51 protein-coding genes, 2 tRNA genes and 1 riboswitch (1 of these 54 running past the window's edge) are annotated in these 57,671 nt (G+C 63.1%); of the genes, 25 read left to right on the top strand and 28 right to left on the bottom strand.

The annotated features are described in order from the left end of the window. Positions 1-1,223: the 5' portion of an MFS transporter gene (tcuC, locus tag KHO23_RS23070; protein WP_211613545.1), read on the bottom strand. 79 nt of this gene lie to the left of the window's left edge; only the first 1,223 of its 1,302 coding nucleotides appear in the window; its start codon is at positions 1,221-1,223; its stop codon lies beyond the left edge, outside the window. Positions 1,224-1,530: 307 nt separating this feature from the next. On the opposite strand from tcuC, the gene KHO23_RS23065 reads away from it, so the two are divergent. Then, entirely contained in the window at positions 1,531-2,055 is a 525-nt protein-coding gene (locus KHO23_RS23065) for a GNAT family N-acetyltransferase (protein ID WP_211613544.1), read from the top strand. Between the two features lie 278 nt (positions 2,056-2,333). Continuing rightward, entirely contained in the window at positions 2,334-3,536 is a 1,203-nt protein-coding gene (locus KHO23_RS23060; RefSeq protein ID WP_211613543.1) for a hypothetical protein, read from the top strand. A 90-nt stretch (positions 3,537-3,626) separates the two neighbouring features. On the opposite strand, the gene KHO23_RS23055 is transcribed toward KHO23_RS23060, so the two are convergent. From KHO23_RS23055 to KHO23_RS23045, 3 genes are all read right to left on the bottom strand, one after another. Continuing rightward, complete coding sequence (locus KHO23_RS23055; protein WP_211613542.1) at positions 3,627-4,343, bottom strand: DUF2968 domain-containing protein; 717 nt, start codon at positions 4,341-4,343, stop codon at positions 3,627-3,629. 611 nt (positions 4,344-4,954) lie between these two features. Beyond that, positions 4,955-6,463 carry a gamma-glutamyl-gamma-aminobutyrate hydrolase family protein gene (locus tag KHO23_RS23050; RefSeq protein WP_211613541.1) on the bottom strand — a complete coding sequence of 503 codons (1,509 nt, stop codon included), beginning with the start codon at positions 6,461-6,463 and terminating at the stop codon, positions 4,955-4,957. Positions 6,464-6,591: 128 nt separating this feature from the next. Further along, positions 6,592-8,349, bottom strand: a complete 1,758-nt coding sequence (locus KHO23_RS23045; protein ID WP_211613540.1) for a cation:proton antiporter — start codon at positions 8,347-8,349, stop codon at positions 6,592-6,594. A 220-nt stretch (positions 8,350-8,569) separates the two neighbouring features. Here KHO23_RS23045 and KHO23_RS23040 point away from each other — a divergent pair, with 220 nt between their 5' ends. The 10 genes from KHO23_RS23040 (at position 8,570) to guaD (ending at position 21,791) form a co-directional block, all read left to right on the top strand. Then, entirely contained in the window at positions 8,570-9,259 is a 690-nt protein-coding gene (locus KHO23_RS23040; RefSeq protein WP_211613539.1) for a DUF2848 domain-containing protein, read from the top strand. A 7-nt stretch (positions 9,260-9,266) separates the two neighbouring features. Further along, positions 9,267-10,619 carry an MFS transporter gene (locus KHO23_RS23035; RefSeq protein ID WP_211613538.1) on the top strand — a complete coding sequence of 451 codons (1,353 nt, stop codon included), beginning with the start codon at positions 9,267-9,269 and terminating at the stop codon, positions 10,617-10,619. 131 nt (positions 10,620-10,750) lie between these two features. Beyond that, positions 10,751-11,431, top strand: coding sequence for a GntR family transcriptional regulator (locus KHO23_RS23030; RefSeq protein ID WP_211613537.1), 681 nt, complete (start codon positions 10,751-10,753; stop codon positions 11,429-11,431). A 75-nt stretch (positions 11,432-11,506) separates the two neighbouring features. Next, positions 11,507-12,886, top strand: a complete 1,380-nt coding sequence (locus KHO23_RS23025; RefSeq protein WP_211613536.1) for an amidase — start codon at positions 11,507-11,509, stop codon at positions 12,884-12,886. A 134-nt stretch (positions 12,887-13,020) separates the two neighbouring features. Further along, positions 13,021-13,530 carry a disulfide bond formation protein B gene (locus KHO23_RS23020; RefSeq protein WP_211613535.1) on the top strand — a complete coding sequence of 170 codons (510 nt, stop codon included), beginning with the start codon at positions 13,021-13,023 and terminating at the stop codon, positions 13,528-13,530. Positions 13,531-14,035: 505 nt separating this feature from the next. After that, a complete protein-coding gene (gene xdhA / locus KHO23_RS23015) occupies positions 14,036-15,583 on the top strand; it encodes a xanthine dehydrogenase small subunit (protein ID WP_211613534.1) in 1,548 nt (515 codons plus the stop codon). Continuing rightward, the gene (gene xdhB, locus KHO23_RS23010) at positions 15,583-18,030 is read left to right on the top strand and encodes a xanthine dehydrogenase molybdopterin binding subunit (protein ID WP_211613533.1); all 2,448 of its coding nucleotides are present in this window, start codon (positions 15,583-15,585) and stop codon (positions 18,028-18,030) included. Before xdhA ends, xdhB begins: the two co-directional genes overlap by 1 nt. A gap of 132 nt (positions 18,031-18,162) precedes the next feature. Next, a complete protein-coding gene (xdhC, locus tag KHO23_RS23005; protein WP_211613532.1) occupies positions 18,163-19,176 on the top strand; it encodes a xanthine dehydrogenase accessory protein XdhC in 1,014 nt (337 codons plus the stop codon). A 95-nt stretch (positions 19,177-19,271) separates the two neighbouring features. Beyond that, entirely contained in the window at positions 19,272-20,321 is a 1,050-nt protein-coding gene (locus KHO23_RS23000; RefSeq protein ID WP_211613531.1) for an adenosine deaminase, read from the top strand. Between the two features lie 105 nt (positions 20,322-20,426). After that, entirely contained in the window at positions 20,427-21,791 is a 1,365-nt protein-coding gene (guaD, locus tag KHO23_RS22995) for a guanine deaminase (protein WP_211613530.1), read from the top strand. Between the two features lie 103 nt (positions 21,792-21,894). On the opposite strand, the gene KHO23_RS22990 is transcribed toward guaD, so the two are convergent. After that, entirely contained in the window at positions 21,895-23,124 is a 1,230-nt protein-coding gene (locus KHO23_RS22990; protein WP_236066957.1) for an NAD(P)/FAD-dependent oxidoreductase, read from the bottom strand. Positions 23,125-23,254: 130 nt separating this feature from the next. Between KHO23_RS22990 and KHO23_RS22985 the strand changes: the two genes are divergently transcribed. After that, on the top strand, positions 23,255-23,983 hold the full coding sequence (locus KHO23_RS22985) for a class I SAM-dependent methyltransferase (protein WP_211613528.1): 729 nt from the start codon (positions 23,255-23,257) through the stop codon (positions 23,981-23,983). A gap of 84 nt (positions 23,984-24,067) precedes the next feature. On the opposite strand, the gene KHO23_RS22980 is transcribed toward KHO23_RS22985, so the two are convergent. From KHO23_RS22980 to KHO23_RS22900, 17 genes are read right to left on the bottom strand one after another with little or no spacing between them, the layout of a single operon-like run. Beyond that, complete coding sequence (locus KHO23_RS22980; RefSeq protein WP_211613527.1) at positions 24,068-24,490, bottom strand: signal peptidase; 423 nt, start codon at positions 24,488-24,490, stop codon at positions 24,068-24,070. Between the two features lie 35 nt (positions 24,491-24,525). After that, positions 24,526-25,755 (bottom strand): beta-ketoacyl-[acyl-carrier-protein] synthase family protein, encoded by a 1,230-nt coding sequence (locus KHO23_RS22975; RefSeq protein WP_211613526.1) that lies wholly within the window; start codon positions 25,753-25,755, stop codon positions 24,526-24,528. Further along, complete coding sequence (locus KHO23_RS22970; RefSeq protein WP_211613525.1) at positions 25,752-26,978, bottom strand: beta-ketoacyl-ACP synthase; 1,227 nt, start codon at positions 26,976-26,978, stop codon at positions 25,752-25,754. The genes KHO23_RS22975 and KHO23_RS22970 overlap by 4 nt, the downstream gene beginning before the upstream one ends. Further along, positions 26,978-27,703, bottom strand: a complete 726-nt coding sequence (locus KHO23_RS22965) for a 3-ketoacyl-ACP reductase FabG2 (RefSeq protein ID WP_211613524.1) — start codon at positions 27,701-27,703, stop codon at positions 26,978-26,980. Before KHO23_RS22965 ends, KHO23_RS22970 begins: the two co-directional genes overlap by 1 nt. Continuing rightward, positions 27,700-28,185, bottom strand: coding sequence for a hotdog family protein (locus tag KHO23_RS22960; RefSeq protein ID WP_211613523.1), 486 nt, complete (start codon positions 28,183-28,185; stop codon positions 27,700-27,702). Before KHO23_RS22960 ends, KHO23_RS22965 begins: the two co-directional genes overlap by 4 nt. An 8-nt stretch (positions 28,186-28,193) precedes the next feature. Continuing rightward, a complete protein-coding gene (locus KHO23_RS22955) occupies positions 28,194-29,378 on the bottom strand; it encodes a beta-ketoacyl-[acyl-carrier-protein] synthase family protein (RefSeq protein WP_211613522.1) in 1,185 nt (394 codons plus the stop codon). Further along, on the bottom strand, positions 29,375-31,948 hold the full coding sequence (locus KHO23_RS22950) for an MMPL family transporter (RefSeq protein WP_211613521.1): 2,574 nt from the start codon (positions 31,946-31,948) through the stop codon (positions 29,375-29,377). Before KHO23_RS22950 ends, KHO23_RS22955 begins: the two co-directional genes overlap by 4 nt. Further along, positions 31,948-32,631, bottom strand: coding sequence for an outer membrane lipoprotein carrier protein LolA (locus KHO23_RS22945; protein ID WP_211613520.1), 684 nt, complete (start codon positions 32,629-32,631; stop codon positions 31,948-31,950). Before KHO23_RS22945 ends, KHO23_RS22950 begins: the two co-directional genes overlap by 1 nt. Next, a complete protein-coding gene (locus KHO23_RS22940; RefSeq protein WP_211613519.1) occupies positions 32,619-33,050 on the bottom strand; it encodes an acyl-CoA thioesterase in 432 nt (143 codons plus the stop codon). The genes KHO23_RS22945 and KHO23_RS22940 overlap by 13 nt, the downstream gene beginning before the upstream one ends. Beyond that, the gene (locus tag KHO23_RS22935) at positions 33,047-34,663 is read right to left on the bottom strand and encodes an HAL/PAL/TAL family ammonia-lyase (protein WP_211613518.1); all 1,617 of its coding nucleotides are present in this window, start codon (positions 34,661-34,663) and stop codon (positions 33,047-33,049) included. The genes KHO23_RS22940 and KHO23_RS22935 overlap by 4 nt, the downstream gene beginning before the upstream one ends. Continuing rightward, positions 34,650-36,410, bottom strand: coding sequence for a glycosyltransferase family 2 protein (locus KHO23_RS22930; protein WP_211613637.1), 1,761 nt, complete (start codon positions 36,408-36,410; stop codon positions 34,650-34,652). The genes KHO23_RS22935 and KHO23_RS22930 overlap by 14 nt, the downstream gene beginning before the upstream one ends. Continuing rightward, positions 36,410-38,131, bottom strand: coding sequence for an AMP-binding protein (locus KHO23_RS22925; RefSeq protein WP_211613517.1), 1,722 nt, complete (start codon positions 38,129-38,131; stop codon positions 36,410-36,412). The genes KHO23_RS22930 and KHO23_RS22925 overlap by 1 nt, the downstream gene beginning before the upstream one ends. Further along, the gene (locus tag KHO23_RS22920; RefSeq protein ID WP_211613516.1) at positions 38,128-38,790 is read right to left on the bottom strand and encodes a COG4648 family protein; all 663 of its coding nucleotides are present in this window, start codon (positions 38,788-38,790) and stop codon (positions 38,128-38,130) included. Before KHO23_RS22920 ends, KHO23_RS22925 begins: the two co-directional genes overlap by 4 nt. Beyond that, positions 38,790-39,041, bottom strand: coding sequence for an acyl carrier protein (locus tag KHO23_RS22915; RefSeq protein WP_211613515.1), 252 nt, complete (start codon positions 39,039-39,041; stop codon positions 38,790-38,792). Before KHO23_RS22915 ends, KHO23_RS22920 begins: the two co-directional genes overlap by 1 nt. 2 nt (positions 39,042-39,043) lie before the next feature. Further along, positions 39,044-39,343, bottom strand: coding sequence for a phosphopantetheine-binding protein (locus tag KHO23_RS22910; protein WP_211613514.1), 300 nt, complete (start codon positions 39,341-39,343; stop codon positions 39,044-39,046). Beyond that, positions 39,318-40,112, bottom strand: coding sequence for a 1-acyl-sn-glycerol-3-phosphate acyltransferase (locus tag KHO23_RS22905; protein ID WP_211613513.1), 795 nt, complete (start codon positions 40,110-40,112; stop codon positions 39,318-39,320). Before KHO23_RS22905 ends, KHO23_RS22910 begins: the two co-directional genes overlap by 26 nt. After that, complete coding sequence (locus KHO23_RS22900) at positions 40,096-40,848, bottom strand: beta-ketoacyl synthase chain length factor (RefSeq protein ID WP_211613512.1); 753 nt, start codon at positions 40,846-40,848, stop codon at positions 40,096-40,098. Before KHO23_RS22900 ends, KHO23_RS22905 begins: the two co-directional genes overlap by 17 nt. Before the next feature lie 609 nt (positions 40,849-41,457). Then, positions 41,458-41,675, top strand: a riboswitch (yybP-ykoY riboswitch). A gap of 10 nt (positions 41,676-41,685) precedes the next feature. Here KHO23_RS22900 and KHO23_RS22895 point away from each other — a divergent pair. Beyond that, the gene (locus KHO23_RS22895; protein WP_211613511.1) at positions 41,686-42,258 is read left to right on the top strand and encodes a TMEM165/GDT1 family protein; all 573 of its coding nucleotides are present in this window, start codon (positions 41,686-41,688) and stop codon (positions 42,256-42,258) included. A gap of 150 nt (positions 42,259-42,408) precedes the next feature. On the opposite strand, the gene KHO23_RS22890 is transcribed toward KHO23_RS22895, so the two are convergent. Further along, positions 42,409-43,116: a DUF4136 domain-containing protein gene (locus KHO23_RS22890; protein ID WP_211613510.1), complete on the bottom strand. Its 708-nt coding sequence runs from the start codon at positions 43,114-43,116 to the stop codon at positions 42,409-42,411. Positions 43,117-43,328: 212 nt separating this feature from the next. On the opposite strand from KHO23_RS22890, the gene pepN reads away from it, so the two are divergent. The 5 genes from pepN (at position 43,329) to KHO23_RS22865 (ending at position 48,257) form a co-directional block, all read left to right on the top strand. Then, complete coding sequence (gene pepN, locus KHO23_RS22885) at positions 43,329-46,025, top strand: aminopeptidase N (RefSeq protein WP_211613509.1); 2,697 nt, start codon at positions 43,329-43,331, stop codon at positions 46,023-46,025. A gap of 208 nt (positions 46,026-46,233) precedes the next feature. Further along, a complete protein-coding gene (locus KHO23_RS22880) occupies positions 46,234-46,515 on the top strand; it encodes a type II toxin-antitoxin system RelE/ParE family toxin (RefSeq protein WP_211613508.1) in 282 nt (93 codons plus the stop codon). A gap of 16 nt (positions 46,516-46,531) precedes the next feature. Then, positions 46,532-46,987, top strand: coding sequence for a HigA family addiction module antitoxin (locus KHO23_RS22875; RefSeq protein WP_211613507.1), 456 nt, complete (start codon positions 46,532-46,534; stop codon positions 46,985-46,987). A gap of 122 nt (positions 46,988-47,109) precedes the next feature. Next, on the top strand, positions 47,110-48,126 hold the full coding sequence (locus KHO23_RS22870) for a class 1 fructose-bisphosphatase (RefSeq protein ID WP_211613506.1): 1,017 nt from the start codon (positions 47,110-47,112) through the stop codon (positions 48,124-48,126). Between the two features lie 55 nt (positions 48,127-48,181). After that, positions 48,182-48,257 (top strand) — tRNA-Thr (locus tag KHO23_RS22865). A gap of 187 nt (positions 48,258-48,444) precedes the next feature. On the opposite strand, the gene KHO23_RS22860 is transcribed toward KHO23_RS22865, so the two are convergent. After that, positions 48,445-48,645 (bottom strand): hypothetical protein, encoded by a 201-nt coding sequence (locus tag KHO23_RS22860; RefSeq protein ID WP_211613505.1) that lies wholly within the window; start codon positions 48,643-48,645, stop codon positions 48,445-48,447. Between the two features lie 222 nt (positions 48,646-48,867). Beyond that, on the bottom strand, positions 48,868-49,779 hold the full coding sequence (locus tag KHO23_RS22855) for a LysR family transcriptional regulator (protein WP_211613504.1): 912 nt from the start codon (positions 49,777-49,779) through the stop codon (positions 48,868-48,870). 128 nt (positions 49,780-49,907) lie between these two features. Here KHO23_RS22855 and KHO23_RS22850 point away from each other — a divergent pair, with 128 nt between their 5' ends. The 3 genes from KHO23_RS22850 to KHO23_RS22840 all read left to right on the top strand — a co-directional run bounded on the left by KHO23_RS22850 (position 49,908) and on the right by KHO23_RS22840 (position 52,573). Continuing rightward, a complete protein-coding gene (locus KHO23_RS22850; RefSeq protein WP_211613503.1) occupies positions 49,908-51,023 on the top strand; it encodes an aldo/keto reductase in 1,116 nt (371 codons plus the stop codon). Between the two features lie 510 nt (positions 51,024-51,533). Beyond that, positions 51,534-51,683, top strand: a complete 150-nt coding sequence (locus tag KHO23_RS22845) for a hypothetical protein (RefSeq protein ID WP_028200145.1) — start codon at positions 51,534-51,536, stop codon at positions 51,681-51,683. Between the two features lie 293 nt (positions 51,684-51,976). Further along, a complete protein-coding gene (locus KHO23_RS22840; RefSeq protein WP_211613502.1) occupies positions 51,977-52,573 on the top strand; it encodes a chorismate mutase in 597 nt (198 codons plus the stop codon). Between the two features lie 110 nt (positions 52,574-52,683). On the opposite strand, the gene KHO23_RS22835 is transcribed toward KHO23_RS22840, so the two are convergent. Then, positions 52,684-53,838, bottom strand: a complete 1,155-nt coding sequence (locus tag KHO23_RS22835) for an exonuclease domain-containing protein (RefSeq protein ID WP_211613501.1) — start codon at positions 53,836-53,838, stop codon at positions 52,684-52,686. A 353-nt stretch (positions 53,839-54,191) separates the two neighbouring features. Beyond that, positions 54,192-54,395, bottom strand: a complete 204-nt coding sequence (locus KHO23_RS22830) for a cold-shock protein (RefSeq protein WP_172165256.1) — start codon at positions 54,393-54,395, stop codon at positions 54,192-54,194. A 394-nt stretch (positions 54,396-54,789) separates the two neighbouring features. Here KHO23_RS22830 and KHO23_RS22825 point away from each other — a divergent pair, with 394 nt between their 5' ends. Together KHO23_RS22825 and KHO23_RS22820 are read left to right on the top strand one after the other, a co-directional pair. Continuing rightward, positions 54,790-55,038, top strand: a complete 249-nt coding sequence (locus KHO23_RS22825; RefSeq protein WP_211613500.1) for a hypothetical protein — start codon at positions 54,790-54,792, stop codon at positions 55,036-55,038. A gap of 530 nt (positions 55,039-55,568) precedes the next feature. Then, positions 55,569-56,699, top strand: coding sequence for a porin (locus KHO23_RS22820; protein WP_211613499.1), 1,131 nt, complete (start codon positions 55,569-55,571; stop codon positions 56,697-56,699). Positions 56,700-56,894: 195 nt separating this feature from the next. Here KHO23_RS22820 and greB read toward each other — a convergent pair whose 3' ends face one another. After that, entirely contained in the window at positions 56,895-57,464 is a 570-nt protein-coding gene (greB, locus tag KHO23_RS22815) for a transcription elongation factor GreB (protein ID WP_211613498.1), read from the bottom strand. A 129-nt stretch (positions 57,465-57,593) separates the two neighbouring features. Between greB and KHO23_RS22810 the strand changes: the two genes are divergently transcribed. Beyond that, a tRNA-Arg gene (locus tag KHO23_RS22810) sits at positions 57,594-57,670 on the top strand. Position 57,671 lies beyond the last annotated feature (1 nt).

Raw genomic sequence — 57,671 nt, 5'->3', positions numbered from 1 at the left:
ACGCCCAGGAACAGGCCAGGCGCGGCCTTGTTGCCAGTGTTGTGAATCAGCAGCGTCGAGATGGCCGGCGTGAAACCGCCAATCGTTGTAGCCAGGCTGTAGGCCAGCGAGAAACCGGCGGTCCGCACTTCGACCGGCATCACTTCGGTCAGCGCCACCACCATTGCACCGTTGTAGCTGCCGTACAGGAACGACAACCACAGCTCGACGGCCAGAAGGCGAGCGAACGACGGCTCGGCGACCAGCCATTGCAGCGCCGGATACGCGGTGACGATCGTCAGGATCGTGAAGGCCAGCAGCACCGGACGGCGGCCGATACGGTCCGACAACGCGCCCGAGAGCGGCAACCAGACGAGGTTCGACAACCCGATACAGACGGTGACGACGAGCGTATCGATCGACGACAGCTTCAGCACTTCCTTGCCGAAGGTCGGTGTGTAGGCCGTGATCATGTAGAACGACACGGTGGTCATGATGACCATGCCCATACCGCCCAGCACGATGCCCCAGTTCGCGGCCATCGTCTTCATGATCTCGCCCATGCTCGGATGATGCTTGCGCGCCGTGAATTCCTCGGTTTCCTGCAACGAGCGACGAATCAGGAACAGGAACGGCACGATCAGGCAGCCGATCAGGAACGGCACGCGCCAGCCCCAGGCCGTCATCTGGTCAGCGGGCAACCACTTGTTCAGGAACACGCCGATCAGCGCGGCGAACACCACGGCAACCTGCTGGCTGCCCGACTGCCATGCGCAATAGAAGCCCTTGTTGCCCTTGGTGGCGATCTCCGACAGATAGACCGACACGCCACCCAGTTCGACCCCGGCGGAGAAGCCTTGCAGCAGCCGGCCACCAAGCACGAGCACTGGGGCAAGTACGCCGATGGTCGCGTAGCCTGGAATCGCGGCGACCGTGAGCGTGCCGAGCGCCATCAGGCCAAGCGTGAGAATCAGGCCTTTGCGTCGGCCGTGATGGTCGATGTACGCGCCCAGCACGATTGCGCCCAGCGGGCGCATCAGGAAGCCCGCGCCGAATACCGACAGCGCCAGCATCAGCGAGGCAAAATCGTTGCCGCTTGGAAAATAGGTCTTGGCAATCGCGGACGCGTAATAGCCATAGACCATGAAGTCGTACATCTCAAGAAAGTTGCCGCTGACCACGCGGAACACTGTCTTGACCTTGGATTCTTTGGATGAAGCGGTAGCGTGTGACGCAGTAGACATGACATTCTCTTATTAGCCCGTCGCCACGCAGACTCGGTGGCGCTCAGGCAGTTGAAACGATCCACTGTGTTCGGCAAGCGGATGCCACAGGCAGCTTGATTGGACGCGCCGGGGGCGCTGCATTCTCATGCCGAACGCATTCGCGTGGTATCAGGGTAAACGTTGAGAAACAGCCAGAGACCGCAGCACGTAATGTTACCGTTCATGGCACTGTCGCGCATTCCATACAGTTTCATTACAGACAACGTCGGCTCACCCTTGCGGTAGACTTTTTGCAGACAGGCAATTCCCGTTGACCACCCTCCCGATGCCAACCTCCCGCGCACTTTCGCTGCGCCCTGCGACTCTCGCGGATGCAGCACTGATCGCCTCGATCCATAGCGCTAGCTGGCAGGCTACCTATCGCGGACTGCTGCCGGACGCATTTCTCGACGGCGAAGTGACGCGGGAGCGCGCCGCCTATTGGGAAGCGCGCCTGCGCGCACCGGGCGGCGAGCGCCGCATGGTCCTGATCGCCGAACTCGCGGGCGAGCCGATTGGCTTTGTCTGCGTCGAGAGGCAACCGGAGTCCGCATGGGGTGTCCTGCTCGACAACCTGCATGCGCTGCCGGGGCACCAGGGCATCGGCGCGGGCAAGCTGTTGATGCGCGCAGCCGAAGACTGGGCTCGCGCGCGGGGAGAGACGCAGTTGTACCTTTACGTGCTCGAGGGCAACACGTCGGCGATCGGTTTTTATGAAAAGCAGGGCTGGCAGTTTGTCGGCGCCGAACCGGATCACATGGGCGGCGTGGATATTACTGCACTGCGCTATGTGTACCGGCTGGATCGGTGAAACAGGCGCGACCTGTTTGGCCGTCGTTCAGAAGGGGCAGACTCTGAACGAACCGGCGCGCCTTTTCGGAACAATCCGATCGTTAGTTCGGCTGCTTGCAGGCATCATCTTCGACACCCCGATGGCTTCTCAGTGACCGCTCACGCGGCGGCGCGCTCGACCTGAGCGCGGCGTTTCCATATGGCGTTGCGTACCGCGCTTTCATACGTATCGCTCCGAAGCCAGAGCCCCTGAGCCGCCAGCCCGCGGCCCCTTTACGAGGCGCTGCGAAGATACCGATGTCGACCACCATCCCCCTCACCCTGATCCAAGGCTCCATGGCGCTGCCGAGCCTGTCGCCGCTGGGCCGCCTGCTTCCCGCACCATTCGGCCGCGATTGGGCGCTGCTGCCGCCGGCGTACAGTTTGCGTGCGGAACTCAAGGCGCTCTATGCGGCCGTGTTGCGTACCTTCTGTCTGAATGCGGAAACCATCCGCGCGCTCTGCCAGTGGGATTCGTTGCGCAAGCCGCCGGTTGCGTCCTCAAGCTTCGCCTCGCCTGCCACCTCGACAACCGTATTCGACGCACCGGCCGACGAATCGTTGCGAATGTCCGCTGAAGCAGCAGCTTTCTCGCCGGTCGGCGCACCGTCGGTTCCTGCCTCTCCGCGCGGCGGGTCGATGCATTGGGGTGCGCTGGCGGGCGGCGCTTGTGCGCTCGGCGGCGCGGCGATGCTTGCATGGGTTGCGTTCGACCATCTGACGCAGCGTCAAGCGACTAGCGATGCCAGGCTAGCGGCAAACGCCCCAGTCCGTCAGGAGGCGCAGTTGGCGAATCGTCACTCGCCGGATGCCGCTGTCACGCCCTACGCCGATGCTAGCAACCGTGCAGCGGCGCCAGCATCGGGCGCCGCGTTGTTGCCTGTGGATATGGCGAGCGTGGCGGGTGCGGGTGCATCTGTCTCCGCATCCGCAGCCGCGTCGCCTGATACTTCATCGCAGGCACTCGCCGCGACTCGGCGGCGCGATTTTACGGCGAGTCCCGCCACGGAAATCGTCGCGACAGTCAAGGCAGCACCGCCGCACGCTACAGCCGGCAGAAACGTTTCGCGACGCAGGGATAGGCTTCGCGAAAACGCCCCGAGCCGGGACGAACGAAGCGGGCGCAGTTCGCAGGCCATCGTTGCGACTCAGGTGTCACCGCAGTTGCCGAGCATCTCGTCGACAAATTACGAAACGCCGCAGATCACAGTGCCGGCGAATGCACAACGAACGTCGCCGAAACCATCGTCGGCGGGTCCCTACTCGCCGCTCGCGCCATCGCAACTCGGCACCGACGAATATGCATCGATGACCATGTCAGCTGGCACACACCTGCGCAATATTGCGCCGCCATCGCGCCCTGCTTCATCGATCAACGCACCTGAAAACGGTGGGACAGAATGGGTCAATCAGATGTCGCATCGTCGCGTAACCGAGGTGCCCGATCAGTTCGTGAAGTAAGCTCGTCAAGCAAGCGCGCCGTTATCGCGAAGTCACGGCACAAAAAAGCCCGGCAATTTTGCATTGCCGGGCTTTTTTACGCTCACGCGCTTACTTCAGGGTGGGCAATCCGAATTCGGTCTGCCGCTGCAACTGCATCACTTCGCCTTGCACCTGACGCAACTGCGCCTGCGCCTTTTCCTTTTCCGCGTGCAGCGCAACCGCCTCGCCTTGCGTCTGCCGTTGGTAGTCGTTGACCTTGGCCTGCTGTGTACGCGCGACATCGAGATCGGCCTGCAACCGCTTGGCGCGATCTTCCGACAACGCGATGATGTCTTCGATATACGCCTTCTGCGCCTGCAACTGCGTGCGGCGAATCTCGACGTCCGCGAGTTGGGCTGTCTGCTGGACAAAGCCGGCGTAGACCGCTTCAGCACGACCTATGTCCGCTGACTTGATCACGCGCCAGAAATGCTTGTCCTGAAAGAGCGCGACGTAGTACGTCATTTCCTGCGGATAGAAAAACAGACTCGCACCGTAACTGCCGTTATACGTGGTGCGTAATTCGCTCAGCTTCGCGTCGTGAATCATCTGCATCAGTTCGGCAACATTGCCTTGCGCGTCGCCAGCGGCAGCGGGCGTGCCTGATGCCGCACTGCGCAGCGCAGCGGCGACCGGTTGCGGCGTTAGCGTATTCATGGCCGGGCGGGTACCGACCAGAGGTGCGGCCTCGCCACTTTGCGCTGCCAGCACGAACCCACCATGCTGCAACAGCGCACACGAGGTCGCGAGCAGCATGGCGCGCCGTACAATTAAGGGGTACTTCATACGTGCATGCTCCATGCGAATCCAAAACAGCCGCAGATTATCGCGCGGATTAGCCGTTAAGCGAAGCACTCTGGTGTCGCATTGACCGACTTTAAATCGAGATAAATCGATAACGAATGATTTGACCGAATGGACTCACCAGTCGCGAAATAAAAAATTTCAGATAAGACAAAAACGCAACAATCTGACTCATGCATGCCTCATCAGACGTTTCCTAATCTGCACAGCGTTCGCGCGATTCCACCGTCAAGCAGAGCGACAATATGGAGATAGATAGCCAGATAAGTAGATTGCTTGACCTGCGCGTTTTTCATTTCGCACAAGCTCGATAAAGAGGAGGCGGCATAAGGTCCGTCGGAGAAATCGCCTTGTGAAATCTCGAGCGACTTGCGCGCCCCGGTCGACAATCACTCGTCATCCTGGCTATCTTTATAGCGCGTCGCCGATGACCGGTGAATAGCAAACACCGCGTCTATAGAGAAGCGAAGACGAAGGAAAAACCGGAGTGAGAAAGCAACCGCGCGAGGCGCGCCGCCGAACATGGCGGCAACGCCCCGCAAGAATTCGAGCCTGAGCGACCAGACCCGAACGCGCGGCCTAAAGGCGCAGGATTAAAACCGCGTTTCGCGCGCAACCCTGAGGAAGGTATCCAGCAACGGCGTGCAATCGAGCAACTCCGGGCCGCCCGCGCGATGAAACTCCGGATGCCACTGCACCCCCATCACGAACGGCGCACGCCGATAGCGCACGGCCTCAATGATGCCGTCCGACGCCGACACCGCCTCGATATTCAGATCGCGGCCAAGCGTCTTGACCGCCTGATGATGAATCGAGTTGACGATCGCCTCACGCCGGCCCGGAAACATATTGACGAGAGTCGAACCATCCGGGAAATGAACGCTGTGCCGATGCTGATCGTAGTTCTCGTTGACGTGCGCACCGGCGGTCGGGACGTCGGTGGCAATGTCCTGGTACAGGGTGCCGCCGAACGCCACATTGATTAGCTGGCAACCGCGGCACACACCGAGCACCGGCTTGCCCGATTCGATGAACTCGTGCAGCAGTTCAAGTTCGTACATGTCGCGCACGCGGTCGCCCGGCCACTCGTGGCTCGTCGCCTGTTCCGCATAGGACTGCGGCGAGACGTCCGCGCCGCCCTGCAGCAGCAGACCGTCGAGATGCTTTGCATAGTCGCGCAAACGGATATTGCTCGGGTGCAGCATGCCCTGATGGCCGACTGTCGGAATCATGAACACCAGCACGTCGCGCGACATGACCCAGTGCGCGATCGATTCCTCGAGGTATTGCAGCGTCTTGCCTCGCAACCCCTTCGCGCCCGGCTCCGGATGGAAGATGCGCGCCGACACGCCGATGCGCAGCGTGCGCTGCGTGATCCGTTGGCCCGCGCGATCGAACAGTTGACGCGCGCGCGCCGCGATGATGCGGCCGAACACGGTCCACGCCGAATCGCTTTGCTTCAGATAGCGTGGCGGCGACGGCGGCAACGCGTTCGGTGGCGGCGGGTTCGATGCAGTGAAGTCTGGCGCAGCGCCAAAACCCGGCGGCGGCGAGCCGGCCGGGCGAGCCGCGGCGGCTGCTTTCCCCGCTTCTTCCACATTCCCTTCTGTTTCCGTGACGGCAGTCTCCTCAACCGTCACGCTCAATTCGCCAACGAGCGGATCGCTGCCTCCGACCGTAATCGGACGCGAAACGGGACCTTTGGCGACATAACCCGCCCTGCTGGCTGCCTCGCGCTCATGGGCCTCGGCCTCCTGCTTCGCGGTCGACGCGGCAGCCGCACTGCGCGCTTCAGCCGCGTCGCGTTGCTGCGCCGTTTGCGCACTGGTGGGGGGGACGGTGAAGGCGCTGTCGGGATCGTCGGTCGACGACCTCGCTTTGGCCTCCTCAGCCGCCGGCGTCACGATATCTTTGATCGCGGACTGAATGGAATCTTCATGGGAGACCGGTAGCGAGGCCACCGGCTCGGGCGGCAAAGTGTCGGGCTTTGACCCGCCGGGGGTTGTGCCGGACGACGTTGACGACGTCGAAGGCGTTGGCGTCCCCGAGGGCGACGATGGGCTGCCGGGCTTGCCGGCGTTTTCAGGTTTGTTTTCGCTCATGACTGTCAGACAGGCGCCTTCCACGCGAACGAATGAATATGCCCTGATTATCCGCTAGCGCGGCAAGCCCGGCAAACCCGCACACAATTACTCACATTGTTGCGAGCCAAAGTGCGGAACCGTCTAATTCAGGGATCCGGCTGTTCATCGAACGTTTCGCGCAGGGCAATCTGCATCGCCGCGTGGATTTTCACGCACCAGCGCCAAACCAGCGCCAACAGCAGCGCGGCGCAAACCAGCACCGCGGTCAGGAGACCCGTCGGCGGCAAAATGCTGCCGGAGAGCGCCGCGAGCAGCAAAAACACGCCGACCATCGAGACCACCGGCACCAGGTCGGAGATCGCGTAACGGATCGCATGGTTCAAGCGCCCCGCCGTCGCCGGCTGCACGCTCACCTCGGCGAGCAACAGCGCGAGCGACTTGGTCTTGCGATAGACCGCCACCAGGAACGGCATCGACAGCACCAGGGCAATGCTCCACAGCACCACACGCTGTATCGGCTCGGAAGCCATCCAGTGTGCGAGCAATGTGCTGGTGTACGGCGCGCTATACGAGACGATCAGGAAAATCGCCGCGACCAGGGCGAGATTGACGGCGATCTGCAAAATGATCCGCCGCGTCATGCTGAACAGCGTCGGTTCGCCGGTTCCGGTGCTCAAACTGCGCAGCCACTGCCCATACATGCCGAACACGTTGGCGAGCGTGCGCGGCATTGCGTGCCCGAGGCGCTGCGTCAGCGGATCGGCGGCGCGAATCAGATAAGGCGTGAAAAGCGTGGTCAACGCAGAGACGGCTACCGCGACCGGATACAGAAACGCGCTCGTCACCTTCAAGGTCAAGCCGAGCGACGCGATGATGAACGAGAACTCGCCGATCTGGGAGACGGTCATGCCGACCCGCATCGCCGTGCGCCCATCCTTGCCGGCGAGAAAGGTGCCGAGGCCGCACGAAACGATCTTGCCGACGATCACCGCCACCGTAATCACCGCAATCGGCCATGCGTAGTCGACCAGCACGGCCGGGTTCAGCATCAGGCCGATCGTCACGAAGAAGATCGCCGAAAAGGCGTCGCGCAGCGGCGCGATCAGGTGCTCGATCCGATGCAGATGGCGCGACTCGGCCATGATCGCGCCGATCAGGAACGCGCCGAGTGCCATGCTGTAGTCGAGCTTCACCACCAGCAGACAGAAGCCGAAACAGAACCCGAGCACCGACACCAGCAGCATTTCGTCGCTTTTGGCGCGCGCCACGTAGTTCAACGCACGCGGCACGACCAGAATGCCCACCACCAGCGACACCGTCATGAAGAGCAACAGCTTGCCGAGCGTCATAACGGCGAGGCCAGCGCTCAATTGCCCGGTCTGCGCAATGCCGGAGAGCAGCACCAGCATCGCAATGGCGAGAATGTCCTCGACGATCAAAATGCCGAATACCAGTTGCGCGAAGCTCTCGCGCTTCAGGCCCAGCTCCGACAGCGCCTTGACGATGATAGTCGTCGACGAGATCGCGAGAATCGCACCGAGAAACAGCGAGTCCATCGGGCTCCAGCCGAACGCGCTGCCGATTTCGTAGCCGATCCACAGCATCAGCACGATTTCAGAAAGCGCCGCGACGATCGCCGTCGCGCCAACCTTGAAGAGCTTGCGCAGACTGAATTCGAGCCCGAGCGAAAACATCAGGAACACCACGCCGAGTTCGCCGAGCGTCTGGATGGTCTGCTCGTCGTGGATCAACTGGAATGGCGGCGTGTACGGCCCGATGATCACGCCCGCGGCGATGTAGCCCAGCACCACCGGCTGTTTCAGGCGATGGAACAGCACGGTGACGACGCCGGCGAGCGCCATCACGACCGCCAGATCCTGAATGAAGCCAATGCCGTGATGCATGAACGCATTTCCTTACAAATAGTAATGTCTCAAAAAACGCAGTGTAACGCACGCATGCGTCGCACCGCATCGCGCAAACGTCGAAAGGACATGGGATTCGCCGAACTACAAGACATACAAGGCGCGCAGCTAACCGCTTCTTCCGAAACTTTTTTGACACGCTGGACACAAGTGAAATATCACAATAATATTTGAAGCATATTTTCTTGGGAGTCGAGTGATGCAGCAGGTGTCGTTCAATGTGGTAGATCGTTCCGGCGAGAGTCGCGCCGATAGCGTCGAAGTGAATCGTCTGACGATCGCCGGCTGGGCCGGGCGCGATCAGGCGGCGATCGAGCATCACATCGCCGAACTGGCCGAACTCGGCGTGAAGCGGCCCTCGACCACCCCCTGCTTCTATCGCCTCGGCGCCGCGTTGCTGACGCAGGCCGAACAGATCGACGTGGTCGGCGTGAAGTCCAGCGGCGAAGCGGAGTGCGTGCTGGTGCGCTCGAAAGCGGGGCTGCTCGTCACCGTCGGCTCCGATCACACCGACCGTGAAGTCGAGGCCTACGGCGTCACCGTGTCCAAACAGGTTTGCCCGAAGCCGGTCGCACGCGACGCCTGGCGTTTCGACGATGTCGCCGGCCACTGGGATCAGCTTGAACTGCGTGCTTTCGCGGTGACGAACAACGGCGAGCGCCGCATCTATCAGCAAGGCAGCGTCGCCTCGCTGCTGCCGGCCGCCGATCTGCTGGAGCGCGCGCCCGTGGCAGTTGGCGCTGCGATGTTCTGTGGCACGCTGGCCGTACAAGGCGGGATCGTCGGCATGGCGGACGGCGACGCGCTCGAACTCGAACTGCACGACCCCATCCTGAACCGCACGCTGCGCCACGCCTACCGCGTGACCGCGCTACCTATCGTCGAATGAGGCACCCATGAGCTCCCCTTCGCTATCCGGCAACGCCGATGCGTCGTCAGACGCGTGGCTCGAAGCCGCCGCCCTGCGCAAGATCACCTGGCGCATCATGCCGTTCCTGTTTCTCGTCTACGTGTTGTCGTACCTGGACCGCGTCAACATCGGTTATGCGAAGCTGCAGTTCACCGGCGACCTCGGCCTTTCGAACGCGGCGTACGGACTCGGCGCGGGGATCTTTTTCTTCGGCTACTTCGTATTTGAAGTGCCGAGCAATCTGCTGCTGAAGAAGTTCGGCGCCCGCGCCACCATCGCCCGCATCACGATGCTGTGGGGGCTGCTGTCGTGTCTCATGATGTTCGTGCGCTCGGAAACGATGTTCTACGTGCTGCGCTTTTTCCTCGGCGTCGCCGAGGCCGGGCTCGTGCCGGGCGTGGTGCTGTATCTGACCTTCTGGTTTCCGTCCGACCGGCGCGCGCGGATGGTCGCAGTGTTCATGGCGGCGATTCCGGTCGCGGGCATCATCGGCGCGCCCTTGTCAGGCTTTCTGATGTCGGCGCTGCATGAAGCGCACGGCTTGCGCGGCTGGCAGTGGATGTTCCTGATCGAAGGGATTCCGTCGATCCTCGCCGGCTTCTGGGCGCTCGCCGTGTTGCGCAACACGCCCGCCGAAGCCGCCTGGCTCACCGACGACGAAAAGCGCGTGATTCTCAGCCGGCTCTCTCGCGAAAACACGGCCGCCGCGGCAGCCGGCGCCGAGCATAGCTTGAAGGTCGCCTTGCGCTCGAGCCGCTTCTGGCTGCTGACGCTGATCTACTTCTGCCTCGTCACGGGTAATGCGGGTTTCTCGTTCTGGCTGCCGCAGATCGTCAAGGACCTCGGCGTCACGAATCTCGTCACGAACGGCTTCGTCACCGCGATTCCTTATCTCGCCGCGGGCATCGGCATGATCCTGATCGGCCGTTCGTCGGATATCACGGGCGAGCGGCGCTGGCACTACGCCGTGTGCTGTTTCATCGGCGCGGCGGGCCTGCTCGGCAGCGCCTCGGTGACCAATTCGATTCCGCTCGCCGTCACCGGTTTGTCGATCGCCTATATCGGCATTCTGGCGGGCTTCGGCATCTTCTGGTCGATGTCCACCACCTTCCTGCAAGGCACGGCGGCCGTTGCCGGCATCGCCGTGATCAACTCGATTGCGAATCTGGCCGGCTATGTGAGCCCCTATGTGCTCGGCATCGTCAAGGACGCGACGCATAGCGTGACCTTCGGGCTGGTGCTGATCGCGGGGGCGTTGATCGTCGGCGGACTGGTTACATTGATGATGCCGCGCGTGAAGGTGCAGCACGCCGCGGCGGTGACGCCGAGGAGCGCCTGACATACTTTGATTGAGGTGACAAAGGACCACGCATCACGCGCAGACAGCGCCGGCAAGCAAGCTCCCGCCAGGCGCCGTTTGCGCAAAACCTTGCTCTACAATGCGGACGACACCGCTCGCTCCCTGTTCACATGACGCTTTTGCAGACTGCCCGCCGTTCCAGTGCCCCCCGCGAGACCGCCTCGGCGAGCCTCGCCGAACAGGCTTATGCCTTCGTCAAGCGCGAGATCATCACGATGCGGCTGCGCCCAAGCGAGGTACTCAACGAAGCGGAATTGATGGCGCTGACGGGCATCGGAAGAACGCCGGTTCATCAGGCGCTGCACCGGCTGGTGCACGAAGGCATGCTCACCATCATGCCGAGAAAGGGCATCATGGTCCGCCCGGTTTCGCTCGACGATGTGCTGGCGATCATCGACGTGCGGCTCGTCAACGAAAGCTATTGCGTCGAACTGGCCGCGCGCCACGCGCAGCAACACGACTTCGACGCGATGCAGGCCTTGCTTGAGCGCTCCGAGCGTTGCGTCGCCGCGCACGATATTGAAGGCATGATGGATATCGACCGCGAATTTCATCTGGCGATTTCAGCGGCGTCGCGCAACGCGGTGCTGGCCGACATCCTGCGTGGTCTGCATGAACGCTCGCTGCGTTTCTGGTTCATTTCGCTGTCCGAGCCACATCATCTCGAAGACGTGCACGAAGAACATCTGGAACTGTTTCGCCTGCTGCGTGAACGCAATGCCGAAGGCGCCCGGCAATCGGTGCAAAAGCATATCGAAGCGTTCCGCGCGACCTTGTTCAGCCGCATCTGATCGACCGAATTTCATCGACCGCAGCCAATCGACCACAACCGGGTTCACCCGGTTCAACCGGATTCTCCCGACATCATGGCCACTGAATTCACACCCTTTCCGCCGCTAGCCCAGCTTGCCGCCGACCTCGCCGCCGGCCGCACCACGAGCCGCGCGCTCGTCGAAACCGCGCTCGAACGGATCGCCGATCCGGCCGGCCAGGGCGCGGTCGCTTTCATGCACGTCGACGCCGACAGCGCCCGCGCCGCGGCTGACGCGCACGACCGCCTGCGCGCCGCCGGCACCGTCCTCTCGCCGCTCGCCGGGATTCCGGTGTCCGTCAAAGACCTGTTCGATATCGAAGGCCAGCCGACTCGCGCCGGCTCCGTGGTGCTGGCCGACGCGCCCGCCGCCAAGGCGGACGCAGTCGCGGTTGCGCGCCTGAAACGGGCGGGCGCGGTGATTGTCGGGCGTACCAATATGAGTGAGTTCGCGTTTTCCGGACTCGGCCTGAACCCCCATTACGGGCATCCGCTGTCGCCGTATCAGCGCGGCGTGAAAGGCGATGAGCGGATTTCCGGCGGTTCGTCGTCGGGCGCGGCGGCATCGGTCGCCGACGGCATGGCCGCCATCGCGCTCGGCACCGACACCGGCGGCTCCATCCGCATCCCGGCGGCGCTGTGCGGCCTGACCGGCTTCAAACCGACCGCGGATCGCATCCCGAAACAAGGCGGCGTGCCGCTTTCGCCGACGCTCGACTCGTTCGGGCCCATCGGCGTCTCGGTCGCCTGCTGCGCGCTGGTCGACCGCATGCTGGCCGGGCTCGAGCCCCGCATTCCGGCAGCCCGCCCGCTTGAAGGCGTGCGCATGGGCGTATTGACGAACTTCGTGACCGACGGCGTCGAACCGGCCGTCGCCGCCGCGATCGACACGGCGCTCAAGCATCTGGAAGCGGCCGGCGCGATCGTCAGCGAAGTGCGCTTCGCGCCGCTCGACCGCCTGCCCGAAATCAACCGCTTCGGCTTTTCGCCGATCGAAGCGTATGCATGGCACCGTCCGCTGCTGGAAAAGCATCGCGAGCAGTACGATCCGCGCGTGCTGGTGCGCATCCTGAAGGGTCAACCCGCCAGCGCCGTCGACTATCTGGACCTGGTCGCCGAGCGCCAGGCCATGCTCGACGAAGCCGCGCGCACGCTATGGCAGCGTTTCGACGTGGTGGTCGCACCAACCGTGCCGGTAGTGCCGCCGCGCGTGGCCGATCTGATCACCGATGACGACGCGTTTGGCCGCACCAACGCGCTGATCCTGCGCAATCCAAGCGCGTTCAATTTCCTCGACGCCTGCGCGCTGTCGCTGCCCTGCCATCTGCGCGGCGACCCGCCGGTCGGTCTGATGCTGGCAGGCGCGCCGCACGCCGACGACGCCTTGCTGGCAATCGGCCGCGGCGCCGAACGGGTGCTCAACGCAATTCGCTGATCGGGATCTGAGCAGGCACTGATCGGACACGGAGCGGGATTGCACCTTAAAAGTGCGATAAGCGCCGGGGCGGGGGTTCGCGCTAAAATCGCGGGCACCCCCGCCCTTTCCGTTTCCAGACAGCCACACGATCCATGAATAACGACAATGCGATGTTGCGCCGCGAGCGCTCCCTGCTGGTTCTGCTTGGCCTGATCTGCGTCGGCCTCGTCGCCGGCGCGCTGTATCTGCAATACGGTTTGCATGAAGACCCCTGCCCGCTGTGCATCATCCAGCGCTACTTCTTCCTGCTGATCGCGATTTTTGCGTTCCTCGGCGCGCGCTTCAATAGCTGGCGTGGCGTGCGGCTGCTCGAAGTGCTGGCGGCCCTGTCGGCGTTGGCCGGCATCGTGAGCGCCGCGCGGCACGTGTATGTTCAGGCGAATCCGGGTTTCAGCTGCGGTTTTGACGCGCTGCAGCCGATGGTCGACAGCTTGCCGCCCGCGCATTGGCTGCCGGGCGTCTTCAAGGTCGCCGGGCTCTGCGAAACGGCCTATCCGCCGATTCTCGGCCTGTCGCTGCCCATGTGGTCGCTGGTTGCTTTCGTCGTGGCCTTCGTGCCGCTGGCGCTGAGCCTGCTCAAGAATCGCCGCCGGTTCGGCTGAGCCAGTAGTTCCGAGTAGATTAAGCGGCTTCGCGCCGGCCCTTGCACCGTCTTTTACGGCGGCGCGAAGGCCGGCGTTTTCACATCGGATCCGGCCCCGTGAATTCGGCTATGCCAACCCTCGGCCAGCCCAGCCAGTAATCGCTGCGCCTCGCTTTTGCGATAAGAAGACGCGATTGGCAAGCATCAATGCCGAGCCGCAATCACGCGCTTCTTCCTGCGTCTTGCTGCATCTTGTGCGCCGCAGCAACGGCCATGAGCCCGCTCACTCCCCCACTCCGTCTGGTTTCCCCCAATCCGCCCCCACTCACGCAACTTCCCGGCACGGCGCGAATCGTACTTATCACATGACCGCTTCCGAATAAGCTTCATGCGAGTTGGGAAATCTTTTCGGGACAAGGTAGTGCTATCTTCGGAACTGGATGGCGATCTACGTGCGCGAGGCCGGCTTTGGCGCGACCCCATGCGTAACGCGCGCCCGGTCCGCACTGTCTTTCGGATTCGCCATGACAACGCAAACCATCCGCTTTTATCACCAGGGGTCCGTCCGTGAGGTCGCGGGCGTCCCGGCGTCGCGCACCGTGCTTCAGCACCTGCGCGAGGATTTGCATTGCACGGGCACCAAGGAAGGCTGCGCGGAAGGTGACTGCGGCGCCTGCACGGTTGTCATCGGCGAACTGGATGCCCAAGGCGGCGTCGCGCTGAAAGCGGTCAACGCCTGCATTCAGTTCCTGCCGACGCTGGACGGCAAAGCCCTCTTCACCGTCGAAGACCTGCGCGCCGCCGACGGCGCCCTGCACCCCGTACAACAGGCCATGGTCGATTGCCACGGCTCGCAGTGCGGCTTCTGCACGCCCGGCTTCGTCATGTCGATGTGGGCACTGTACGAAAACCAGCCGGCCGTAGCGGGCCTCCCCACCCGCGATGAAATCAACGCCGCGTTGTCCGGCAATTTATGCCGCTGCACCGGCTACCGGCCGATTGTCGACGCGTCGCAGAAGATGTTCGACTACCCGCAATACCCGCGCGTGACGCTAGACCGCAAGGCGGTCGCCGACACGTTGCGCGAAATCCAGCGCCGCGACACCTTCGAATACAGCGCGCCCGACACGCGCGGCGCCGCGTTCGGCTCGCCCACCTTCTACGCCCCGGTCACGCTCGATGCGTTCGCCAGACTGCGCGCCGACCATCCGCACGCACGCCTGCTGGCCGGCAGCACCGATGTCGGCCTGTGGGTCACCAAGCAGTTCCGCGATCTCGGCGACATTCTGTATATCGGCAACGTCGCCGAATTGAAGACGATCGAGCGCGACGCGCAGACGCTCACGATCGGCGCCGCCGTCACGCTCGAAGACGCCTACGCGGCACTCGCCGCCGATTACCCCGAACTCGCCGAGCTGTGGACGCGTTTCGCGTCGCTGCCGATCCGCAACGCCGGCACCCTCGGCGGCAACGTCGCGAACGGTTCGCCAATCGGCGATTCGATGCCGGCGCTGCTCGCGCTCGGTGCCGAGGTTGTGCTGCGCCACGGCGCCAAAACCCGCACGCTGACGCTCGACGCGTTCTACCTCGGCTATCAGAAAACCGCGCTCGCGGCCGGTGAGTTCGTCGCGGCGCTGCGGGTTCCGCGTCCGGCTCGCGATCTGCGCTTCCGCACCTACAAGGTATCGAAGCGCTACGATCAGGATATCTCCGCGGTGTGCGCCGCGTTCGCGCTGCACATCGGCGAAAACGGCACGATCACGGACGCCCGCATCGCATTCGGCGGCATGGCCGCGACGCCTAAACGCGCCGCGCAAACCGAGGCCGCGCTGAATGGCGCAACATGGAACGAAAGCACCGCGCGGCAAGCGATGAACGCACTCGTCACCGACTACCAGCCGCTCACCGACATGCGCGCCTCGAGCGCCTATCGACTGAAGGTGGCGCGCAACCTGCTGTGGCGCTTCCACCTCGAAACGCGCGATGACGCGCCGCTCGCCCTCTTCGACGTGAATGCGTTCGCGTTCGAATCCAGCGTGCCGGACGCTGCCGTCGCGAAGGAGTCGTCGTGATGAACCGGACCGATGCTTTCGTCGAACATGCTGCAAGGCACGCGGCGGCTCAGGAAAGCGAGACGGCGATCGGCGTGTCGTTGCCGCACGAATCCGCCACGCTGCATGTGAGCGGCGAAGCCACCTACACCGACGACGTCCCTGAATTGCAAGGCACGCTGCACGCGGCGCTTGGACTCTCCCGGCATGCGCACGCACGGATCGTGTCGCTCGATCTGGACGCCGTCAGAAAAGCCCCCGGCGTCATCGCCGTGCTGACCGCAGAAGACATCCCCGGCGAGAACAATTGCGGGCCCGTGCTGCACGACGATCCGATTCTCGCCGTCGACGAAGTGCTGTATCTCGGCCAACCGGTGTTCGCGGTGATCGCCGAAACGCATGAGCTCGCGCGCCGCGCCGCCGCGCTCGCTAAAAGCGATGACGTCGTGCGATATGAACCGCTCGAAGTCGTTCTCACGCCCGCCGAAGCGAAAGTCAACAAGCAGTACGTCCTGCCGCCGCTGCATCTGAAGCGCGGCGAACCCGACGCGAAAATCGCCGCCGCGCCGCATAAGATCCGCGGCACGTTCGAAGTCGGCGGCCAGGAACAGTTTTATCTCGAAGGTCAGATCGCGTACGCCGTGCCGAAGGAAATGGACGGCATGCTCGTCTACAGTTCGACGCAGCATCCGAGCGAAATGCAGCAGGTCGTCGCGCATATGCTCGGCTGGCCGGCGCACAACGTCGTGTGCGAATGCCGGCGGATGGGCGGCGGCTTCGGCGGCAAAGAATCGCAATCGGCGGTGTTCGCGTGCGTGGCATCGTTGGCGGCGAAGCTGCTGCACCGCCCGGTCAAACTGCGCCCCGATCGTGACGACGATTTCATGATTACCGGCAAGCGCCACGACGCGGTGTACGAGTATGAAGCGGGCTTTGACGATAGCGGCCGCATTCTCGGCGCGCGGGTTGAAATTGCGTTGAGAGCAGGCTATTCCGCCGATCTTTCAGGCGCGGTCGCGACACGCGCCGTCTGTCACTTCGACAACGCGTACTACCTGTCCGACGTCGACATCGTCGCGCTGTGCTGCAAGACGAATACGCAGTCGAACACCGCGTTTCGCGGCTTCGGCGGCCCGCAAGGCGCGCTGGTGATGGAAGTGATGCTCGACAGCATCGCGCGTCAATTGCACTGCGACCCGCTCGATGTGCGCCTCGCCAACTACTACGGTATCGGCGAACGCGACACGACGCCGTACGGACAACGCGTCGAAGACAACATCATCGCGCCGCTGACCGACGCGTTGCTCGAAACCAGCGACTACCGCGCCCGCCGCGAAGCGATCGCCGCGTTCAATGCACAAAGCCCGGTGCTCAAACGCGGCCTCGCGTTCTCGCCGGTGAAGTTCGGCATCTCGTTCAACGTGCCGTTTCTGAATCAGGCCGGCGCCCTCGTCCACGTGTACAAGGACGGTTCGGTGCTCGTCAATCACGGCGGCACCGAAATGGGCCAGGGGCTCAATACGAAGGTCGCGCAGGTTGTCGCGAATCAGCTCGGCTTGCCGCTTTCGCGCGTGCGTGTGACAGCAACCGATACCTCGAAGATCGCCAACACCTCAGCGACCGCCGCCTCCACCGGCAGCGACCTGAACGGCAAAGCCGCCGAAGCCGCTGCGCGGACCATTCGCCACCGGCTCGCCAACCTCGCGGCGAAGCAACTCGGCGGTGCCGCCGACGCGGTGGAATTTGCCAATAGTGAAGTGTCGGTGAACGGCGGTGCGATGCCGTTCGAGCAACTGGTCGCCGCAGCGTATCTGGCGCGCGTGCAGTTGTGGTCGGACGGGTTCTATACGACGCCGAAAGTGCACTGGGATGCGAAAACGCTGACCGGTCACCCGTTTTATTACTTTGCGTACGGCGCGGCGGTGTCGGAAGTGGTGATCGACACGCTGACCGGCGAATGGAAACTGGTGCGCGCGGACGTGTTGCACGATGCCGGTCAATCGATCAATCCGGCCATCGATATCGGCCAGGTGGAAGGCGGTTTCATTCAAGGCATGGGCTGGCTCACCACGGAAGAATTGTGGTGGAACCGCGATGGCCGCCTGATGACGCACGCGCCGTCGACGTACAAGATTCCCGCCGTCAGCGATACGCCCGCGGCGTTCAACGTGCAGCTTTATCAGAATCAGAACGCCGAGCCGACCGTGTTTCATTCAAAGGCCGTAGGCGAGCCGCCTCTGCTGCTGCCGTTTTCGGTGTTCCTGGCGATTCGTGACGCGATCGCGGCTGCGGTGCCGGACGCGGAAAACGCGCCACCGTTGCGCGCGCCCGCGACGCCCGAAGCGATTCTCGATGCGCTGGACGCGTTGCAACCGCTTGGGACGACGACGCAACCCGCGACAGGACAATCGGTGGAACAAGCAACGGACGCGACAGTGACGGCCACAACCGCAACTGCGCCGGATTAGCAACTAGCAACTTGACGCAATTTAAGCAACGTTAAGCCATTCAAGCCAAGGCCCGACGCGACACGAACGCGTCCCGCCACGCTCAACCGGCCGCACGGACACCCCGCGCGGCCACGTATGGAGAATCGCCGGATGCAAGCCTGGCTACCTGACCTGCAACAACTGCTCGCGCACGGCGACGCCGCCGTGCTGGTGACGGTCGCACGCGTCGAAGGTTCGGCGCCCCGCGAAGCCGGCACCAAGATGATCGTCACGCGCGATTCGGCCAAGCACACGATCGGCGGCGGACATCTCGAATGGAAGGCCATCGAGACCGCGCGCCAGGTGCTCCGCGACGGCATGCGCTCACCGCATATGCGCCGCCTCGAACGCTTCGCGCTGGGTCCCAGTCTTGGCCAATGCTGTGGCGGCGCCGTCATTGTCGCCTTCGAGCGCCTCGACATCGGCGACCTCGGCTGGATCACGTCGCTCGCGAAACGCGTGGCCGCGGGCCAGTCGACGGTGCGTAGCGTATCATTCGGCCCCGCACCGGATGCGGTGATGCTGTCCGACCCCGAGCCGGGCGTGGATGCCGCCGACTGCCTGCTGTGGGACGGCGCCGGTTTCGACGACAGCGGCGCGCTGCTCACCGAAACCATCGCGCCAGGCGACTTCCGGGTCGTCCTGTTCGGCGCCGGTCACGTGGGCGCGGCGCTGGTTCGCGTGCTGGCCACGCTGCCTTGCACCGTGCGCTGGGTCGACGAGCGCGACGCGCAGTTTCCGCCCGCAGAAACGCTGCATGCGCCGAACGTGAAGATCGATCCGAACGACGCACCCGACGAAGCCATCGACCAGGCCGCGCCGCACACGTACTTCATCGTGATGACGCACAACCATGCGCTCGACCTCGAGTTGGCCGAGCGGATTCTGCGGCGCGGCGATTTCGCGTTCTTCGGCATGATCGGCTCGCACACCAAGCGCAAGCAGTTCGAACATCGGCTGGCCGCGCGCGGCATCGATCCGTCGCAGATTGCGCGGATGAAGTGCCCGCTCGGCGTCGACGGCATCGTCGACAAGTCGCCGGAGATCATCGCGATCTCGGCGGCCGCCCAGGTATTGCAGGCGGTGGAGGCGAATGCGGGCGCGCATGCGGTGCAGACGGTCTGATTTGCCGCACAATCGACCTGCCGCCCCAAGCGATTGCACCCTGTCCTGCATCCCGCATCCGGCGCGAACCGACTCCAACGAACTCCTGACCGACCATGAATACAACAACCGCTACCTCTACGCTCATCGAGAAAACCGCTCGCGCGCCAAAGGCCGAGCTGCACATCCATATTGAAGGTTCGCTTGAACCCGAGCTGATCTTCGCGCTCGCCGAACGCAACGGCGTGAAGCTTGCGTACGACTCGATCGAAGCCTTGCGCGCCGCGTACGCGTTCACCGATCTGCAATCGTTCCTCGACATCTATTACGCCGGCGCGAGCGTGCTGCTGCACGAGCAGGACTTCTACGACATGACCATGGCGTATGTCGAACGCTGCCTCGCCGACAACGTGATCCACAGCGAAATTTTCTTCGATCCGCAGACGCACACCGAACGTGGCGTGCCGATCGCAACCGTGGTGGCCGGCATTGACCGCGCGCTTGCCGATGCGGAAAAGCGCGGCATGACGAGCAAGCTGATTCTGTGTTTCCTGCGCCATCTATCGGAAGAGGATGCACTCGCCACCTTCGAAGAAGCGCTACCGCTGTTCGAGCAATACAAGCATCGCCTGATCGGCGTGGGTCTCGATTCGTCCGAGCGCGGCCATCCGCCGTCGAAGTTCGAACGCGTCTTCGCTCAAGCACGCGCGCTCGGTCTGAAGCTGGTCGCGCATGCGGGCGAAGAAGGTCCGCCGTCGTATATCTACGAAGCGCTCGATCTGCTGAAAGTGGATCGCGTCGACCATGGTGTGCGCAGCATTGAAGATCCGGCACTCGTCACGCGCCTCGCCGACACGCGCGTCGCGCTGACCGTGTGCCCCCTGTCGAACCTCAAGCTCTGCGTGTTCGACGACATGACCAAGCACACGCTAAAGGATCTGCTCGATCGCGGCGTCGCCGTCACGGTGAATTCCGACGATCCTGCCTATTTCGGCGGCTACGTGAACGCCAACTATTTCGCCACCATCGACGCGTTGAAGCTCAACGATGCCGAGGTCTACACGATCATCCGCAACAGCTTCGAAGCGTCGTTTGTCACGCCCGAGCAACGCAGCGAACTGATCGCGAAGCTCGACGCGCACTGGCACCCAGGCGGCCCGCACTGACGGGCCAATGAATAGCAGCCGGCGGCGGCACGGGTTCGTTTCAGAGCCAGAATGAAACCGTCGTCCGTGCTGCTTAGCTCCTCACAAATACGGAGACGGTTTTTCATGACTCAATCGGCACAATCAGCCAAACCCGCCCAATCAGCATTCCGCGCGCAACTGCTGACCTTCAACGGCGATCCCGCGCAGTCGCCCAACGCGGCGGTCTTCAACGAGGACGGCTTGCTGATCGTCGAAGAAGGCCATGTCGTCGCAGCCGGCGCGTATGCCGCGCTCGCGTCGCAACTCGCGCCGGGCACCCATGTGCAGGAGATGCGCGACAAGCTGATCGTGCCGGGTTTCATCGATACGCACATCCACTATCCGCAGACCGACATGATCGCGTCGCCGGCGCCAGGGCTCTTGCCGTGGCTCGACACGTACACGTTCCCGACCGAGCGCCGCTTCACCGATCCGGCCTATGCGCGCGACACGGCGAGCTTTTTCGTCGAGGAACTGCTGGCGTGCGGCACGACCACCGCGCTCGTGTATTGCACGGTCCACAAGGAATCGGCCGACGCCCTCTTCACCGAGAGCGAAGCGCGCAATCTGCGCATGGTGGCCGGCAAGGTGCTGATGGACCGCAACTGCCCCGAGTTCCTGCGCGACACCGCGCAATCTGGCTATGACGACAGCGCCGAACTGATCGGACGCTGGCACAACCGTGGCCGCCAGATGTACGCACTCACGCCGCGTTTCGCGCCGACCTCGACCGAAGCGCAACTCGAAGCGTGCGGCGTGCTGGCGGGCAAGCATCCGGACATTTTCATCCAGAGCCACGTTGCCGAAAACACCGACGAGGTGAAGTGGGTCGCCGATCTGTTCCCGGGACACCGCAGCTATCTGGACATTTACGATCACTACGGCCTGCTGCGCCGCCGCGCGGTGTACGGCCATTGCATCCACCTCGACGAGGAGGACCGCAAGCGCATGGCGCAAACCGGCACGGTCGCGTCGCACTGCCCAACCTCGAACCTGTTCCTCGGCAGCGGTCTGTTCGACTTCGACAAGGCTGACGAAGCGGGCATGCCGATCGCGCTGGCAACGGACGTCGGCGGCGGCACCTCGTTCTCGATGCTGCAAACCATGAACGAAGCGCACAAGGTCGCGCGTCTGACCGGCCATCATCTGACGGCCACGCGCATGTTCTATCTGGCCACCGCGGGTGCGGCGCAAGCGCTCGATCTGGCGGACAAGGTCGGCACGTTGAAGCCGAAGTCGGAAGCCGACTTCGTCGTGCTCGATCCGCAAGCCACGCCGCTGCTTGCGCGCCGTACCGCACGCACCGAATCGCTCGAAGAACTGCTGTTCGCGTTCGCGCTGCTCGGTGACGACCGCGCGATCTACGAAACGTATGCGGCGGGCAAGCGCGTGCATCGTCGCGACGACGTGCGTCAGCATGCGCCGCGTACGGCGAAAATCGCGGCCTGACTTGATTGCTGAGCTGAGGACCGCGCTGATTCAGACGGTCGAATAAAAAACGGCGCTTCCTGAAGGAAGCGCCGTTTTCATTTGCTCGTGCCGTGCGGCCCGATCACGGGCGGCTGCACACGTCGTGCAACGCATTCAGACGGCGCACCGGATCGGCGACATAGGGATTCGTTTCATCCCACGCGTAACCCGCCAGCACCGCGCTGATCATGCGACGGATCGAGGGCGTCTGGTCCGGATAGAAAATGATGTCCTGCAACTCGCCCGTGTACCAGCGCTCGACGAAGGCGCGGAACGTATCGATCCCCTTGCGCAACGGCACGTCGTAAGCGGCGGACCAGTCGACCTGCTCCCCATCCAGCTGCCGGTTCAACGTCTGCACCGCGAGATGCGCGGAACGCAGTGCGATCGTCACACCGGACGAGAACACCGGATCGAGAAATTCGCCTGCATTGCCGAGCAAGGCATAGCCCGGTCCGTGCAAACGCTCGACATTCGCCGCGTAGCCGCCGATATGACGCACCGGCATCAGGAACGGCGCCTCGCCTATCAAGCGGCAGAGTGTCGGCTCCTGCTGGATCAATGCGCGCAGTTTCGCCTCACGCTCAGCGTCCGGCGCATCGAGAAAACTGGCCTCGGCAACGCAACCCACCGAGGAACGGCCGCCCGCCAGCGGAATCATCCAGAACCACACGTCGCGGCGCTCCGGGTGCGTCGCCACGCAGATCTTGTTGCGGTCGGTCGCGCCGGCCGGAATACTGTCCCGCACATGCGAGAAGATCGCGGCGCGAGTCGGCATGCGCGTGGGTGCTTCGAGGTTCAGCAAGCGCGGCAGCACGCGGCCGAAGCCACTTGCGTCGAACACAAAATGCGCTTCGACTTCATACGCGTTGTCCGCTGCGTCGATCACGTCGAGCACCGGCTTGTTGCCCTGCGTGGCCGGATGCATCGCACGGACCGTATGACCGAAGCGCACGTCGGCGCCCTGCTCCGCCGCGCAGCGAATCAGAATATCGTCGAACACCGCACGTTCGACCTGGTACGTGGTGCCCCACCCGGTCGAATGCTTGTCGCGAAAGTCGAATGCCGACGACTGATCGCGATAAACGAAATGCGCGCCGTTCTTGTACTGGAAACCGGCTTCGACCACCGCCTGCAGCATGCCCGCCTCTTCGAGGTAGGCCATGCTTTGCGGCAGCAGACTTTCCCCGATCGAGAAACGCGGGAAATGCTGGCGCTCCAGCACCAGCACCGAGCGGCCTGCCCGGCGCAGGAGCGCCGCCGCGACTGCGCCTGCCGGGCCCGCGCCGATGATCGCTACATCGACAGTCATGCGCTTTGACGAATGTGTACTCAAAGTTGCCTCAATCGTTTGCTTGCCTGGAACTGCTTTACGCTGCACTCTTACTTCTCGTTACAATTACGCGTTGCAGCAAGAACAATATTTCGCCGGAGAGCCCAGCGTGTCGCCATCCGAAACATCCAGAGTGCCTTTCGTGCCGGAAACGGCCTTCGGGATCTGGTTCCTGCGTACCTATACGTGGGAACATCATGTTCTGCGGGTCGCGATCAACGACCTCAAACGGCTGATCGACGCGCCGTTGCCCACCGCGCCGGTTATCGTCGACGTCGGCTGCGGGCAAGGCATTTCGTTCCGCCTGCTCGCCGACGCGTTCAAGCCGCGCCGCATTGTCGGTGTCGATTTTCACGAACCGTCGCTGACGCTTGCCGCCCATGCAGCCTACGCTTGCCGCGGCAAGCTCGCCGACATCGACGTGCTGCACGGCGACTGCGCGCAATTGCCGCTGCCCGATGCCGGCGCCGACATCGTGTTCTGCCATCAAACCTTCCACCATCTCGTCGAGCAGGACCGCGCGCTCGCCGAATTCCGCCGCGTGCTCAAACCAGGCGGCATCCTGCTGTTCGCCGAATCCACCGACGCGTACATCAAATCGTGGGTGATCCGGCTGCTGTTCCGCCATCCCATGCATGTGCAGAAAAGCGCCGACGGCTACCTCGACATGATTCGTCGCGGCGGTTTCAGCTTCGGTCATCGCAACGTCTCGCTGCCGTATCTCTGGTGGAGTCGCGCAACAGACTTCGGTCTGCTTGAACGCCTCGGCCTGTACCGTCCGCAGCCTGGCAAGCGGCGTGAAACGCTGGTCAATGTCGCGGCGCTCAAGGCGGATTGAATCTGCTCAGGCGATGGCGCGCCATCGCCTGAGCGAGCATCAAGGCGCGCTGACTTTCGCAGCCTCGCCCATTTCCAACCCGGTTTAGTTCGCTTCCAGCACGACCAACTGGCCCTTCACCGCGATCGCGGCAGCGCTCGGGCTCACGCCGCAGGTGAAGTCGGTCGACGAGTTGGTCTCGGTGCTATGAAAGCGCGTCGATACGTCGATCACGGCATTGGCGTTGCGTGCATGGGCCGCCGTGCGCAGCTTCTGCACGGCTTCGGCCAGCGCTTCGTGGCAGGCGTCTTCGGGACTCAACACCTTGCGCGCAATCCGCACTGAGTAGGATACGTCGCCCAGATTGGCCGTCACCGCGGGGTGGTTCTGCTGGCCGAAATAGACCGGCACACCGCCGCTCGACTGGCCGCCCGCCGCCGCGAGCGGCAGCGACTTCACGTCCGTGGCACATCCTGCCTGCGTCAGCACCACGACTGCCAGCGCACCCAGCACAAAACGTTTTTTCATTTTCATTACCCTCGTTTTTTTAGATGACGGCCGTTTTAACCGCCCTGCCACACTTCAAACATCAGGCTCGCGCAACTGCCGCCGAACCCGAATGAAATTGACATCGCCGTACCAATGCGCGCGTCGCGCGTCGTGCGTACGAGCGGCATGCCATCGACGCCCGGATCCGGCGTCTCGATGCCCGCCGTCCCCGCGATGAAACCGTCGCGCATCATCAGCATCGTGTAGATCGCCTCGTGCGCGCCGCATGCGCCAAGCGGATGCCCGGTCATGCCCTTGGTCGACGAGAACGCAGGGACCTGACTGCCGAATACATCGCTCAAGGCCCGCAGTTCCTCGACATCGCCAAGCGGCGTCGACGGTGCGTGTGTGTTGATGTAGTCCGGATCCTTGCCCGCTTCGGCCAGCGCACCGCGCATCGCGCGCGCGATGCCGGCCGCACGCGGTGCAACCATGCCGGCAGCGTCCGTGCAATCGCCGAAACCGGTCAGCTCGGCGTAAATACGGGCGCCGCGCGCCAACGCGTGATCGAGCGATTCGAGCACCAGCACGCCACCGCCCGCAGCGATCACGAAGCCGTCGCGCGCCATATCGTAGGGACGCGAAGCGTGCTGCGGCATGTCGTTAAAGCCGCGCGACAACGCACCCATGGCGTCGAACATCAGCGTCACGTTGTCGTGCAGCGACTCGCTGCCGCCCGCCAGCACAATCTGCTGGCGGCCCGTCTGGATCAGCTGCATCGCCTGGCCGATCGCGAGCGTCGACGTCGTGCACGCCGACGACGGCGAATAGCTCACGCCTTCGAGTCCGAACACCTGCGCGACATTGGCCGACGCGGTGCTGCTCATCGTATGCGGAACCGTGTACGGCGGCACTTTGTCGACGCCGCGGGTATTTCCGATCGACACGGCCGCGTCGTAACTCGACAGCGCGCCGACGCCCGAACCGATCACCGCACCGGCGAGCGGCGAGCGCAACGCGGCGGGATCGAGCCCGGCATCGCCGATTGCTTTCTTCGCTGCGTGGCACGCAAAGCGCGCGGTGTCGCCCATGAAGCGTTCGAACTTGCGCTCGAACGGCGGCTCCTGCGCGACCGATGCGACGCCCGCCACCTGCGAGCCGAAACCGCGCTCACGCCACGCTTCGATCCGCTCGATGCGCGAGCGGCCCGCGCGCAACGCGGCGGACACGTCGTCGAGCGTATTGCCGAGGCACGACACGATCCCCATGCCGGTGACGACGACGCGTTGCAGCGGCATGCTCATCGAACGCGCCTGAAAATCAGCGACGTGTTGATGCCGCCGAACGCGAAGTTGTTGCTCATCACATGTTCAGCGTCGATCTCACGCCCCGTGCCGACGATGTAATCGAGCGGCGCGCAGGCCGGATCGACGTTCTCCAGGTTCAAGGTCGGCGCATACCAGTTGCGCTTCATCATTTCGATGGTCCACCACGCCTCCAGCGCACCGCATGCGCCGAGCGTATGGCCGACATAGCTCTTGAGCGAACTGATCGGCATGCGTGCGCCGAAGGTCTGCGCGGTCGCATGGCTTTCAGCAATGTCACCGCGGTCCGTCGACGTGCCGTGCGCGTTCACATAGGCGATCGCTTCCGGCGGCAGCTGTGCATCCCTGAGTGCGAGCTGCATGGCAAGCGCCATGGTTTCGGCGGTCGGCTGGGTCATGTGCGCGCCGTCCGAATTGCAGCCGAAACCGACAATCTCTGCATGAATCCGCGCGCCGCGCGCCACCGCGTGTTCATATTCTTCGAGCACCAGCGTCGCCGCGCCTTCGCCGACCACGAGGCCGTCGCGCGCGGCATCGAACGGACGCGGCGTGAGATGCGGTTCGTCGTTGCGCGTGCTGGTCGCGTACAGCGTGTCGAACACGGCGACTGCCGGGCCCGAAATTTCTTCCGCGCCGCCCGCGAGCATCAGCGTCTGCTTGCCGGCCTGGATGGCTTCATACGCGTAGCCGATCGCCTGACTGCCCGACGCGCACGCGCACGAGGTCGGGATGATCCGCCCCTTCAGATCCCAGAACAGGCTAACGTTGACCGCCGTGGTGTGCGGCATCATCTGTACGTAGCTGTTCGACGTGACGTCGCTCATCGAGCCGGTTTCGAGCATCGTGCCGAACGCGCGAATCGGCTGTACCGAGCCCGACGACGAACCATAGGCAACGCCCATGCGACCGTCCCTGATGCTGGCGTCTTCGGCGAGGCCGGCGTCGGCTAGCGCCAGTTCGCTCGCGCGCACCGAGTACATGGACACCGGTCCCATCGAGCGGGTTTTCTTGCGCGGATAATGCGCGGGCGGCGTGAAGCCCGGCAACGGACACGCGAGCCGCGTATGCAGCGACTCGAAGTAATCCCACTCTGGCATCCGGCGCACTGCGTTCACGCCACGCTTCAGGCGCGCTTCGATCACGTCCCAGCTATCGCCGAACGCCGTGACGCCCCCCATGCCGGTAATGACGACGCGCTTCATCACACCATCCCACCGTTGACGCCGATCACCTGGCGCGTGACGTACGAGGCCGCATCCGACATCAGAAAGCTGACCACGGACGCCACTTCGGCGGGCTGGCCGACGCGGTTCATCGGCACCGTCTTCAATGCATGTTCGAGCGGCATCTCATCGAGCATGCCGGTTTCGATCAAACCCGGCGCGACGCAATTGACGGTGATATTGCGCGTGGCCAGTTCGACGGCGAGCGCCTTGGTCGCGCCGATCAGGCCGGCTTTCGCCGCACTGTAGTTGACCTGGCCGCGATTGCCCATCACGCCGGAGACCGACGCGATCGTGACAATGCGCCCGCCTTTCTTCGCCCGCACCATCGGCATGGTTAGTGGATGGACGACGTTGTAGAACGAGTCGAGACCCGTTTCGATCACGATGTCCCAGTCTTCCTCGGTCAGCGCGGGGAACGCGCCGTCGCGGGTCACGCCCGCGCTGCACACAATGCCGTAGTACGGGCCGTGCGCCGCGACATCCGCTTCGAGCACCTCACGGCACACGGCGCGCTCACGCACGTCGAATTGCAGCACGCGCGCCGCGCCGCCTTGCGCGGCGATACCCGTTGCGACAGCTTCGGCTTCAGTGCGGCCCGTGCGGCAATGCACCGACACCGCGAAGCCGTCGGCGGCCAACTTGTACGCAATCGCACGGCCAATGCCGCGGCTTGCGCCGGTAACGAGAACACGCCGGCTCATGAACTGAAACTCCCTTCGATGAATGACTGAAAATCAGGCGGCTGAAAGACCTTGATGACCGCCTCGACGCAACATACATCGCCGTGGTGGATCGTGCATTCGTAGGCGCCGTGGCCTTCTTCGCTGCGCAGTAATTCTGTGGCGTGGATCAGCAACTCGGCTCCGCCGGCAAATGACGCCTGCAAAGCTTTGTAGCTGCGCGAGCCGAGCAGGACACCGGGACGCGTTTTACCGCCACCGCGCATGGCGAGCAGCGCGACGTGCGCGGCGATGGCCTGCGCCATCAACTCGATACCGATCCATGCCGGCATCGCGCCGTCGGCGTCGGCATACCAGGCGTCGGCACGGACCGTTGCTCGCGCGCTGAGCGCCTCTTCGCTGAAGGTGCTCACAGCGTCGATCAACAGCATGGTGCCGCGATGCGGGATGATCGCTTCGATCGGTTGCAGGACGAGATCCTGAATGGAGGGCGTCTGGGTCATCGCGCGCGTCACCGTTCAAGGATCAGGCTGACATTGCTGCCGCCGAACGCAAACGAATTGCTCATCACGCATTGCGTTCCGGCACCGCGCGGCAGGAAGCGCTCGGTTTCGACCAGATCCAGCGCCGGCAAAGCGGGATCGGCGTCGCCGTCCCACAGATGACGCGGCAGCGGCACGTTCTCACGCGCAAGCGTCAGCCACGCGAAGGCGAGTTCGGTTGCGCCCGCCGCGCCGAGCTGGTGACCCGTCAGCGGCTTGGTGCCGCTCGTCGCCACGCCGTTGGGGAAGACGCGCGCCATCAGCTTCGCTTCCATGTCGTCGTTCTTGCGCGTGGCGGTGGCATGAAGATTCACATAGCCGATCGCCGACGAAGCGACGCCCGCATCGGCCAGCGCCGCGCGCAGTGCGAGTTCCCCACCCACACCTAGCGGGTCAGGCGAAGAAATATGATGCGCATCGCTCGATTCGCCGACGCCCGCGAGCCGCACTGGCGCTTCGTCGCGGCTCATCAGGAACACCGCCGCGCCTTCGCCGACGTTGATCCCGCAGCGATTGCGGCTCATCGGATTGGTGCGCACGCCGCTGGTCGATTCGAGCGATGCAAAACCCTGCACCGTCAGCTCGCACAGCGAATCGACGCCGCCCGCCACCACCGCATCGCATAGCCGCAATTGCAGCAGCCGGCGTGCCGACGCAAAAGCCTTCGCGCTCGAGGTGCATGCGGTCGAGATCGTAAACGCCGGGCCTTGCACACCGAGCGCGGCGGCGGCAAACGGCGCGGCGGTGCCGATTTCCATCTGCCGATAGTTGAAGTTGGCGGGCAGGTCGCCCGCTTGCGCCTGGTAGACGAACGCGGCTTCGGCCGCTTCGATGCCCGACGTGCTAGTGCCGAGCACCACGCCGATCCGATGCGCGCCGTAACGCTCGCGCGCCGCTTCGACCGCCGGCGCGATCTGCGCCAGCGCGGCCAGCAACAGGCGGTTATTGCGGCAGTCGTAACGCGCGAGCGCGGCCGGCGGCGCCAGATCGAGCGGCGCGAGCACGCTGCCGACAAACGCTTCGCCAATGCCCGTATGCGCGTTCGCCATACCGGGAGCGTGAGCGGCGGCAAGCGCCGGGACGATTGCGTCGAGGTCGCTGCCGAGGGCATTGATCATGCCGAGCGCGTGCAAATATACCGATGGCGCCTTCATGCGACCCTCCTTGATTCCGATGGCATGCCGATCGGCGCGAGCAGCACCGATACCGCAATGCCGAGCGCGAGCGTGGCGCCGAAACTCTTCAGCGCGGGCATCGCACTCATGCCGAGCATGCCGAACGACAGCAGCGTGGTGGCCGCTGAAAGCAGCACGCCGGTCCACACCGCGCCGAGATCGGCGTCCGCGCGCAAGCAGCCTTCGCGCAGAAACACCGCATAGTTTGCGCCAACGCCGAGCACCAGCATTAGCGCGAGCCAGTTGAAAAGATTGAGCGGCACCTGAACGTAACCGAACACGGCGAGCGTGACACCGACCGCGAGCAACACAGGAAGCGTCACGGCAATGCCACCGCGCACGCGGTCCGCCAATCCCCCAAGGGGACTTCCTTCGCGGCCGGAGACTGTCTGCGGGGCGCCCTCCGGGAGGACCTTCTTTGGGGCGTACCGCAGTATCAGCAGGACGAGCACGAGCGCGAGCGCCCCGCCGAGCCACCAGCCGCTATCCACCCGATACGCGCCGAACAGTTTCGACACGCTCGCCGCCTTGTCGACGAATACAACGCCGGGCAGCGACTGCGCGGTGGCGATCAGTGCGGGCTCGTTCTGCGGCGTCACGCCTTGTGGAATCACGACTGCGGCATACGCTTTGGTGGCCGAATCGACAACACCCAGCCACAGATGCCTGTACGGCTGCGACCACGGCGCGGCGAGCCACGTGTCGACCGTGAGCGGCGGCTGCGGTTTCGCATAGGCGGCGAGCCAGGCGTCGGCGACTTCGTCTTTGAATCCTGCCTGCAACAGCGTGGCGCGCAATGCCGCGGGATCGTTGAACACATGCTGCGCGAGCGATGCACGATCTTCGTTCTGCTGTTTCGCGGACGGCACGAATTGCGCTACCGACTGATAGCTGCCGACCTTGTTCGCCGTGCCGTTCAAGCCGTCCAGCTTCGCGCCCAGCGCTTCAGCGCGTTGCAACACGATCTCCGGCGTATCCCCACGCACCACGAAGAACTGTGCGCTGTTATCCACGCCGACCGCCGCGCGCACCGTGTCTTCCTGCGCAACCAGCGAAGGATCGCGCTGGATCAGCAAATGGATATCGTCGTCGCTGGTCAGACGCAACCAGCCGGGAATCGCCACGATCAGCAACAGCGCCGCAACGAGCCATGCGCACTTGCCGCCGATCGTGCGATGCCAGCGCGCCAGCAGCCGCGCCGCGCCGGTGAACACGCGCTGCGGGCCGCGCTTTGGCGGGCGCGTGAGCAGCGCGGGCAACAACCCCAGCACGGACGCAAACGCCGTAACGATGCCCGCCATGGCGAAGCAGGCGATCTGCTTGAGCGCGGGGAACGGCACCCACATGAGAATCGCGTAGCCGAGCAGGCTGGTGGCCAGTGCCACCGTCAAGGCCGGACGTACCGCGCGCGCACCGCGGCGCGAATCCCAATCGCGCCCCGCGCCGAGATAGACCACGAAATACTGGATCGAATAATCGACCGCCTCGCCGATCAGGCTCGCGCCAAACACCAGCGTCAACAGATGCAATTGGCCGAACACCAGCATCGTCACCGCGAGCGCGCAGACAATGCCTAACGCCGTCGAAACGAAACCGAGCAGCAACAGCCGCGGCGAGCGGAACACCCACATCATCAGGAGCGCAATCCCGCACAGCGACGCCACGCCGATCAGGTGCACCTCGTGTTCCGACGCGCTGCGTGCCGATTCCGCGTAAAACACCGCGCCGGCTCTCGCCACCGAGACGTCGGGGAACGCCTGCTTCAACGTACTCTCACCTTGTGCGAGCGCGGCGAGCACCGCGTGCTGCGTCTTCGATTCGTAGGCCGAACCCGGCAGCGTGGCGACAATCAACACGCTCGTGGCCGCGCCGCGATGCGACACCAGCATGTTGTCTTCGAGTTCGAGATTCGACGTCGCGAGCGGCAAACCGCCGAGCCAGTGTTCGAGCCAGCCGAACGGATCGTCGGCGAGCGGCGTGCTCAAGCCGCCGCGCAATGGGCTGTAGATGCGCTGCGCGAGCGAGTCCCTCAATCCCGCAAGGGGACTTCCTGCGGGGAGGGGGACTTCCTTCGGGGCGCCCCCCAAGGGGACTTCCTTCGGGGCGTCGTGCGAGGTCGCGGCTGAAGCATTGCTCCCTGCGAGTGCTTCGCGGTCGGCAGGCGTCAGCAGACCGAAGCGATAGGGCATGTATAACGCAGCGATCTGCGACAGATCGAACGGCGGCAACTCCGCTGTCACCGAGCCGAACGCCCCGCTCTTCTGCAATGACGCGCCGAGTTGCTTCGCTGCCGCTTTCGCGTGCGCGTCATCGTTGCTGGTGACCAGAAAAACAGTGCGGTCGCCGAGCGCGCCCGCCAGCGTATCGACCGCCTTTTCGGCAACCGGATCCGCTTCGGTGGCAGGCAACAGCGCCAGCAGATTGGTCTGCAGCGGCGATGGTCCCGCGAAACGCCAACCGCAATACAACGCCGCGGCAAGCGCGAGCAACAGCCACGCGGCGCGCATGCCCCACGCGTGTTTCGCGGACCGCTGTTGCAGCACCTGCATTACGGCGCTCCAAGCAAGCTGCGCTCGGCCGGCGTCGGTTCCGTCACCGCCGCGCTTTTCGCAAAGTCGAGCTTCGTAACGTCGCCGTTCGCGAGCGTGATGCGCAGGCTTTGCAGATAATCGCCGCCATTCATCTGTAAGCCTTTGATCGACTGCGCGATCTGCGGCTGGTTCGGCGTGAGGTGCATGCGCCACTGCGCGGCGCTGCCTTCGGCCTGCACGTCGAATTGCGAGTACAGCGCCGACAGATCGCCGCCCAGCATTGCGCGCATCATCTTCGAAACCTGTGCGACGCCGCGCGTGCCCTGGGCACTGCGAGCCGTCACGCGCTGGCCGTTCGCGTTGACTTCGGCGACGCCCGCGTCGGTGATCACATAGGTGGCTTTGTGCGGCGTGTCGATCTGCCAGATCACGCCACGATCGCGGAAGAACAGCAGCGAACCGGTGCTGACGAGCGGCTGCTTCATCGCGGCGAGCGTCTGCGTCTGCGTGAATTGCGCGCGAACGCCCTTGGCTTGGGCGAGATGCGAGGCGATTTGCGAGACCAGCGCGGGGTTACCGGCGGCCTGCGCTTCCTCTGCCGCGGACGCCGCCGCCGGCCACGCTGCCAGGCTCAATGCGCTTAGGGCGCCGAGCGCGAGCAACGCGCCCGCTGCCATGCCGCGCAGGTTCATCGTCCCCATACGCGCTCCAGCTTTTCGAATACGACCGGCGGCGACACGAACTGCAATTCCTGCGTCGCGGCGTCGACGGCGACCTGGATCGTGTAACCCTTCGTCAGCCGCGTACCGGTCGCGCAATCGACGATTTCATAGCCTATTTTCAGGCGGTTTTCGTGTTCGAGCAGTTCGGTGCGCACTTCGATCGCCTGGCCGTAGGTGGCCGGACGCACATACTTCAGATGCGCCTCGACAATCGGCCACAGGTAACCCGAGGCCTGCATCTCGCGGTAGTCGTAGTCGAAAATTCGCAGGAGCGCCGCGCGGCCGATCTCGAAGTACTTCAGGTAGTGCCCGTGCCAGCACACGTTCATCGCATCGACGTCGTGAAACGGCACTTCGACCGTTGCGCTTGCTGTCAGCACTTTTGGGGAACCGGTCATGCGCGCGAGCCTCCGAAATAGTCGCTCAACACATCGCACGCAGCGATGCGCGCGGTCAGGGCGCGCAAGTCGCTTTCCAGCGCGCGGTCTTCGTCGACGAACGGCGAGTGCGCCGTCACGCTATCGATGAAGGCTTGCAGCGGCGCAGGAACCGGTGTGGCGCTGTCGATCTTCAAGCGCAAACGCGCGGCCTGCACCGTCGCGAGCGTATGCGCGGCGGCGACCTGCTCGGTCAGCTCCAGCACGCGCAGACAGTCGCGCGCGGCGATCGTGCCCATGCTGACCTTGTCCTGATTGTGCGCCTCGGTGGAACGCGAGAAAACGCTCGCGGGCATCGTGTTCTTCAACGCCTCGGCCGTCCATGCGGACGATGAAATCTGCACGGCCTTGAAACCATGATTGATCGCGGCACGCGCGGGGGCCGCACCCGACAGGTTACGCGGCAAGCCGTTGTTGAAATTCACGTCGACCAGCAGCGCGAGCTGCCGATCCATCAGATCGGCGAGATTGGCGACCGCGACCTTCAGCGAGTCCATGGCGAACGCAATATGGCCGCCGTAAAAGTTGCCGCCGTGCAGGACGCGCTCGTTGTCGGGGTCGATCAACGGGTTGTCGTTCGCGCTGTTCAGCTCGTTTTCGACATCGCGGCGCACCCACGACAAGGCATCGCGCGTGACGCCGATCACATGCGGCGCACAGCGAATCGAATAGCGGTCCTGCAGACGATGCCCCGGCGTATCCTCACGCCCGGTCAGATCGTCGCGAATCCATGCCGCAGCTTCGGCCTGCCCTGCGTGCGGCTTCACTTCGAACAGAGTTGCGTCAAAATGCGCGGCGCGGCCGTCGAGCGCGACGGTGGAGAGCGCCGTGAGACGCGCGGCGAGGCGCGTCAGATGATCGGCGCGCGCGAACGCGAGACAGGCGAGGCCTGTCATCACCGCGGTGCCGTTCATCAGCGCGAGGCCTTCTTTCGGCGCGAGCGTCAACGGCTCGTGACCCAGTTCGGTCCAGACCTCGCGCACGTCGCGCAGCGAGCCGTCGAACATCACATCGCGTTCGCCTGCCAGCGCGGCGGCTACATACGAAAGCGGCGTCAGATCGCCGCTTGCGCCCACCGACCCTTCCGACGGAATGCGCGGCAACACGCGATGATTGATCAGATCGGCGAGACGCTCGAGCAACACGGGCCGCACGCCGGAAAAACCGTAGGCCAGCGAGTTCAGCCGCGCGGCGATCACCGCGAGCGTTTGCGCGTCGTCGAGATACTGGCCCATACCGCAGCCGTGGTAACGCGTCAGTTGCAATGGCAGGGCTTCGACGAGTTCCATCGGCACGTCGACCACGCACGCATCGCCATAGCCGGTGTTGACGCCATACACGGTCGCGCCCGCCTCCAGATGCCGGCGCAGAAAATCCGCGCCGCGCTGGATACGCGCGCGCCACGCGGGATCGGCGCTCAACGCAACCGGCGCGCGATGCCGGGCGATTGCGACGACCTCTTCGATCGTCAGCTTGCGCCCGCCGATTGTTACCGCCATCACCGCCGCCGCGTTCGCGTGGGTGTTCTCGCTTGCGCTGCCATTCGGCGCCTCGATCAGATCATGTTCGGCCATGTGTGCCTCGCTTGGGGCTGGCCCAGAAATCGAAAAAATTGAACCATTGATAAGGTGCCTTGCGGCAAAAGTGTTCGAGGCGCGCCGCGTAACGCTGCGCCCACGCGGCCAGATGCTGCGCGCGTTCGCGGCGCGGCAACTCGATGCGCTCGGCAAACGGTTCGAAGTACAGACTGTAACCGTCGTGCTCTTTCAGGCAGAAGAACAGATAGACAGGACAGCCCAACGCATGGGCGAGCACGTAAGGGCCTTGCGCGAACGGGGCGGTCGAGCCGAGAAATTGCGCTTCGGTCGTGCGGCCCGCTTCGTGTGCCGGCACGCGGTCGCCGACGATCACCAGCAGTTCGCCCGCGTCGACGCGCTCCTGCATCATCATCGCTGTCTCGGGACCGAAGTCGCTGACTTCGAGCAGATGCCGCGCGAACTCGCGATTCGCCGACGCCAGTACGCTATTGAAGCGCCGCGCATGTTCGGTGTAGACCACGGCGGTGACTTTCGCATAGGCGCCTTGCGCCGCGAGCGCGCGGGTCATTTCCAGATTGCCGAGATGCGCGCCGATCACGAGCGCACCTTTGCCGCTCGCCACCAGGGCTTCGAATGCCGATGGATCTTCGAATTTGACGTCGGCGTTGTTGACACGGCCGGACCACGCCGCGAGCTTGTCGAAGCCCGATTGCGCGAACGCCAGCATGTGGCGATAGGCGGACAGCCAGCCGGGGCGCGGCGTATCGCCATTCGGCGCGGCCTCGCCAAGACGCGTGAAGTAGTTGCTCGACGCCTCACGCGCGGCCCGGCCCGTCAGCAGAAAATACGCGACGATCGGGTGCAGCCACAGCGAGGTGAAGCGACGGCCGAACAGCTTGCAACTGAGCGCGAGCAGCGACATGCCCAGATGGCTGCCACGTTCGGCGATTCGCCACCAGTCCTGCGGGCTCTGATCGCGTGATTCGGCCTGCTTGCCGGGCTCGCCCGGTTCACCCGGCTCGCTTGCCATGGCCGCGCGGCGTGGCATCGCTTTGTGCGCGAGCAGCATCGGCAGTCGCCACAGCATGCCGAACACGAGGCGCGTATGGCTGCGGCTGATGCGCACGTTGTCCCACAGCACGTCGAAATGCGAGACGCCATCGGTTGCGTACGTCACGCGCGTTGGAATCGAGCGGAACGCCGCGCGCCGCCAGTGAAGACGCACGAGAATTTCGATATCGAAGTCCATCCGCGTCGGCAGTTGCACGCTATCGATCAACTCGCAGGCAAGCGCGAGAGGATAGAGGCGAAAGCCGCACATCGAATCGCGAATCGTCAGCGAGAGCGTTTCGATCCACACCCACACGTGCGTCAGATAGCGGCCGTACAGGCGCGATTTCGGCACGCTCTCGTCGTATACCGGGCGGCCGAGGATCACTGCGCCCGGTTCGGCAAGCGCCGCTTCGATGAAATGCGGCACATCGGTCGCGTCGTGCTGGCCGTCGGCATCGATCTGCAGCGCATGGGTGTAGGATGCGGCGCGCGCGGCACGCAGCCCCGCCATCACAGCAGCGCCCTTGCCGCCATTGACCGGCAAGCGCAGCAGCGTGAGCTGCCCCGCGTACTGTTGCGCGAGCGCGGCGAGCACCTGCTGGGTCGCCTCATCGCTGCCGTCGTCGACAACAAAGATCGGCAAGCCGTGCACCGCGAGGTGCGCAACGGTCGCGCCGATCGCGTCCTTGTGGTTGTAAATCGGAATCACAATGCACGGAGCGAACCTCATCATGCAGGCTCCCGATACACAATCACGCCGGACGCGCATTCACGCCCGCTCAGCCGGTACGTGAACTGCACGCGTCCACGCGCTGCGTCGTGAGCAAGCGTCAGATTCAGCACCGCGCCCGGCAGCACCGGCGCCATGAACTTGAGCCGGTCAATCGATGCCAGCGCGCGCACCGCGGGCACGTGCTCCGCGGCCAGATGCATGGCCCAGTGCAGTTGAACGACGCCGGGCAGAATCGGCAGGCCGGGGAAGTGGCCAGCGAAATGCACGAGCGTCGGCGGCACGCGCAGTTCGTAGTGCAAGGTGTCGGCACTGCGGGCAACGGCCAGCACTTCCACACCATCCGCGCGCGGCTCGAAAGCCGCCGCGACCGCTGCCACCGGCAGTTTGCCGCGCGCGTCGAACGGCAACGTGAGACGAAACCGCCAATGACGCGGCAGCACCACCGCATCGAAATAGGCGGCGAGATGACGGCGCAGGGTTTGCGCGAGCAGTACGCGGCCTTCATCGCGCAATGCCGCACTACCGGCTTCGGTCAGCGCCACCACGGCGCCGACGCGCTCGCGCGAAGCGCCTTCCAGCGGCACGATCGACGCTTGCGCGACATACGGATGCAGGGCGAGACGCGCTTCGAGCTCCGGCAGCGACACACGCTTGCCGTCCAGCTTGAGCACGCGATCGAGCCGTCCTTGCAGGCGGAAACGGCCGTCAGCGTCGAGTTCGATTTTGTCGTCGGTGCGATGCCAGGCGGCGTGATCCAGATGCGGCGAGCGGACGTTTAGCGCCCCCTCTTCGTCGCGGCGTACTTCGACGCCGGCCACCGGTTGCCAGGCATCGGTCTGGTCCTGACGACGCCAAGCGATGCCGCCGGTTTCCGTACTGCCGTAGATTTCGAGCGGCGCGGCGCCGTAGGCCGTCGCGTATTCCTGCGCGGCTTCGAGAGCGAGCGGGCCGCCTGAAGAAAAGAACGCGCGCGGCGCCGGCGTCAACGTGGAGAAGCCTGGCAATGCGGGCCAACGCGACAATTGCGCGGGTGTCGAGACAACCACCGTCGCGCCGCATTGCTCGATCTGCGCTTGCAAATGCACAGGTTCGATGCTGATCGCGCGGTCGAACGCGCGGCCCGCGGCAAGCGGCCACAACACGCGAAACAGCAAACCGTAAATGTGATGATGCGGCACGCTCGCGAGCATCGTCGCATCGCCGACCAGAGCGCCCCACTGCTTTTCGAGCGTGTGCACTTCGGCATTGAATTGCGCGAGCGTCTTGCGAATCGGCTTGGGGGTACCGCTGCTGCCGGAGGTGTAGAGCGTCAACGGGGCTTGCGGGTCGATCGTATGGAAGGCGCCTCGCGCGCCGCAGGTGGCATCGGCATCGGCGTCGGCACCTGCGTCTTGCGCGCCATGTGGCAGATCGGCGCCGGTCAGCACGGCGTCGTACGCGTCGGCGAGATCGGCGAGATAGCCGGGCGTCGCATTTGCCGGGATCACCGGCTCCTTGCCGCATGCGAATAAGGCAAACAGCGCGCAGGCGAAATCGAACGGATCGTCGATGCACAACGCGTAGCGTTGCGCGTCCTGCATTTGCATCAGCGTGATCAGAGCCGAGACGCGCGCGCGAAACGCAGCGCGGTCGAGCACCGTCGCGCCGTCGCGGCATACCGGCGCGTTCGCGCCGGAGGCCTCATGGCTCGCCGACAACAGATCATGCAACGCAATCATGCCGCCTCCGAACGCGCGGCTCGTGGCAGCACGACCAGATAACGCCAGACGACCTCGGCCACCAGCAACACGCCGATTAAGCCATAAGCAATGGCGCCGTTATAGAGCGACCAGCTTGAGCGGCTCCAGTACTGCGCCGTATATGCAGAAAACGCACCGTTCAGCGCGAAGAATCCGCACCACACCTGGGTCACGCGCCGCGTATGGCGCACGGCGCCCGGCAACAGGTTCGGATTGCCCAGCCGCGCGAACTTTTCGATCATCGACGGCCCGCGCACGAGCGTCGCGCCGAACGCGATCAACAGGCCCAGATTGACGAGCGACGGATAGAGGCGCAACAGCAGCTCGCTGTTGGTGAGTACGATTGCCGCCGAGGCGCAGCTCAGCAAGCCTACGACTGCCCAATCGATCGAGGAGAGCCGGCGCAGCGAGGTCGCGACCGGACCGCTGCCGGCCCAGCGCTGCAGCCACAGAATCGCAAACAGCATGCAGCCGACATAGCGCGGCGTGTCCCAGCGCCAGGCACACAGAATCAATGCGGGATAGGCGAGTTTCAGCAGGACCTGCAGCACCGATTTGGCCCAGTGGCGCTCAGTGCCGGGCGATGCCCCGGCGGGCCGGCTCGCCGCCGCTTGCATTCGCGAGCGCAGGGATGGCATCAGCCTTGTGCCGCCAGCAGGGACTCGACCGCACCGATCACATCGCCGACCGTGCGCACCGACTTGAATTCTTCCGGCTTGATGCGGCGGCCGGTCATTTCCTGCAGTTTGATCGCAAGGTCGACAGCGTCGATGCTGTCGAGGTCGAGGTCTTCAAAGAGGTGCGCCTCGGGTGTCACGTGCTCCGGCTCAATCGCGAAGTTCTCTTTAAAGATGGCGCGGATGCGTTCAAGAATCTCTGCCTCGGACACGGTTAATCCCCTTTTTTTGTGGTTTCGTTCACAGCATGCGCCGTTTCGCGTTGACTCGCGACCAGCGCGGCCAGCGTGCTGATCGAGCGGAAGTGTTCGCGGGTGCGCTCGTCGTTCGCTGCGAGGGTCAGTTGATATTGTTTGCGCAGCACGATGCCGATCTCGAGCGCGTCGATCGAATCGAGACCGATGCCGTCGGTATCGAACAACGGTGCGTCGTCGTCGATATCGGCCGGGCTCAGGTCTTCGAGATCGAGCGCTTCGATCAGAAGCTGTTTAATTTCCAGTTTTAAAGAATCCATAATCGAACAGGTGCTGAGTAATGTGTGCTTCGATGGCGCTGGTCACGCTGCGCGCCGCGAGTGACGGTGAAGTGTCGTGGTCCGCGAGCTGCTCGACGCCAAGCGGCTCGAGCACGTTCACGCGCATCCGGAAAGCGCGCGCCGGCACGTCGTACCAGCGCATCTGCTTGGTGAATGCTGGCGGATCGCAATCCATCAGCACCGGCACGATCGGCGCGCCGGCCTTCAACGCCATGTGAGCGAAACCGCGTGAAAACGCGTGCAGCCGGTTCGGCGCGGGGCTGCGCGTGCCTTCAGGAAAAATAATCATCGTGTAGCCCGCCGCGAGCTGCCGCGCACCGGCTTCGACGAGCTCCAAGGGGTCGGCATTGCTCACATATTCCGCCGAGCGCACGATTCCCCAGAAACACGGATTACCCCAGTGCGCGTTTTTCACCACGCAACAGGCACGCGGCGTGAGCGACAACAGCACCATCACGTCCAGGTACGTCGGGTGATTGGCAACCACGATCGCCGGCCCGCCGGCACGCAATACCTGCGCGCCCGACACCTCGAGTTCCATCACACCGATGCGACGCAAGACCGTGACCAGCGCGCGGAAGAACCAGTGGATCACTGTCGTCACCGCATGCTGACGCGACGCACGATGTGGCCACAGCCACGCGAGCGGGAACACCAGCACCGAAAAAAGCACACCGCAGATGCCGAACACCACGAAGGCCATGCCGGTGGCGCAGAACCGCCAAAGGTAATCAAGCCGCGCGTTCATGCCACCTCCAGTGCCAGGCGCTGCCGGCGCCTTGCCAGACGGCAGGCCTGCCCGTTTCCAGACAGTGCAGCAGTGCCTGGCTCTGGGTCGCGAAACTTTCGTCCGCGTCCGCCTTGCTTGCCGCGTCTGCGTGGCTGGTCCGCTGCGCGGCCTCGACGGCCTCTGCTGCCAGCGGCTCACCTGCGCCGGACAAGCTGCAGACCAACTGCCCCGCCGACGCTTCGCCGCTCAGCAGGATCGCGATCGCGCCACCCTGCACTTCGTCTTCAATCGTGCCATACGCCGGATCGGCCGGTTCGTCAGCGTACACCAGCAGCACCGGCGAATCGGGCTGCGTTGCGTATTGCGCGTACGCTTCCAGCAGCGCGTAACCAAGCGTCTCAGCACCGGCCGAGATCGCGCTGGCAGCGGAACGGTCACCGCGCGCGATGCCGAACACGCCGGTCATGGCGTTCAACACCGACAGGCTGAAGGCGGTCGGCGAGACCGGTTCGCCCGTGCTGATGGTGCGCAGGATGTCGGTAGTGCGCCGCAATTCGCCATGGCGCGAAGCGAACACGACCCGGACCTCATTTTGCGCCACGCAATCGTGCGCGACCTTCAGGGCGACTTTGGACAGCGTGCTCAGGCGACGTCGCACGATCGGCTCGATAAAGCCGATGTCGGGTGCGGCAGATGCGGCAGCAGGCCAGCTAGACCAGCGAGCGACCGGAATGGTCCAGTACAGATCGGGCATATCGGTGTTCGCGCGTAGAAGCGAGGAGAGGCTAAGGGCGCCTGACGGAATACGCAGCCGTCACAGCGTATGCGCGCCGCGCGGAACGACAATCTCCAGCCGGAGGGCAATCCAATCTTCTTATATAGGGTTCAGCGATTTAACGGCACTCGGCCCCGATTATTTAGGCGCCTTTGCCAATTGGTCTGATGGATTGACTCAGGCTCCCTGTGGTCGCCGGAATCATACTGAATATTCTGGATTAAATCAGCCACAAAAGACGTATCTATCTGTATCCGTATCGCCGGCACGACGAGTGACTGGACGGTGCAAAAATGCAGGCCTGACGGCCCTTACGCAGCTTGGGACCAGGTCGGAAAGCCGCTGCAGGCGGAGCTTCAAGGTCCAACAGAACCCGGTCGCGTCCACAAATAGACACGAATTCTTTCATTTTACTTTCCGGGCGAGTGTTTCGTTTCGGAACACTTCATGGCTTCGGGCCCCATGTACTGACCATGCGGCCCGCATTGTCCAACTCTCACTCGCGGCTCGCCGCGCTTACCGCAACGCCATTTTTGCGGTAAGCGCGGCGCAAGCGGATTTTGGCGGAGGGGGGCCGCCTGTTATACTCCGTCCCGCATTGGGGAGTAGCCGCCCCGCGGCATGTCCGCACCGCTGTCATACGGGTGCGTCGAACGTGCGGTTCGCGGGGGCGCCTGTCAACAGACTTGGCCTTTATGGCCATGGCAGCCGCAGCTTCTGGCCTGGCGAGACCGATGATCCACACGCACCGTAACAGGGCCCGGCGTGTCGTGGGTCGTCGCTCGTTCATATCTCGGCCCGAGGAATCAACACACCGTGGATCACGCTTTCCTCATTTCGACCGGAGCGGTCGCGCTCGCTGAAATCGGCGACAAGACGCAACTGCTCTCGCTCGTTCTCGCTGCCCGCTATCGCAAGCCGGTACCGATCATTCTGGGCGTGCTGACCGCTACGCTCGTCAATCATGCCTGCGCCGGCGCACTAGGCGCCTGGCTCGGCTCGCTGCTCACACCGACTTTCATGCGCTGGGCATTAGCCGCGTCGTTCATTGCGATGGGCCTGTGGATTCTCGTGCCGGACAAACTCGACGACGAAGAAGCCAACACCAGCCGCACGCATTTCGGCGTGTTCGGCGCGACCGTGGTGACCTTCTTCCTCGCGGAAATGGGCGACAAGACGCAGATCGCGACGGTCGCCCTCGCCGCGCGCTTTCACGACTTTTTCGGTGTCGTGGCCGGCACGACGCTCGGCATGATGATCGCCAACGTTCCGGCGATCCTGCTCGGCGACCGCTTCGCCCACCGGCTTCCGACGAAAACGGTACATGCCATCGCTGCAGTCATGTTCGTGATTCTGGGGACGATGGCGCTGTTCGGCGTGGGTGTTTAGTCGGACGCCGAAGGGAGGCTGCCGCGTGGCAATCACGCGGCCCCGCCGCCCCGCGCGGGTTTGGCAAGCAAAACGGCCCGGCAGGAATACCCTGCCGGGCCGTTTTTTGTTGCATCGCAACGTGAGCCGCCCGACGCAACGGCCTGGCGCTTACTGCACGACCTTCGCGCCCGACGCCGTGGCCGGCGCCGCTGCGGATCCGGCGCCCGTCGCAGCGACTTCGTTCGAGATCCCGCCGTTCTTGCCGACGGGAATCTTCACGGTATGGACCGCACCGTTGCCGAGCGGGAAGTCGGCCAGCGCGCTGCGCGCCAGATAGGGCATGGCTCTCACCAGCGACGACTCTTCATCCGAGTTGCGCGCCGTCACGTTATAGACCTCTTTGCCGCCGGCACGCTCGGTGATCCGCACGCCGAGCAGGTGCGTGAAAATCGGGTAGCTCTGGTTCACGTACGCGGTCGGATACGGACCCCATGGACCCCACGGGCCCCACGGATCGAACGACCGGCCCCAGTACGGCGCCGGCCAGGGGTTGTAATACACCGGCTGCGCGACCGTCACCATGTCCGAACGAATCCCGTACGACAGCCCGACCAGATAGCGCGCCTGGGCCAGGTCGACCTGACGGAATGCGTGCGTGGCGAGTTCGTTGCCGACCACGCGCTCGTAGGTGGTGAGTTCGAGATTGTTCTGCTGATCCGCGGCCCGCGTGAAGGCATAGGTACGGGTGGCGTCGTTGCCGCTCCAGTCGGAGAAAGCCGTGACCTGGGTCGTCACGTAGCTCGTACAGCCGGACAGCAATACCGTCAGCGTGGCCAGCAGCAGCGTCGCGCGGCGGGTCCATCGATCGAATTTCATGGTCTACCTCGTGTTGCCTGTTATCGCCAGTCTTGACCGGGTTTGTTTGCGCGCCGCCGTTGCTGCGCGGGGCCCGATAATACGCTGACCAGGCGATTCGGTAAAAAGTTCGAGCCGCACGATCCGCCGAGCCTTTGTACAATGGCTCGACACGCCCGGCTCGCGCGCCACAAGCACGCGTGACGGCTCGAGTCCCATCACTACAGAACGCCATGGCCGATACCGCAACGCCCAATGTGATCCGCCGCGCCGATTACGCGCCGCCCGCCTTCCTCATCGACACCGTCGCTCTCGAGTTCGATCTGGTTCCCGAACGCACCGTCGTGAGGAACACGATGCGGGTGCGCCGCAACCCGGACGCGTCCCACGCGGCGAATCTCGAACTGATGGGCGAACAACTCGAGTTCGTGAGCGCCATGATCGACGGCGCCCCGTTCGCCCACGCGCATGCGCACGAACACGGCCTCACGCTCGACAACGTGCCGGATAACTTCGAGCTTACGCTTACCAGCCTCTGCAATCCGGCGGACAACACCACGCTGTCGGGCCTGTATGTGTCGGGCGGCAACTTCTTCACGCAGTGCGAGGCCGAGGGCTTCCGCCGCATCACTTATTTCCTCGACCGCCCCGACGTGATGGCGACCTACACGGTCACGCTGCGCGCCAGCAAGGCCGACTATCCGGTGCTGCTGTCGAACGGCAATCTGCTCGAAGAAGGTGAGCTGCCGGACGGCCGCCATTTTGCCCGCTGGGAGGATCCGTTCAGGAAGCCGAGCTATCTGTTCGCGCTGGTCGCGGGCAAGCTGGTCGCGCTCGAAGAACGCGTAAAAAGCGGCTCGGGCAAGGAAAAGCTGCTACAGGTGTGGGTCGAACCGCACGATCTGGACAAGACCCGTCACGCCATGGATTCGCTGGTCAACTCGATCCGCTGGGACGAGGCGCGTTTCGGGCTGGAACTGGATCTGGACCGCTTCATGATTGTCGCGGTGAGCGACTTCAACATGGGTGCGATGGAAAACAAGGGGCTCAACATCTTCAACACGAAGTATGTGCTGGCGAACCCCGAAACGGCTACGGACACCGACTTCGCGAACATCGAGGCGGTGGTCGGCCACGAGTACTTCCATAACTGGACCGGCAACCGCGTGACGTGCCGCGACTGGTTCCAGCTGAGCCTGAAAGAAGGCCTGACGGTGTTCCGCGATCAGGAATTTTCAGCCGACATGGCAGGCGGTGCGACGGACGAAGCCGCCCGCGCCACCAAACGCATCGAAGACGTGCGCGTGCTGCGCCAGATGCAATTTGCCGAAGACGCCGGTCCGATGGCGCACCCGGTGCGTCCAGAAAGCTACGTCGAGATCAACAACTTCTACACGATGACGGTCTACGAAAAAGGCTCCGAAGTCGTGCGGATGTATCAGACGCTGTTCGGCCGCGACGGCTTTCGCAAGGGCATGGACCTGTACTTCAAGCGTCATGACGGCCAGGCCGTGACTTGCGACGATTTCCGTCACGCGCTCGCCGATGCGAACGGCCGCGATCTTGCGCAATTCGAGCGCTGGTATAGCCAGGCCGGTACGCCGCGCGTCTCGGTACGCACGAAGTACGACGCCGCGCAGCAGCGCTACAGCGTGACGCTCACGCAAGGGTACGGCGAGGCCGCACCGGCCGCGCGTGAAACGCAAAAGGGTCCATTGCTGATTCCGTTCGCAATCGGTTTGATCGGCAACGACGGCCGCGATCTGCCGCTGCAACTGGAGGGCGAAACCAAGGCTTCGGACGCCACCACGCGCGTGCTGGAATTCACGCAGACCGAACAGACCTTCACGTTCGTCAACGTCGCGCAAGAACCGCTGCCTTCGCTGCTGCGCAACTTCTCGGCGCCGGTGATCGTCGAATACGACTATTCGGCCGACCAGCTCGCGTTCCTGCTCGCGCACGACAGCGATCCGTTCAACCGCTGGGAAGCCGGCCAGCGGCTCGCCACGCGCGAGTTGCTGACGCTCGCAGGGCGCGCCGCCTCCGGCATGTCGTTGCAGCTCGACGATTCGGTGGTCGCCGCGTTCGCCCGCGTGCTGACCGACGAAACGCTCTCGCCCTCGTTCCGCGAACTGGCGTTGATGCTGCCGTCGGAAGCGTATCTGGCCGAGCAGATGGCCGAATCGAATCCGGCTGCCGTGCATGCGGCACGGCAATTCGTACGCAAGCGCCTCGCGAATGCGCTCAGGAAAGACTGGCTCGCCGTGTACGAAAAGCACCGCACGCCGGGCGCCTATGACGCCACGCCGGATGCATCCGGACATCGCGCGTTGAAGAATCTTGCGCTGTCGTATCTTGCGGAAATGGACGATCCGGCTGAAGCCGTGCGTCTCGCGTCCGCGCAGTACGACGTCGCCAACAACATGACCGACCGCTCGGCGGCACTCTCGGCATTGCTCAATGCATCGGCGGCGAACGGCGGCAGCATCGAGGCGCAGCAGGCGCTGGACGACTTCTACCGGCGCTTCGAAAAGGAGCCGCTCGTCATCGACAAGTGGTTCGCCTTGCAGGCCACGCAACGCGGCAGCGCGCAGCGTCCGGTGATCGAGATCGTGCGCAAGCTCATGGCACATCCGGCGTTCAACCTGAAGAACCCGAATCGCGCGCGCTCACTGATTTTCAGCTTCTGCGCAGCGAACCCCGCGCAGTTCCACGCCGAAGACGGCTCGGGCTACGCGTTCTGGGCCGACCAGGTGATCGCGCTCGACGCCATCAATCCGCAAGTGGCCGCCCGCCTCGCCCGTTCGCTGGAACTGTGGCGCCGCTTTACGCCGGCGCTGCGTGACGGCATGCGCGCGGCGCTGGAGAAAGTGGCGTCGCAGGTGAAGTCGCGCGACGTTCGCGAGATTGTGGAGAAAGCGTTGGCGTGATGATCGTCTGAAGCGCTTCCCGCATCGAAAAGCCGGCACGTGTTGCCGGCTTTTTTTCGTCCTGAATTTCGGTATGAGACGACGTGCGGACCTCGACTGGGGACATCAACGTTAGCCATCTGGACGACTGTTCCTATCGACTCGGCAGGGTGAAAGTAAACGCATTCATTTAACGGTTTACGTTTAACGCTACGCGTTATATCATCCCATGATCACGACATTCGGCGACAAGGCCACCGCGGCAATCTTTCAGGGCAAGTTCGTTCATTCGCTGCCGCTTTACATGCAGGCGCTCGCACGCCGCAAGCTGCTGATGATTGATGCCGCTGAATCCATCCGCAGTCTTCACGCACCACCGGGCAACCGGCTCGAAGCCTTGCAAGGCCGGCGCAGCGGGCAATGGAGCATTCGCATCAACGCGCAGTGGCGCATCTGTTTTTATTTTGTCGACGGGGAGGCGCTGAATGTCGAAATTGTCGACTATCACTGATTATTGGGAGACCGGTATGGTCATCAAACGCTCCGATCTGGGCAGCATCGATTTCTCCGACATCGCCACGGGAGAACCCATCCCGGAGATTCATCCGGGGGAGATTCTGCGTAGCGAATTCCTCGAACCGCTTGACATGTCCGTCAATGCGCTCGCCCTTGCGTTACGCGTACCGGCGCCGCGCATCAACGACGTCGTGCGCGGCAAGCGCGCCATCTCGGCTGACACCGCACTACGGCTCGAACGCTACTTTGGCGCGAGCGCGCAGTTCTGGCTGAATCTGCAGATCGCCTACGACCTGCGCGTCGCCACTGCGGCAGCCGGCGAGCAGATCGAACGCGAAATCGAGCCGATGCCCAAGGCGAACCGGCCGAAAATGCCAAAAATCTCAGCTGAGCACGCCCGCGCCGCGGCGCTTGCCACCCGCGTCGCCGACCACGTCACGGCCATCAAGGCTCGCCGCAAGGCCTGAAATTCACCGCTCTCTACCGGACTCGGCAACACGGACACACATCCTTGCATCTCAAAAGCACGGAACCGACACAGCGAGCGGTTAAAATCGAGACATTCCCCAAGCCTTCCCGGAGTAGAGAAATGGCTTTGCAACGTCGTACCACTCTCACGAAGTACCTGATCGAGCAGCAGCGCGAGACCAACAACCTGCCGGCCGACCTGCGCCTTTTGATCGAAGTCGTCGCGCGCGCGTGCAAGGCGATCAGCTACCACGTCAGCAAGGGCGCGCTGGGCGACGCGCTCGGCACGGCGGGCAGCGAGAACGTCCAGGGCGAAGTGCAGAAGAAGCTCGACATCCTGTCGAACGAAATCCTGCTCGAAGCGAATGAATGGGGCGGCAACCTGGCGGGCATGGCGTCCGAGGAAATGGAGCAGTTCTTCCCGATCCCGGCCAACTACCCGAAGGGCGAATACCTGCTGGTGTTCGATCCGCTCGACGGCTCGTCGAACATCGACGTCAACGTGTCGATCGGCACGATTTTCTCGGTGCTGCGCTGCCCGGACGGCCAGCAGCCCACCGAACAGTCGTTCCTGCAACCCGGCACGCAACAGGTCGCGGCGGGTTATGCGGTGTACGGCCCGCAAACCGTGCTGGTGCTGACCACCGGCAACGGCGTGAACTGCTTCACGCTCGACCGTGAACTGGGTTCGTGGGTGCTCACGCAAAGCGATATGCGCATTCCGGTTGAAACGCGTGAATTTGCGATCAACGCGTCGAACGAGCGCCACTGGTACGAGCCGGTCGAGAAATACATCGGCGAGCTGAAGGCAGGCAAGGAAGGTCCGCGTCAGAGCGACTTCAACATGCGCTGGGTCGCGTCGATGGTGGCCGACGTGCACCGTATCCTGAACCGCGGCGGCATCTTCATGTATCCGGCCGACAAGCGCACGCCGGACAAGCCGGGCAAGCTGCGCCTGATGTACGAAGCGAATCCGATGGCGTTCCTCGTGGAGCAGGCAGGCGGCGCCGCGACCAATGGCGAGAAGCGTATTCTCGACATCCAGCCGAAAAGCCTGCACGAGCGTGTGGCGGTATTCCTCGGCTCGAAGAACGAAGTCGACCGCGTCACCCGCTACCATCTCGAAACAAAAAAGTGATCGCAGGGGCTTGCCAAGTTCGTAAAAAAGTCCCTATAATCTCGTTTCTCCTGATGCCGGAATAGCTCAGACGGTAGAGCAGCGCATTCGTAATGCGAAGGTCGGGGGTTCGATTCCTCTTTCCGGCACCACAAGATTCAAGCAAAAAGCCCAGTCATTGCGACTGGGCTTTTTGCTTTGCGCTGCCTATTTTTGCGTTTCTTTCTGCGCGCTTCCCCGGCTCCTGCTTGTCCTTTGCCCCCGCTTTCCGGCATCCGCAGAGACTCGACCCGACCTCCCGGTCAAGACGACTGCCGCAATGACCAACAGCGGCTCCATTCACCCACCAAAATCCAATCGATCGCAACGCGCGGTCATGCCGAGATTGCGAGCGACCACCGCATCTTCAACGATCACGTTCTCGCTCAACTTCGTGCCATACGCCACAACCGCCTCCTGCGGCGCTGACGGAAACCACAAAATCCGGCCGGCGCACTCGATCCCGACCTGGCGTCCTTTCCAGTAGACAGCGTTTTCCATGACGAACTCTCCGAAGGGCGAAGACAGCCATCTTCCGCGCCATACTTAGCGCGTCCGTTATCCACCGCACTCTGCGCCGCGGATAGTTGTTTCAATGATAGGCGGCGGAAACGCGGCAGAAACGCGGCGGCATGATCGTGGCGACTGGCACGCTGACTGAGGTTGAGGTTGCGTGCACCGGCGCAAGCCGTGTGGCGGCCTATCTGACGCTACGCGCGAGCATTACCTGACTCCGCGCTTCTCCCCCAGGAAATCGATCAGTGCACGCAACTTGAACGGCATCTGCGCGCGGCTCGCCGTGTACAGGTAAAAACCCGGAAAGCTCGGGCACCATGCGTCCAGCACACGCACTAACCGGCCGTCTTCGAGTTGTTCATTCACGTAGTCGTCGATCACGTGGAGGAGACCCACGCCCTGCTCCGCCGCCCGCACCATCGTGCGCAGATCGTTGGTTACAAGACTCCCGCGCGTCTCGACTTCGAACACGCGCGACGAATCGTCGGGCGACGCAAACTCCCATCGATAGATACCGCCGCTGGTCGAGAAGCGGTAGCGCAGGCAATCGTGAGCGGCGAGATCGGCCGGCGTCGCCGGCGTTGAATAGCGCTCGAAATAGGCCGGCGATCCGGCTACGACCATGCGGATCTCCCCGCCCAACGGCACCGCCACCATGTCTTGCGCAACCCGTTCGCCGAGCCGGATGCCCGCGTCGAAGCCTTCGCCGACCACGTCGGCGAAACCGTCGTCGAGCGTCAGGTCGAGACGGATCTGCGGATAGCGGCGCGTGAACTCGGCCAGATGCGGCAGCACGAGCAACTCGCTCGCGACCCGAGGCAAGTTGATGCGCAGCGTGCCGGCGGGCTGGTCGCGGGTTTCATCGAGCGCCTCGAAGGCCGCCTCCAGTTCCCCCAGCGCAGGCGCGACGCGCGCGAGAAACTGCGCACCCGCCTCCGTCAGGGCGACACGCCGGGTGGTCCGGTTGAACAGGCGCACATTCAACTGCGTCTCGAGCGCGCGAATGCTTTGCGACAGCGCTGACGCCGTCACGCCGGATTCAGCGGCCGCGCGCGTGAAGCTGCCGTGGCGCGCCACACACGCGAACGCCATCAACGCCGGCAACTGGGCTGAGTCCATCGCAATCTCCATTGTTAAGCCATACTTGAAAATCCTTGCAGACAGACGGTATTTTTCCAAGTAAAAAATCGGCGCACGATAGCGCCATCGATTCAATTCTTCCCGTCTGACCGCTCAAGGAGACTGACATGACCATGGACCGCTACAACCTGCTCGGCCGCTCAGGCCTTCGCGTGAGCCCGATCGCACTCGGCACGATGACCTTCGGCACCGAATGGGGCTGGGGCGCCGACGAACAATCGGCGCAACGTCTGTTCGACCTCTACGTGGATGCCGGCGGCAACTTCATCGATACCGCCGACCTTTATACCGAGGGCACCAGCGAAAGATGGCTCGGCAAATTCGTCGCGGCACGCGGTCTGCGCGACCGTCTCGTGATCGCCACCAAGTACGGCTACAACGCCGAGACCGGCAATCCGAATGCGGGCGGCAACCATCGCAAGAATCTGCTGCGTGCGCTCGACGGCTCGCTCAAGCGTCTAGGCACCGATTACATCGACCTGTACTACCTGCACACATGGGATCGCGTCACGCCGGTGGAAGAAGTGATGCGCGCGATGGACGACGCGGTGCGCGCGGGCAAGATCCGCTACGTCGGCCTGTCGGATACGCCCGCGTGGTTCGCGGGGCGCGCGCAGACGCTTGCCGACTGGCGCGGTTTCGAACCGGTCGCGGCAATGCAGCTCGAATACTCGATGATCGAACGCAACGCTGAAAACGAATTCGCCGATCTCGCCGCCAATCTGGGTATGGGGCTCGTGCCGTGGAGCCCGCTGGGCATGGGGGTGCTGTCGGGCAAATACCGCCCTTCGCAAGGGGGAGCGGCGAGCCCTGTTTCCGGCAACGGGCGGCTGGCGAGCGTGGCCAGCGCGCCGCCGCCCGGGTTCGACAAGCTGACCGAGCGCAACTTTCGCATCGTGGCGGAACTGGAGGTCGTTGCGAATCTCGTGGGGCGGCCGATGGCGCAAGTCGCGTTGAACTGGCTGCATCAGAAGCGCGGCGTCTCGAGCATCATCGTCGGCGCAACCCGGCCGGAGCAGTTGCAGGAGTCGCTCGGCTCGCTCGATTTCACGCTCGCGCCGGAATTGATCGCACGGCTCGACGCCGTCTCGGAACCCGCCCGTCCGTTCCCGTACTACATGTTTGCTGACGGTCATCAGGCACGGATTCACGGACAAGTCCAAGTCGCCGACAAACCCGCGGCCTACTCCGCGCCCGTCAAAATTCCTGCGCCGAACGCGTAAAGATCGTCCACCGCAAGCGCCGCGCCTCGTCCAGAACGCGGCGCTTTTTTATCCGTGAAAAATAATTGGAAAAGTATTCCCGCTCGTCAACGAAGTGGCGCAATCGTTCGTTTACAAACAATTAGGGGGCTGAATGAACGCACTGAACCAATCAGTAATTAACGAACGTTCGGCCTAACGCAGAGAAAATCATTTCAATGCGGCAGTGCACAAAAATCACGGTGATTTGTTCATATCAACACATGTGAACACGCAGTGCTGTGACGCAACAAAGATAATGCTCGGAAGGCTTGCGGGGCAAGGCTGGGAAGGGAACGGCGGAGATATCGGACTGTTTCGGATTGGTAGCGGCGAATTCGACTATGCGCAGCCAACCGATAAATTCTATTCAAACATTCCGCTCCCATGTCGACCTGTACCGTTAAAGCAACACCCAACATGCGAGCCGCATCAGACACTGGTGCAAAACGGGGACTGAGGCAGATAATCGGTTTGTAAAGGAGAAAGATCATGGATGCCAAACCACCGAAGATTCCGACCCCGGATAAAGTTTTTAGTCCGGATCCGGAACCCGCTGGCGTCGAGTTTCTGGGTGCCGAACTGCCTGAGCATGTTCGCGCATTTTTCGACGAACAACGCAAGTCGTGCGACTCGAAGTAATTGTGCAGTGGCGCGATGCAGCATCGGCGTCCGCGCGTCCGGCGCGCGGCGCAAGCTTGCACGCGCCCCTACGATTGTCTTTCGCCGCTTTCGCGGCATGGGTTGTGCCTGCTTGATTGCTGTGCCTGGCTGATGCGGCCCGGCGCTGTGGCAGCGCGCGTCTCTGACGAATGCCTTTGAGCCTTTAGAAATCCCTATCGTTTATTTTCGATCGATCGGTGCACCCGCTCGATGGGCGCATCGTCTATTCTTCAGGCTTTTCTTCTGCGGCCGACCGGTCACTCCCGACTTCCATGAATCGCTCGTATCGCTTTGGAGCGTCATGCGCTCTCGCGTTATTCACCGCGCTTGCGCTCACGCCCGCCCCCGCCGTTGCTGACGGCGACGACACCGCGCTGACCAATCTGATAGCACTGGCTTCGCAGCGTCTCGCGCTCGCGGAACCCGTTGCGCGCTGGAAATGGGCGAACCATCAGCCGATTACAGATACGCCGCGCGAGAACGCGTTACTCGCCGATGTCGAAAAGCGCGCCGTCGCCGCGAACGTCGATCCGGCGTTTGCCCATGCCTTCTTCCAGGATCAGATCGACGCCAGCAAGGACGTGCAAAACGCCCTGTTCGACAACTGGCGTAGCATGCGCCCACCCGAAGGCCCCGCGCCAGACCTCGCCACCAGCACCAGGCCGCAATTGGACCGGCTGACGCAGTCACTCGTGGCCGGGCTAGCGCGCGTGCAACCGCTGCGCACGGCGCAGGATTGTCCGTCGCGCGTGGCGCAGTCGCTTGCTAACTGGAAATCGCTGACGCGCTACGATTCGGCGCATTCGAGCGCGTTGACACGCGCTCTCGGCCACGTGTGCGAAACGGGTGGAGTCGGCGCGACGGGCTAGTTGGTCCATGCGATCCGTGCAGTCGAACCGGAGGCTTCGCCCCCCGTTGCTGCGCAGGCCTGGTGTGAATTGAACGCGGGCGAAACGGCGGGTTCTGCGTAAAAACCGCGTTAAGCCGCACTCGGCACGGCCGCACCGCTTGAGATGCTCAGCGGGATCACCCGCAAGCCGCGCGCAAGATGGCTCTGCAAAAGTCGATAGGTCGACAGTTCGAACGGCCCAGCTGCGCTCGATGCATGCAGCACAGCCGCCTGCGCGAGCGAAGGTGCATGCCCGAGGTAACGCCACCGGTCGACGACATGAAAAGCGCGCGCAACTGACGCTTCTTCACGCTCTTCAAATACGATCGGACCTTCGAATGGCCAGGGCGCATCCACCGGATCGCTCTTCGTGACGCGCGGCACCCGATTATGGCCGGGGCGCAGCGTCGCGATCAGTTGCGCCTCCGCGAGCATGGCGCCTAGCTCACCGCCCGTCGCGCGCCACTCGACGCGCCGCACTTGCTGCGCGAGCCGCACATCCTTCGACGAACGCCGCTCACCCGTCAAATGGGAACGCAGCCGCTGACGCACACGGACGCTTCGCCCGACATACAACGGCAGATCGCCTTCTCCATAGAAGGCATACACACCGCATCCGGCCGGCGCTGTGTCGAGCAGGTCTTCAGTGATGTCGCCGGCAAGCCGGTAGCGCCGGGTGGTGCGTTCGATCTGCGCCTGCAACACCTCCAGCGGCACGAGACCGCCATACAGGCGCTGCCAGAACTGCCAGATCAGATCGGCGTCCGCTAGCGCGCGGTGACGATCGGACGGGACAAGACCATGACGTTCCACCAGCGCATCGAGCCCGTGGCGCTTTTCCGCCGGAAACAATGCGCGCGACAGGCGCACCGTGCAGAGTACATCTGGATCGAACGCGAACCCGGCCCGGCGAAACTCGCCGCGCAGAAAGCCGCGATCGAAACTGGCGTTGTGCGCCACGAAAAGTTTTCCGTTCAGGCGTTCGAACAAGGCCGGGGCAATGGCATCGAACGTCGGCGCGCCCCGCACCATCGCGTTCGTGATGCCGGTGAGCTGCTGAATGAATGACGGAATCGGTTGCTGAGGGTCGACCAGGCTGCTCCAGCGCGACACGCCGGCCGGCCCTATTTCAACCACGCCGACTTCGGTGATGCGATGCTCGCTGGTCGAGCCGCCGGTGGTTTCAAGGTCGACGAAGACGATCGGCACATCCAGGGCCGCTTCTGGCAAAAACTGTTCAGACATGGAAAGGAATACTTTGGACGCGTGGCTTTGCGGCAAGTATGCACCAGTTAGCCGTCGCGCACCCAGCCAGCTTTGCTTTGCCTTTGGCGCCATGCGGCGCACAGACCGCATTTCTGCGCGATCCACGAACCATCCATAAGGCCGCGAATTATTATATTTTTATTACACCGGCCTTAAATTCAAAAAATATCTTTTGACATTCCACCGTCTTCCTATATTTAATCCGAACCAGATAGTTAATAGCATCAACTACACCGATAATAACGAACGGCAATAAAAAAAGCCTTCGATCTCACGAAGGCTTTTTGGCGATCAGACTGCCCGGCGACATGCGCGGAGCAGCATAGTACGGCTTACAGCGGCTGGATATTCGCCGCTTGCTTGCCCTTCGGGCCAGTCTTGACTTCGAAGGACACGCGCTGGCTTTCCTTCAACGACTTGAAACCTTCCGAGCGGATCTCCGAAAAGTGCGCGAACAGGTCTTCGCCACCCGAATCCGATGTAATGAAGCCAAAGCCCTTAGCATCGTTGAACCATTTGACGATACCAGTTTCCATGTTCCAGTTTTCCTCGATGATTTATCAAAATCGGGCATTGCCCTCAAGCTGAATTTCACGACCGTTTCATCTGCGATCGAGCATTGCCGTTATACGGGGAACGATGAATCAACGTCAAGCGAATTTTCATATGCTCTTAGCACACTGCGCGATAACTCGATGCACAATGAATCGAAAACCACGGCAGCCTATTCGGTAACAACAGAATAATGCCTCACGTCAATATTACCCACGCAATGCCAGGCACAATATAAATCGGGAAAAACTTCTGCATACCGGCGAGAGCATGTAACAAAACATGTTTTTAGTAAGTGTTTGTCCGAGTTGTTGCGCTGCACTCATGGCAGCATGATGGAAATCAGTAGTGAGAAGTAATGCGCGTCAGGAGATTGCCATGCTGTTCAATGAATTTCGCCGCCTCATCACCTGGCTTACCCAAGCGCACACAAAGACGATTCCCGCTCAATCCGATCCGACCCCTGCGTTACCTTCGGCCTTCGAATTCGATCCTATGTGGCACGGGGATCATTGGCAAAACCTGCTGTCGTCCCCCATGGACGCGCGCCGCTATGTCATGGAAGACTGGAGCATCCCGGTGGCGGCCGACTGGAGCGATGTGGACGGCGCCGCGCCGGCGCACTGACCGACGTTCGCAAATCGGTAACCGGAAGGCAAAAAAAAAGCGCGACTGGGAAGTCGCGCCGACAAAGGTTTGGAGATCTTTTTCGTCAACGAAAAAGTCTGCTTCGGAAAGCAGAAGTTCCAGTATAACGGCTTTGGCGATATCGATTATTCGCATAATCAACAACCATCTATTGCTATAGCGACAACAATCTCTGTTTACGGTTTATCGCGTTGTTTTTTTGCATCGATTACTGTCGCAAATGAGCAACGCGACTCGGTTGATTCGCTTTCCACTCCCCGCCAATAACGCCGCAAGCCTTTACCAGCAAGGCTTAAGTGGCATTCGCCTATCGTTTCACATCTAGTAATTCTTTATTGCGAAAATCGGAACGTCCGCTTTGCGAGTGTCTCTCTACACTCTGCCTAACTGGAAACCAGCGCGGCTCCCATACAGCGCGCCTCTCACGCGGATTTCGCCTCTCGCAGCGCCCGTGTGAAGGTCTCCTTAAGCCTGGGTTCAAAACCCACTCTCGCTCTCGGAGTTACAAGATGAAAAAGACTCTCATGGTCGCGGCCCTCACGGGCGTTTTTGCAACGGCAGCACACGCCCAGAGCAGCGTCACGCTGTATGGCCTGATCGACGCCGGCATCACCTATACGAATAACCAGCACGGCCACAGCAACTGGCAAGAAACGAGCGGTTCGATCAACGGCAGCCGTTGGGGCCTGCGCGGCGCTGAAGATCTGGGCGGCGGTCTCAAGGCTATCTTCACGTTGGAAAACGGCTTCAGCATCGCTAACGGCACCCTGGGGCAACATGGCCGCGAATTCGGCCGTCAGGCATTCGTGGGCCTGGCAAGTGACCAGTACGGCGCCGTGACCCTCGGCCGTCAATACGACAGCATGGTGGATTTCGTCGGCCCGCTGTCCCTGACCGGCACGCAATACGGCGGCACGCAGTTCGCCCATCCGTTCGACAACGACAACCTGAACAACTCGTTCCGCGTCAACAACTCGGTCAAGTACACCAGCGCAAACTACGGCGGCTTCAAGGGCGGCGCTATGTACGGCTTCTCCAACCAGGCTGGCGGATTTGCGAACAACCGCGCATACAGCGTTGGCGGATCGTATAACTGGGGCGGCCTGAACGTCGCAGCCGCGTTCATGCAGTTGAACGGCAGCGGCACGGCGAATACCGGCGGCGCGGTGTCGGACGACTTCACGTTCGCAGCAAAGCGTCAGCAAACCTGGGGCGCAGGCGCGAACTACACGTTCGGCCCGGCTACGGCCGGCATCCTCTACACGCAGACCAACCTGTCGGGTCTGACAGGCCTCAGCGCAGCCGCATCGGGCTTCTCCAATGGCGTCACTCTGCCGAGCAACAGCGCTCACTTCCAGAACTTCGAAGTGAACGGCCGATACGCCTTCACGCCGGCACTGAGCCTGGCAGGCTCGTACACCTACACGCACGCGAGCCTGAATGGCGTGCGTCCGAACTACAACCAGTTCAACCTGCAAACGGACTACGCGCTGTCGAAGCGCACCGACGTGTATCTGCAGGGCGTGTACCAGCGCGTCAACGAAGGTTCGGGCCTGGTTGCGAACATCAATGGCCTGGGCGCGGCGTCGTCGTCGAACAGCCAGGTCGCTGTGACGGCAGGTCTGCGTCACCGCTTCTAAAGCAGCTGGCAACATCAGCAGCATCGAAGGCGCCGTTCGCGGCGCCTTTTTTATGCCCTATCGAAAACACGCCATGTAAGCGAGAACGGGGTCGGCACGCTGTTGGGCACCGAATGGGCGCGAATCGCCGGCGATTGCTTCGAAACAGTCTGAACCCGGCGCCCCCCACCTCATTCGACACACCGAGACATCGGCCTAGCCACCGGCATCGCGCGGCGGATACTTGACGTCCAGTATGTCGATCGGCTGCGGGCCAGCCGGGGTGTACAACGTCACCGTATCGCCGATTTTCGCCTTGAGCAAAGCGCGCGCGATCGGCGAAATCCAGCTCACGTGGCCGACATCCAGATCGACCTCGTCGACGCCGACAATCGTCAGGGTGTGCGCCTCGCCGTCTTCCGTTGCGTATTCGACGGTTGCACCGAAGAAAACCTGATCGACGTTTTCCTGTTTGCTGCTGTCGACCACTTCGGCGATGTCGAGGCGCTTGGTCAGAAAGCGGATCCGCCGATCGATTTCTCGCAGACGGCGTTTGCCATAGATGTAATCGCCGTTTTCCGAGCGGTCGCCGTTCGAGGCAGCCCACGACACCAGCCTGACCACCTCCGGCCGCTCGACATCGATCAGATGCAGCAGTTCGTCGCGCATACGCCGGTGACCGGCGGGCGTGATGTAGTTTTTCGTACCCGGTGGGATTTCGGGCTGGGCGACGTCGAGATCGTCGTCATTCTCTTCACTCGACTCTTTGACAAAGGCCTTGTTCATGATGGTCCTGATGGTCCGACAACTGCAGCAATCGACTGCCTATCAAGGGTACACGATCACGGCAATGAGACAAATCGCAGTTACATGCTTCCCTTTTTGAAAACCTTTGCTATAATCTCGTTTCTGCGTGCGGCTGTAGCTCAGTTGGATAGAGTACTTGGCTACGAACCAAGGGGTCGTGGGTTCGAATCCTGCCAGCCGCACCAC

It is taken from the genome of Paraburkholderia haematera, assembly GCF_905220975.1.
GTDB classification, from domain to species: Bacteria; Pseudomonadota; Gammaproteobacteria; order Burkholderiales; family Burkholderiaceae; genus Paraburkholderia; species Paraburkholderia haematera.
The sequence above is the reverse complement of the archived record's forward strand: the minus strand, read 5'-3'. Positions and strand labels throughout refer to the sequence as shown.

Coding starts and splice junctions, on each gene's coding strand:
- KHO23_RS23065 (WP_211613544.1), top strand. CDS start 1,531: ATGCCAACCTCCCGCGCACTTTCGCTGCGCCCTGCGACTCTCGCGGAT.
- guaD (WP_211613530.1), top strand. CDS start 20,427: ATGACTCAATCGGCACAATCAGCCAAACCCGCCCAATCAGCATTCCGC.
- KHO23_RS22905 (WP_211613513.1), bottom strand. CDS start 40,112: ATGAACGCGCGGCTTGATTACCTTTGGCGGTTCTGCGCCACCGGCATG.
- KHO23_RS22990 (WP_236066957.1), bottom strand. CDS start 23,124: ATGACTGTCGATGTAGCGATCATCGGCGCGGGCCCGGCAGGCGCAGTC.
- KHO23_RS23000 (WP_211613531.1), top strand. CDS start 19,272: ATGAATACAACAACCGCTACCTCTACGCTCATCGAGAAAACCGCTCGC.
- KHO23_RS23030 (WP_211613537.1), top strand. CDS start 10,751: ATGACGCTTTTGCAGACTGCCCGCCGTTCCAGTGCCCCCCGCGAGACC.
- KHO23_RS22935 (WP_211613518.1), bottom strand. CDS start 34,663: ATGGCCGAACATGATCTGATCGAGGCGCCGAATGGCAGCGCAAGCGAG.
- KHO23_RS22860 (WP_211613505.1), bottom strand. CDS start 48,645: ATGGAAAACGCTGTCTACTGGAAAGGACGCCAGGTCGGGATCGAGTGC.
- greB (WP_211613498.1), bottom strand. CDS start 57,464: ATGAACAAGGCCTTTGTCAAAGAGTCGAGTGAAGAGAATGACGACGAT.
- KHO23_RS22900 (WP_211613512.1), bottom strand. CDS start 40,848: ATGCCCGATCTGTACTGGACCATTCCGGTCGCTCGCTGGTCTAGCTGG.
- KHO23_RS23035 (WP_211613538.1), top strand. CDS start 9,267: ATGAGCTCCCCTTCGCTATCCGGCAACGCCGATGCGTCGTCAGACGCG.
- KHO23_RS22835 (WP_211613501.1), bottom strand. CDS start 53,838: ATGTCTGAACAGTTTTTGCCAGAAGCGGCCCTGGATGTGCCGATCGTC.
- KHO23_RS23050 (WP_211613541.1), bottom strand. CDS start 6,463: ATGAGCGAAAACAAACCTGAAAACGCCGGCAAGCCCGGCAGCCCATCG.
- KHO23_RS22825 (WP_211613500.1), top strand. CDS start 54,790: ATGCTGTTCAATGAATTTCGCCGCCTCATCACCTGGCTTACCCAAGCG.
- KHO23_RS22970 (WP_211613525.1), bottom strand. CDS start 26,978: ATGAAGCGCGTCGTCATTACCGGCATGGGGGGCGTCACGGCGTTCGGC.
- KHO23_RS22960 (WP_211613523.1), bottom strand. CDS start 28,185: ATGACCCAGACGCCCTCCATTCAGGATCTCGTCCTGCAACCGATCGAA.
- KHO23_RS22920 (WP_211613516.1), bottom strand. CDS start 38,790: ATGCCATCCCTGCGCTCGCGAATGCAAGCGGCGGCGAGCCGGCCCGCC.
- KHO23_RS22850 (WP_211613503.1), top strand. CDS start 49,908: ATGACCATGGACCGCTACAACCTGCTCGGCCGCTCAGGCCTTCGCGTG.
- KHO23_RS23040 (WP_211613539.1), top strand. CDS start 8,570: ATGCAGCAGGTGTCGTTCAATGTGGTAGATCGTTCCGGCGAGAGTCGC.
- xdhA (WP_211613534.1), top strand. CDS start 14,036: ATGACAACGCAAACCATCCGCTTTTATCACCAGGGGTCCGTCCGTGAG.
- KHO23_RS23020 (WP_211613535.1), top strand. CDS start 13,021: ATGAATAACGACAATGCGATGTTGCGCCGCGAGCGCTCCCTGCTGGTT.
- KHO23_RS22840 (WP_211613502.1), top strand. CDS start 51,977: ATGAATCGCTCGTATCGCTTTGGAGCGTCATGCGCTCTCGCGTTATTC.
- KHO23_RS23025 (WP_211613536.1), top strand. CDS start 11,507: ATGGCCACTGAATTCACACCCTTTCCGCCGCTAGCCCAGCTTGCCGCC.
- KHO23_RS22910 (WP_211613514.1), bottom strand. CDS start 39,343: ATGGATTCTTTAAAACTGGAAATTAAACAGCTTCTGATCGAAGCGCTC.
- KHO23_RS22830 (WP_172165256.1), bottom strand. CDS start 54,395: ATGGAAACTGGTATCGTCAAATGGTTCAACGATGCTAAGGGCTTTGGC.
- KHO23_RS23055 (WP_211613542.1), bottom strand. CDS start 4,343: ATGAAGTACCCCTTAATTGTACGGCGCGCCATGCTGCTCGCGACCTCG.
- KHO23_RS22845 (WP_028200145.1), top strand. CDS start 51,534: ATGGATGCCAAACCACCGAAGATTCCGACCCCGGATAAAGTTTTTAGT.
- KHO23_RS22975 (WP_211613526.1), bottom strand. CDS start 25,755: ATGAGCATGCCGCTGCAACGCGTCGTCGTCACCGGCATGGGGATCGTG.
- KHO23_RS22875 (WP_211613507.1), top strand. CDS start 46,532: ATGGTCATCAAACGCTCCGATCTGGGCAGCATCGATTTCTCCGACATC.
- KHO23_RS22890 (WP_211613510.1), bottom strand. CDS start 43,116: ATGAAATTCGATCGATGGACCCGCCGCGCGACGCTGCTGCTGGCCACG.
- KHO23_RS23045 (WP_211613540.1), bottom strand. CDS start 8,349: ATGCATCACGGCATTGGCTTCATTCAGGATCTGGCGGTCGTGATGGCG.
- KHO23_RS22980 (WP_211613527.1), bottom strand. CDS start 24,490: ATGAAAAAACGTTTTGTGCTGGGTGCGCTGGCAGTCGTGGTGCTGACG.
- KHO23_RS22955 (WP_211613522.1), bottom strand. CDS start 29,378: ATGAAGGCGCCATCGGTATATTTGCACGCGCTCGGCATGATCAATGCC.
- KHO23_RS22950 (WP_211613521.1), bottom strand. CDS start 31,948: ATGCAGGTGCTGCAACAGCGGTCCGCGAAACACGCGTGGGGCATGCGC.
- KHO23_RS22820 (WP_211613499.1), top strand. CDS start 55,569: ATGAAAAAGACTCTCATGGTCGCGGCCCTCACGGGCGTTTTTGCAACG.
- KHO23_RS22870 (WP_211613506.1), top strand. CDS start 47,110: ATGGCTTTGCAACGTCGTACCACTCTCACGAAGTACCTGATCGAGCAG.
- KHO23_RS22925 (WP_211613517.1), bottom strand. CDS start 38,131: ATGATTGCGTTGCATGATCTGTTGTCGGCGAGCCATGAGGCCTCCGGC.
- KHO23_RS22965 (WP_211613524.1), bottom strand. CDS start 27,703: ATGAGCCGGCGTGTTCTCGTTACCGGCGCAAGCCGCGGCATTGGCCGT.
- KHO23_RS22855 (WP_211613504.1), bottom strand. CDS start 49,779: ATGGACTCAGCCCAGTTGCCGGCGTTGATGGCGTTCGCGTGTGTGGCG.
- xdhC (WP_211613532.1), top strand. CDS start 18,163: ATGCAAGCCTGGCTACCTGACCTGCAACAACTGCTCGCGCACGGCGAC.
- KHO23_RS22930 (WP_211613637.1), bottom strand. CDS start 36,410: ATGAGGTTCGCTCCGTGCATTGTGATTCCGATTTACAACCACAAGGAC.
- KHO23_RS22940 (WP_211613519.1), bottom strand. CDS start 33,050: ATGACCGGTTCCCCAAAAGTGCTGACAGCAAGCGCAACGGTCGAAGTG.
- xdhB (WP_211613533.1), top strand. CDS start 15,583: ATGAACCGGACCGATGCTTTCGTCGAACATGCTGCAAGGCACGCGGCG.
- KHO23_RS23060 (WP_211613543.1), top strand. CDS start 2,334: ATGTCGACCACCATCCCCCTCACCCTGATCCAAGGCTCCATGGCGCTG.
- KHO23_RS22945 (WP_211613520.1), bottom strand. CDS start 32,631: ATGGGGACGATGAACCTGCGCGGCATGGCAGCGGGCGCGTTGCTCGCG.
- pepN (WP_211613509.1), top strand. CDS start 43,329: ATGGCCGATACCGCAACGCCCAATGTGATCCGCCGCGCCGATTACGCG.
- KHO23_RS22880 (WP_211613508.1), top strand. CDS start 46,234: ATGATCACGACATTCGGCGACAAGGCCACCGCGGCAATCTTTCAGGGC.